Raw genomic sequence first — 57,671 nt, 5'->3', positions numbered from 1 at the left:
TCATTTGGGACGAAGCTTCACAAGGTATGAAGTTCGAGTACGGCGAAATCCCTGCTGATCTTCAAGAAACTGCTGAAGAATGGCGTACAAACATGGTTGAAGCTGCTGCTGAGGCTTCTGAAGAGTTAATGGATGAATACCTGAACAATGGCGATTTGACTAAAGAGCAAATCGTTACTGGTCTTCGTGTTCAAACATTGGCTTGTGAAATTCAACCAATGCTTTGTGGTACAGCGTTCAAAAACAAAGGTGTTCAACGTATGTTGGACGCAGTAATTGAATTCTTGCCGTCTCCTACTGAAGTTAAAGCAATCGAAGGTATCCTTGACGACAAAGCTGAAACTAAAGCGACTCGTGAAGCATCTGACGAAGCTCCGTTCTCTGCGCTTGCGTTCAAAATCATGAACGACAAATTCGTAGGTAACTTAACTTTCGTACGTGTTTATTCTGGTGTTCTTAAACAAGGTGACTCTGTTTATAACCCGGTTAAATCTAAACGTGAACGTATCGGCCGTATCGTGCAAATGCACGCGAACGATCGTCAAGACGTTGAAGAAATCCGTGCTGGTGACATCGCTGCGTGTGTAGGTCTTAAAGACGTAACTACTGGTGATACACTATGTGATGAGAAAAACATCATCACTCTAGAACGTATGGAATTCCCAGAGCCAGTAATTGCATTGGCTGTTGAACCAAAAACTAAAGCTGACCAAGAAAAAATGTCTATCGCTTTAGGTCGTTTGGCTAAGGAAGATCCATCATTCCGCGTTCGTACTGACGAAGAATCTGGTCAAACAATTATTGCTGGTATGGGGGAGCTTCACCTTGACATCATCGTTGACCGTATGAAACGTGAATTCAACGTTGAAGCGAACATTGGTAAACCAATGGTTGCTTACCGCGAAACAATCAAAAAGACTGTTGAGCAAGAAGGTAAGTTCGTACGTCAAACTGGTGGTAAAGGTAAATTCGGTCACGTATATGTACGTTTAGAACCGCTTGATCCTGAAGCTGGTAAAGAATACGAATTCGCTGAAGAAGTTGTAGGTGGTGTGGTACCTAAAGAATTCTTCGGTGCAGTTGACAAAGGTATCCAAGAACGTATGAAGAATGGTGTCCTTGCTGGTTATCCAGTAGTTGGCATCAAAGCGACATTGTTCGACGGTTCTTACCATGATGTCGACTCTGACGAATTATCGTTCAAGATGGCTGGTTCTTATGCCTTCCGTGACGGTTTCATGAAAGCAGATCCTGTTCTTCTTGAACCTATCATGAAAGTTGAAGTAGAAACTCCAGAAGACTACATGGGCGATATCATGGGTGACTTAAACCGTCGTCGTGGTATGGTTCAGGGTATGGACGATTTACCTGGTGGTACTAAAGCAATTAAAGCTGAAGTTCCACTTGCTGAGATGTTTGGTTACGCAACTCATATGCGTTCTATGTCTCAAGGTCGTGCGACTTACTCTATGGAATTTGCTAAATATGCTGAAACTCCACGTAACGTGGCTGACGGCATCATTTCTAAGTTCCAGTCTGGCGGTAAAAAAGGTGACGACGAGTAATCTTTCGATTACTATAAGCCCAAACTAATTCATAGTTAAAAACCAAGCGCTCATGCAGTGATCCTGCATGAGCAGTTCAAAAAGGAAGATCTCATGGCTAAGGCTAAGTTCGAACGTAATAAGCCACACGTTAACGTGGGCACAATCGGTCACGTTGACCATGGTAAAACAACTTTAACAGCTGCGATTGCAACTGTATGTGCTAAAAAATTCGGTGGTGAAGCGAAAGACTACGCTGCAATCGACTCTGCACCAGAAGAAAAAGCACGTGGTATTACAATTAATACTTCACACGTAGAATACGATTCTCCAACTCGTCACTACGCTCACGTAGACTGCCCGGGCCACGCCGATTATGTTAAAAACATGATTACTGGTGCTGCTCAGATGGACGGCGCGATCCTTGTATGTGCTGCGACTGACGGTCCAATGCCACAAACTCGTGAACACATCCTGCTTTCTCGTCAGGTAGGTGTACCTTACATCGTTGTATTCTTGAACAAATGCGACCTTGTAGACGACGAAGAGCTTCTTGAACTGGTTGAAATGGAAGTTCGTGAACTTCTTTCTACTTACGACTTCCCAGGTGATGACACTCCTGTAATCCGTGGTTCAGCACTTGCTGCACTTAACGGTGAAGCTGGTCAATACGGTGAAGACGCAGTTGTAGCTCTTGTTGAAGCGCTTGACTCTTACATCCCAGAACCAGAACGTGCAATCGACCAAGCATTCTTGATGCCAATCGAAGACGTATTCTCAATTTCTGGTCGTGGTACAGTTGTAACTGGCCGTGTTGAAACTGGTATCATCAAAGTTGGTGAAGAAGTTGAAATCGTGGGTATCAAAGACACAGTTAAGACTACTGTAACTGGCGTTGAAATGTTCCGTAAACTTCTTGACGAAGGCCGTGCTGGTGAGAACTGTGGTATCTTGCTTCGTGGTACTAAACGTGAAGACGTACAACGTGGTCAAGTACTTGCTAAACCAGGTTCTATCAAACCGCACACTAAATTCGATGCAGAAGTATACGTACTTTCTAAAGACGAAGGTGGTCGTCACACTCCATTCCTTAACGGTTACCGTCCACAGTTCTACTTCCGTACAACTGACGTAACTGGCGCGATTTCTTTGAAAGAAGGCGTTGAAATGGTTATGCCTGGTGACAACGTAGAAATGTCAGTAGAACTGATCCACCCAATCGCAATGGACCCAGGTCTACGTTTTGCGATCCGTGAAGGTGGTCGTACAGTTGGTGCTGGTGTAGTTGCTAAAGTAACTGCATAATCGCTGATTGTGTAAAAAAGCGTCCCTTTGGGACGCTTTTTTTATATCTGTAAATTTAAATTACTTATTTTCAAGTATATTTAAATTGTCTAACAATATATTTACAAGCTGTCCTTAAGTGATATTTCACTGACCTTATCTGCCCTTATGTGAAAAATTCAACGCAGTAATATAATTATAAGAATTTTAATAATTAGATTTCAGCTCTATATAGAACTGATGGGAGTAAGTGTATGAATGCTCAAGTGAAAATTACCAACCGTGCAGGCGCAAGTTTTCCGGTACGTCGTATGAGTTTTGATTTTTGATCAAGTGCCAGAGTACTGGATGAATGGTTCAGCAGGACTGACTCACTTTATGACTGCACTCTCTGCATTATTCCCGGCAGGCGAAAAATTCTTTATTGATTCTGTTCGCGCTGTACGTCAGCATCCAGCAATTAAAGACAATGAAGCATTGCAAAAAGAAATTTCTGCCTTTATTGGTCAGGAAGCCATGCATACCCAGGAACATGTTGGCTTTAATGCCTCAGCGCAATGCCATGGCCATGACGTTGATACGCTAGATCATTATACTGACCGAGTCATTCAAACTGCACGCAAAATCTTTGCGGCAGTCGGTAAGCCAGTTGGTATTACCCAGGAAATGGTCGACCTCACTGCGACGACTGCACTAGAACATTTTACTGCGACCATTGCATCTCAGTTACTGACCAATCAGCATATTCAGGAATTGATGAAAGATGACACCATGAAAACCATGTGGCTCTGGCATGCAATTGAAGAGAATGAACATAAGGCCGTGGCCTATGATGTATTCGAAGGTGTTTTCGGTAAAGGTTTAAAATCTTATCTACTGCGTACCACTTCACTGGTTGCAGCGATGGTCACGCTATTCTTTGTACAAAGCTACTTCGTATTGCGTTTATTGAAAGAAGACCGTCAGTTAAGCCTTCAATCTTTAAAAGAAATCTATACTTATGGTTATAGTCCATCTAAAGGAATTATTACCGGTATGGGCAAAGAAATGTTGATGTACTTTAAACCTGGTTTTCATCCAAATGATCATGACACCCATAGCTTATTGCAAAGCTGGAAACAAAAACTGGGCCTTTAATTTGAAACTAGATTAAAAGACTGAAGAGCAACCTAAGTTGCTCATTTTTTTGCTCGATTTTTTAAATAAAGTTTTTATAATGCGGAGGTTAATTCTAGATAAGATGAACGAAGATGATTCGTTTGATGCAAGCTGCGGATGTACCAGCCGTTGCCAAGATTGAAACCAAAGTACAATCCCATCCCTGGACCTTTAAACAATTTGAAGATGCTGTTACTGCCTATCAAAGCACTGTGATTGAGCAGGCAGGGCAGGTCGTAGGGTTCTGCATTTTACAGCCAGTATTGGATGAAGCCAATTTATTACTGATGGCGATTGATCCTGCGCAACAGGGTAAGGGATTGGGTTATCAGCTATTAGATGAATCCATCCAGTTGCTGAAAAATAATCCGGTACAGATCTTTCTGGAAGTACGTGAAAGCAATACTACTGCGATTAAATTGTATGAAAAAACCGGTTTTCATCAGATTGACCTGCGCAAGAACTATTATCCGAATACGAATGGCACTCGGGAACATGCCATTATTATGGTGAAGTCTTGTACTGACGATTTTGCCAGCTTGTTTAAATAATATTCCGGCTTTTATTTGACGAATAACTTACTTGATGATGGGATTATTCCATCCGCTAGGCAAAGTCGTCATCAAGGAGTTTCCCAGATGTTCAATCTCCACCGGGGTAAGGGTGCGGTTTAATCGGCGCCATTGCCCGTCGATCAATAATTCAAGTGGCAGGTATTGAGACTTGTAGTTCATTTTGGCTGAATGTGGAACCCAGTAGCCTAGATAGACAAACTGCAAACCAAGTTTTTGAGTGTGTTCAATCTGTTTCAGAATTGCAAAGGCACCAAGGGAACGGCGGTTCTCATCAGGGTCAAAGAAAGTATACACCGCTGAAACGCCATCATCGAGCAGGTCACAAGTCGATACACTGATCAGACGATCATCTTTCCATAATTCCAGAAAGAAACTATCGGTACAGCTTTGCAGTAAAAACTTTTCGAACTGGTCACGGCTAGGTGGATACATATCACCATCTGCATGGCGTTCATTAATATAACGTTCATAGAGGGCATAATGTATATCTGTGGCCTGTTCAGGATGGGTAATTTTAACCGTCAAATCCTGATTACGTTTCCAGGCTTTTTTTTGCGAGCTGTTCATCTGAAATTCATGAACAGGAATACGTGAAGATAAACATTGACGGCACAGGTGGCATTCAGGCCGATAGACAAAATCACCACTACGACGGAAGCCGGTACGAGAAAGCTCGGACAGCGTCACTACATCAATACGGTGCGCTGGATCAAGAAAAACCATGCGCGCGGACTTGTTCGGCAGATAGCTACAGTCATGCGGCGGCGTAATATAATACTGTAAATCGTTCAGCAGGGACTGTGGTTGATAAGAGTTCATAACAAGTGCCCTCTGTTATTTTCATTCACTTAATCGCGCAGACTGCGCTATTGTTTTACTTGAAAATACACCGTCTTGATACTTTTTCCAATTGATCGCAGGCTGTTTTATCACATCTTGTAACGATTTAAGATATGTAAGGCGAGAAATTGTACAGGCACCTAGACTCATCAAGTGATCATTCACCAATTGACAGTCAATCCAGGGTAGCTGATTTTCTCTGCCAATCAGCATCAGTGTATAAAAAGCCATTTTAGAAACATCGGTTTGGGTACTAAACATGGATTCACCAAAGCAGCCCTTGCCGATAGTTACCCCATAGAGTCCACCTACTACGCGATCTTCATCCCAAACCTCAATACTATAACCATAACCTGCATCAAACATGTCGCAATAACCTTGAATGATCTCTTCACTAATCCAGGTCTCATCTGCATAAGCGCGAGGCAATGAGCAGGAACGGATCACTCTTTCAAAAGCATGATTCACCGTAATTTTATAATCCTGCTTTTTCATGCTTCGAAGTAGCGATTTGCTTGGATGATAATCCTCTGGCCGGATAATGCAGCGTGGTTCCGGACTCCACCAACAGATCGGATCACCTTCAGAAAACCAGGGAAACAGACCATGGGTATAGGCCTCATACAAAGTAGAAGGGGAGAGGTCTGCACCGATACAAATCAGGCCTTCGCCTTCAAGATCCGCTTCTTCAGGATTGGGGAAAATGTACTGTGAAGGAGGAAGAAGATGCATGCAGAACCCTGATCTTGTAATAGACTGTTTTTATCATACATAAAAAAACCGCCCATGATGGACGGTCTTTTTATTTTCGCTGCTTAGTCTAATTTGCCCATGGCATCAAGATATTTTTCTGCATCCAGTGCCGCCATACAGCCTGAACCTGCAGAAGTAATCGCCTGACGATAGATACTGTCTGCAATATCGCCTGCAGCAAATACACCCGGGATAGAGGTTTGAGTGGCATTCCCTGCGGTACCGCTTTGCACCTGAATATAGCCATCACGCAGTTCTAGCTGGCCTTCGAACATGGTGCTATTAGGTTTATGACCAATAGCAACAAATAGACCCGAAACTTCAACATCCTGAGTTGAATCATCTTGAGTAGATTTTAAACGCACCGCAGTGACGCCAGTGGTATCACCCAACACTTCTTCTACCTGATGATTCCAGATAATACTGATTTTGCCTTCTTTTTCTTTTTCAAAAAGATGGTCTTGCAGGATTTTTTCAGAACGTAGCGTGTCACGACGATGGACCAGAGTCACATGAGAAGCGATGTTAGAGAGATATAACGCTTCTTCAACAGCGGTATTACCACCGCCTACAACCATCACTTTTTGTTCTTTATAGAAGAAACCGTCACAGGTTGCACACGCGCTCACGCCTTGACCCATAAATGCAGCTTCTGATTCCAGACCCAGGTATTGCGCAGTTGCGCCAGTACAAATGATCAGGGCATCACAAGTAAACTCTTCCATATCGCCTTTGAGGACGAATGGACGAACATTAAGATCAACTTCATTGATATGATCATAGACAATTTCAGTACCAAAACGTTCTGCATGAGCCTGCATACGTTCCATTAAAGCTGGACCAGTCAGACCTTCAGGATCGCCAGGCCAATTATCTACTTCAGTCGTTGTGGTTAATTGACCGCCCAGTTGCAGACCTGCAATCAGAGTCGGTTTTAAGTTTGCACGCGCTGCATAGACTGCTGCGCTATAGCCAGCAGGGCCAGAACCTAAAATAATCAGTCGTGAGTGACGTGCGCTCATTCGCTGTATCCTTTTTTATTTAGAAATTTATTGAATTATACGTGAAACTGTATAACAGTGGTGTGAGATTAAAGTCGATATTATTGATCATCGAAATCGATTTAGGCTATATAGAAGAAGTACACAATAATGCATCTTTTTTGATGCAACAGGTGCATAATATGCATTTTATTGCGACGCTTTTTTTGAAGCATACCAGCAAAAGAATATTCATGAAGAATTGGTTACAGGACAGTATATGACAGCGGTGTCGAGTGCCTATGCACAGCGCTTAGTAATGACATTATTTTTAGTCTCATTTGGGATTTATCTGTTTCTTGCAACAGTGACCTATACACCATTTGATCCGGGGTGGATGCATATCTCTAGTGATACGCAGACAGTTTCAAATGCGAGTGGGGTTGCGGGGGCCTGGATTTCAGACCTGTTATTTGGCTTTCTCGGCTGGGCAAGCCTGCTGATCCCTGTGTATCTGTTTATGGAAGCAATCCAGGTCTGGTGGCCGCGCAGCTTCCTGAACCGTCCATTCCGTTATGCTGCCCAATTCTTCCTGTTATTGACCACATCAGCATTGCTGTTTCTATTCTGGCAAGTTCCAGCTGATACGCTGGACAATTCTTCAGGCGGCATTATTGGCTATGAGCTGGGCCAAAGTCTTGAACAATTATTAACTGTCTATGGCGCAGCTTTTTTCTTGCTTGTGCTTTGGGTGGTTCTATTTACCTTGGCATTTGGTGTGAAATGGAACAAGACCTGGAGCAGTCTCAAGGCAACGCCTGCTTATCTGCAAGACCTGTTCTACCGTAATGTGCCAGAAGGTATGTCGGATTTTGACCGTACTGCACCTGTTATTAAAAAAGAAGCAGTAAAAACAGCTGCCAAAAAAGTGACAGTACCAGTCACTGCCGCACCTGAACATAATCTGGTAGAAGTCGATCCTGTAGTTCGCGATCATGTCGCTGAGCGCCTGTTTGAGGATTTTGCAGATAAAGAATCGCACCAGCCTCACCACTATGAAGAAGATATCTCTGAACCTGTACAGGCATCAGTTACAGAACCTGTACAGGCAGCACCGCGAATAGCAGAGCCGGATCGTGTGGTGGCAACAGGAGAGGTGTGGCGTGCGTTACATTCCAATGAAGACCAGCGTCACAAGCAGGATATCGATGCTTTACTTAAAGCTGCAGAAGAAGAGCAGGCCGAATTTTCTCCTGACGCATTTGCAGCTACACCAACAAATCACAGTGCTCATGAAGTAACATCATCCGCTACAGCTAAGAATAATCTGGACTGGGATGATGATGAAATTTTTGATGAGTTATTGGCAGCAGTTCCGCAAGGTAAAACCGCAACGGATGTGCATAGCCCGTTCAATTCAGCAGCAGCTGAAAAATCCCTCAGAATTGTAGAAGATGCTGGAACGGTCAGTTCCACTGCTGCTCCGCTCATGGCTGCACATGCGGTTAAAAATACCAGCCTGGAAGCGGACTTTGATGATCTGGATGACTTGCTGGTTGAAGCTGATGAGCCAAAACCCGCACCTGTACGTGCATCAAGCTATGCCCAGTCTTCTGCTTTTGTTCAGGCACCGATTCAGCGTGTAGAGACAACAGCTCAAACCGCAGCGACTAATGCAGCAGTTCGGGAAGCATTGTCCAAAGAAGAATTTATTGAAGCTTGGCATGAAACTGCCGGTAAGCCTCAGGAGGAAGACGAGTTTGACTTCGATGCGCCACTGACGGATGCCGCTGGTCGTCCAATGTCACGTGCTATGCAGGTCGCTGAGCGCCGTAAAGACCTGTCACCATTGCCGGGTCTGGAATTGCTGGATAAAGTTGATCCGAACAAAAAAGTGAATTTCACTGAAGAGCAATTATCCCGTTTATCAGAACTTCTGGAAATCAAACTTCAGGAATTTAACGTTAAAGCCAAAGTAGTCGAAGCTCAACCAGGTCCAGTCGTGACACGTTTTGAACTGGATCTTGCACCTGGTGTGAAAGCTTCCAAAGTCACTAATATTTCACGTGACTTGGCCCGTTCGATGTCAATGGCTTCAGTACGTGTAGTCGAAGTTATTCCAGGTAAGCCTTATATCGGTATTGAAGTTCCGAACAGCAGCCGTGAAATGGTGCGTTTGATTGAACTGGTACAGATTCCAAAATTCAATGATCCCGATGGCATTTTGTCGATGGCCATGGGTAAGGATATTTCAGGTAATCCGGTAATTACTGAACTGGGTAAAGCACCGCATATGCTGGTAGCAGGGACTACAGGTTCTGGTAAATCGGTGGCGGTTAACTCGATGATTCTATCGATGCTATTAAAATACACACCTGATCAGTTACGCTTAATTCTGATCGATCCAAAACAGCTTGAATTGGCCAACTATAACGATATTCCACATCTGTTAACGCCAGTCGTGACTGATATGAAAGATGCGGTCAGTGCCTTGAACTGGTGTGTGAATGAAATGGAACGCCGTTATAAGCTGATGTCCTTCCTGAAAATTCGTAAGCTCAGTGATTATAACCGTAAGGTGGAAGAGGCGCTTGCCAATGGTGAAGAGCTATTTGATCCAACCTGGAAAGCCAGTGAGTCTGTGGCAGGGGAGCGTGCGCCACGTCTGACACCACTACCTTCAATTGTGATCGTAGCGGACGAGTTCGCAGATATGATCATGCAGGTCGGTAAGAAAGCTGAAGAAATGATTACCCGTCTGGCACAGAAATCCCGTGCTGCTGGTATTCACCTGTTACTGGCCACTCAGCGTCCATCGGTAGATGTCATCACCGGTCTGATTAAGGCGAATATTCCAACACGTGTCGCACTTCGTGTGAACTCGAAAATTGACTCACGTACCATTCTCGATGCAGGTGGTGCAGAAGACCTGCTAGGTCATGGTGATATGCTGTTCCTCGGCCCGGGTAAAATTGAGCCTGAGCGCGTACACGGTGCCTTTATTGCCGATGATGAGGTGAACCGAATCTGTGATGCATGGCGTGAACGTGGTGCACCAAACTATGTGGATGAGATCCTGACTCCATTCGATGAAGAACCGTCTAGTCGCGGCTTTGAAGATGGTGGAGATGGCGGATCAGATCGAGATGCGCTGTATGACCAGTGTGTGGCTTTTGTTTTGGAAACCCGCAAAGCATCAACTTCATCTTTGCAGCGTAAGTTCAGTCTAGGTTATAACCGTGCTGCACGGATCATTGACCAGATGGAAGAAAATGGCATTGTCAGCTCAATGGGTGCCAATGGTAAGCGTGAGATTCTGGTTTAAATCCAGAATCTCGAGTGATAAAAAAAGCCTGCTTAAAGCAGGCTTTTTTATACATTTCAATTTATGCAAATTTTTCTAATACTGCCAGGAACTCGGCACTTTGACGTGGATAAGTGGCAATCACGTCATGAATGCGCTGTCCTTCTGGATTGGTGGCGTTAAGATCGCGACCGTCTGCGACAAATTTGGTTAACAGGCGCTCATAGTCAAAAGGACGCATATGCTTGAATGCATGATAAAGCACATGAAAATCTGCATTGACGCCTGCAGGAGGAAGCTGATTCAGGTAGGCATATACACGCTCATCTGACCATTCTTCGTTAAAGGTCGCTGGTTGAGATAATGCCATCGCAATCTCCTTGATGTAATTCTTCGGCATGAAAAAAGGCAAAATATGAGTTCGCAAGAGGCAAAGTCTTATCATGCACTTTGTCCATTCGAAGTATCACTTCACGTTTTGAGACTAGATAAAATAATAATTACTATCAAATCTACGCGAAGCCAAGCTTCTTGTCTTGCGCCTCAACAAAGCAACGCTTTGTTGAGGCTCATATTTTGCCTTGAATCAATTTACTTGACTAATCAAAATTCAGATTATCGCTCTTCAGGTAAATTGATATTCATTTCAAGCATTTCAATATTTGCTTCAGAACGTACCTGCATCTGAATGTGCTGTTCATCAACTCCGCGGACGTAGCGATTGACCACTTGCATGATTTCTGTCTTCATCTGGTCAATTTTATCCTGACTCAAACGGCGCCCCAAACCCTGTTCAGAAGCAACAATGACTTTCAAACGGTCTTTTGCGGTTTGTGCGCTTGATGGTTTATCCTCGCTACTAAAAAGTTTACTCCAGAATCCAGCCATGTTTACGCTCCAAATAATCGTGCTAACCAGCCCTTAGGTTTTACCTCAATATGACGGTAAGGACGCTCTTCACCAAGGAAACGTGCCACCAGGTCATCATAAGCCTGACCCGCTGAAGCCTCAGTGAAAAGAATCACTGGCTTACCTTCGTTTGATGCTTGTAAAACGCTTGGACACTCAGGAATAACACCTAGGGTCGGTACACGTAAAATATCCTTAGAAATATCGTCAATCGTCAGCATTTCCTGTTTATCGGCACGTTCCGGATTGAAACGGGTAATACACAGATGCTTACGGATGCGACCTTCGTTTTGTTCTACTTTTTTTGTTTTGCTATCGAGCATACCAATGATACGGTCAGAGTCACGGACTGAAGAAATTTCAGGGTTGGTCACAATGATCGCTTCATCCGCATGGTACATGGCCAGAATGGCACCACGCTCGATACCGGCAGGTGAATCACAAATAATATAGTCAAATTCCTGCGAAAGCTCATCCATTACACGTGCTACACCCTCATCGGTTAAGGCATCTTTATCACGTGTTTGGGAAGCAGGTAAAATATATAAATTCTCAATATCTTTATCGCGAATCAGTGCTTGTTGTAATCGTGCTTCGTTATTTAAAACATTCACAAAATCATAAACTACACGGCGTTCACAGCCCATAATCAAATCAAGGTTACGTAAACCTACATCAAAATCAATAACAACAGTTTTGTGACCACGTAGGGCTAAACCTGTTGCAAAAGATGCACTTGTTGTAGTTTTACCTACACCACCTTTGCCTGATGTTACGACAACAATTTTCGCCACCGAATCCACTCCTGTTATGGTTCAAATCCCCTGTTTAAAATGGGGTTTTTGGTGTTTATTTATACATTAAAATTGTAGAGCTTCAAATACAAGCTCATGTTGATCATTCAAGTAAATATGCACTGATTTTTTGACCACATGCGGAGGAATGTCATCCGCTACGCAATAGGTGCCTGCGATCGAAACCAGTTCTGCTTCGAGGCTATGACAGAAAATACGTGCCGCCGTATTGCCACCGACACCTGCAATGACACGACCACGCACGCTGCCATAGACATGGATATTGCCTGAAGCAATCACTTCTGACCCACTGTTGATACCGGCATTGATAATAATGTCGCCATTATACTGCACGATACATTGGCCAGTACGCAGAATTTCATCATGATATGAAGTGATATGCGCAACGATCGGGGCAGCAGGCGCTTGATCATCATTCACCGCTGTAGGTTCTGGTTTAACTTCCACGACCTGTTCTTTGGTGGCTTTAATTTCCTCTAACTGGCGATCAGGTGGCAGTACCGGGAACTGAATGGCGCGCGCCTGATCTCCAAGTAAGCCTTCAGTAACAGCCATAGGCTGTACATCCAGACTGATTAACAGTTGAATCAGCGCAATGAGTTCCTGTTCAACTGAACTTTCAATCACCGCCAATGTGCCTGGCGGAAATGCTGCTTGTAATTTTGGACTAAGTTGCTGGCGGATTGCATCATGATCATTGGTATCTAGGCTAATGCGTATCGCATTGACCATTCTGCCTTTTATCCGTATGTCAGCCATAATTCTTCCTTAAATACTTCTGACGTGCTGGTTTTGTGTCGAAGCAATGTTGTAAATAGTGCAAATCCTAGAACAAATTTCGTTAATTCTCTAGCGATCCAAGTTATTTTTTTATACGAATAGAATCGGCTTATCTTAGCCGATTCCACAAATAAAAACTCATCTATCTATTGAGCCCTGATTTTGCTCATGTTCTTCTAAAATCTGTTGCCACTGTTTGACTTTCACCTGTTTTCGGATTGCTTCAAGTGTTTCAAAAACAGCCGATTCGACCAATTTATCAATATGTGGATTATGTTCAATCTGAATCTGGCTAATCTTATCTGAAATCATGGCAAAAGTCGGGTTTTCTTGTGATCCGCTATGTGTAAAAGGATCGATCAAGCCTTGGGTGATATTTTCTCCCAAACGTTGACCAATACTCTGGATCTGCCGCTCCAGCCGCCCACCCACAATGGGAATCAGACGTAGAAGCTGGGTGAGTTCAGGTGTATCTTCAATGGCCTGATTGACGACTTGCCCGACATTTTTTGAAATCATGAAGCGCTGTGCCTGTAATTCCTTGCCCAAAGATTCTTGCAAGATATCTGCCAAAGCAACAGCCAGTAATTTACGGTGATGTTCCACCAAATCTTCAATTAATTGTTTATGTGATGTGCTGGTGCTGAGTTCACGCTTAATGCCATCCAGTACCGTCAATACTACACGGCTCGAAAGTTCTTCCATCAGCAGGTTATAGTAGAAATTGCCCCGTCTGTACCAGCTTGCCGGTATGACTTTGTATCCATGGCTATGCAGGTTGTAGCCAATCGCGACTGCACGTAATAAACGCAGAAAACGTAGCTGTGGGATGATCGATAAAATTTCATACCAATGCACAAAGGGGAAGAACCACCAGCGGGCATGGTGACGCATAACAATGGCAATGAACCAGCGAACGATGAGTTCAATAATTAGAAAGGTTGTAAACCATCCCTCGGTAATCATTACCCAGGGACGTAATTCACTCTTATAAAACTGTAAGACATCAGGCAGACGAATAAAGTCAAACAACCAGTGCCCAAAATCGCTCATCAGAATGGCATTGGCACAGAGACAGAACAAATTGATGATGATGACAACCATCATGAAAATGTCGTAAATCAGTGCAATTTTCCAGCCCCAGGTACCTTTGCGAATAAACTTAAATGAGCTGGACACGAGGTTCGGGTTGTCGTTCTTCATAGTCTCTCTGGCAAATGTCAGGCAGAAGCGGAAATCAGATTCTGCTGCATTTGCCCAATTAATTGGTCTTTTTCAGTCCAGATCTGGTCTACCCATTGCTGGAAACGTGCACGGTAATCTGCATCATCTTCATAATTGCCACCGAGTACCCAGTCTGGAATGTCAATTTTTCTTAAGTTCACGGCAATACGCGGGACTTCGCCTAACCAGAATTCCCCATAACCTGGCACACCGTCAGGATAAACAATAGTCATATCCACCAGTGCATCAATTTTGTCTCCCAGAATATTCAGTGCCAGCGCAAGACCCCCCGCCTTAGGCTTCAACAAATGCTTATAAGGCGATTTTTGCTGTTCATGCTTTTCCGGGGTAAAGCGCGTGCCTTCCAGATAATTCAGCAAGGTAAATGGCTGGCTAAGCAGTTGTTCACATGCCTTGCGTGCTTCTTCCATATCCCGGTATTTCAGGGCAGGTTTTTTGGCAATCTGTTCCTTGCTATGCCGTTTCATCATCGGGAAGCCCAGAATTTTAAAGGCTTGACCTACAAATGGAATAAAAATTAGTTCCCATTTTGTAAAGAAGCGGGTGAGAGGCATACGTGTTAAACCGAAATACTGGTTTACCGTGGTATCCACCCAGCTCTGATGATTACAGGTCATTAAATAACGCCCCTGCATGTTCAGATCCAGAGATTCATCAATGCTGATTTGCCATTTGGTATTTTTCAGGACATTGTCAATTAGCCAGTTATTTACGCTTAACCAGCTATTGGTAATCTTGATATTGGTTTCATCAATCTTAGAAGATTTCTTAAAAAGTTTGGTCAGCCCCAAAGCCAGTACAGGTGGCCCATGAAAAAAAGTACTGCCAGTCATGACGGATGTCACCGTGAGGCCACGGGTAAGTTTTTTTAAAGTCGTTTGTTGCTTGCTTTTAGATGACATATAAAAACAGTCTCAGAGAATAATCGTCTAAATTTCATCACATTTTGAACAATATAGAGGTAGTTGAGCGAATAGAAAAGTCTGATCGTTAAACTATGAAGAAACTATGAAGAAACTATGATGAAATTCAGGAAATTGGTTACACATAAACATTACAAAATATTACTAAAAGATTTATTATTAACAAAAATTCAATGGTTATCCCATTATTTTTAAATCATTATCTGACCTAAGATATAAATTACACTACAAAGGAGGCATGCAATGCGTGCACTATTAATTTCAGCAGCTGTAGCAGGGGCAGTAGCACTTACAGGTTGTCAAACTACTGGCAATAACCTGGGTGGTGTTGAGTACGACAAAACAGCTTTGGGTACAGTAATTGGTGCTGCTGCAGGTTATGGTATTTCTAAAAGTAATGCCAATACTAGCCGTCAAAACAACCGTGCAGCTGCAATTGGTGCAATTGTAGGTGGTGGTGCTGGTGTTTATCTTGACAATAAAGAGAAAAAATTACGTCAGGCAACTGCCGGTACAGGTGTAGACGTTAACCGTAATCCAGATGGTTCAATCAACTTGGTAATGCCTGGCGCAATTACATTTGACACTAACAAGTCAAATATCAAGCCAAACTTCTATGCAACATTGAACAAAGTTGCTCAAGTTCTGACTGAAGATAGCCAAAGCGGTATTTTGGTAACTGGTTATACAGACAGCACTGGTAATGACTCAATCAACATTCCATTGTCTCAAGCACGTGCACAATCTGTTGCAAACTACCTTGCTGGTCAAGGCGTAGCACGTACTCGTATTAATGCACAAGGTCTTGGTTCAGCGAACCCGATCGCAGACAACTCAACTGCGGCTGGTAAAGAACAAAACCGTCGTGTTGAAATTGCAGTATATGCCGTTCAGTAATCACTGATTTTGCAGAAAAACCACCTTCGGGTGGTTTTTTTATGTCTGAAAGATGACGCAGGAAAATGAATTTTCAATTAGGCATCTGGGCATGAGATGACTATAATCGGAGCCGAATCTAGAAGAGGAAGCCATATGTCACTCGCCAGTCAGTTAAATGACAAGCAACTTGAAGCCATGAAATATACTCAAGGACCCTTGTTAGTACTTGCCGGAGCGGGTTCAGGCAAGACCTCGGTAATTACAAGAAAAATCGCGTACTTGGTCAAGCATTGTGGTATTCCGGCCCACCGGATCACGGCAATGACCTTTACCAACAAGGCGGCACGTGAAATGAAAGAGCGTGTCACCAAATTGCTGACCCGAGAAGAAGCCAAGGGCCTTTCAGTCTCGACCTTCCATACTTTTGGTCTGAACCTATTACGTTTAGAGCTGAAACACACACCGCTAAAAAATAATTTCTCGATTCTGGATGCCGATGACTGTAAGCGAATTCTGATGGATCTGATGCATCGCGATAACTTATCTGGTGCTGAAAGCAAAGAACTGATTGCCAAAGCGATGAAGATGATTTCCGACTGGAAAAACGATCTGATTCCGCCAGAACAGGCTCACACGACTTGTGAAACTCCAGAAGATATTCAGTTTGCGCATTTATACCAGCTCTATGAGCGAAATCTGCGTGCCTATAACGCCGTCGATTTTGATGACCTGATTGTGATGCCAACGCGTCTGCTACAGGAAAATGCTGAAGTCCGGGATAAATGGCAGAACCGTGTACGTTATTTGCTGGTTGACGAATATCAGGATACCAATACGGCACAGTATATTCTGGTAAAATTATTGGTCGGGGTCATGGGCCAGTTCACCGCGGTAGGCGATGATGATCAGTCGATTTATGCCTGGCGTGGTGCCAAGCCAGAAAATATGGCGCTGTTACAACAGGATTTCCCGAATCTGAAAGTGATCAAGCTGGAACAGAACTATCGTTCTACCAGTCGTATTCTGAAAGCTGCCAATACCGTGATTGGCAACAACCCGCATATCTTTGATAAAAAGCTTTGGTCAGATAAAGGTCACGGTGAAGTGATTCGGGTCATCACTTGTCGTAATGATGACGATGAAGCAGAACGCGTAGTCAAAGACCTGATCACGCATAAGCTGATGAATGGTAAAAATTGGAAAGATTACGCGATTCTGTATCGTGGTAATTTCCAGGCACGTATTCTGGAAACCCAGCTGCGCCAGATGCAGATTCCTTACAAGCTTTCTGGTGGTCAGTCCTTCTTTGCGCGTGCAGAGATCAAGGACATCATGAGTTACTTGCGCTTGATCATTAACCCAGAAGATGACAGCGCTTTCCTGCGAATTATTAACACGCCGAAACGTGCCATTGGCCCGGTAACGCTGGAAAAACTCGGTCTGTTTGCCCAGGAAAATAATCTGTCTCTACTGTCAGCAGCAGGCGATCAACGTCTAACCATGGTCATTCCAAAGAAAGCAACGACACAACTGGCAGAATTTTCAGATTTTATTAATAACTTTACCCGTAACTTGCTGGAAGATGATGAGCCGGTACCGATCATCCGTCAGATGATGGTGGAAGCAGGCTATATCGACTATATCAAGGAATCCGCAGCGACGCCAGCACAGGAAAAAACCAAACTCGATAATATTGAAGTGCTGTATAGCAGTATTCAGAGTCTGATCAATCGTGCAGAAGATGTCGATGAAAAGAATATCGAAAGTGTCATCCGTAAGATGGTGCTCCTCGATATGCTGGAACAGCAGCAGGAAGAAGAAGATACCGATAAGGTCAACCTTCTGACCTTACATGCATCTAAAGGACTGGAATTCCCGTATGTCTATCTGATCGGCCTGGAAGAAGAAATTCTGCCGCATAAAAACTCGATTGCTGCGGAAACAGTCGAAGAAGAACGGCGTTTAATGTACGTGGGGATTACCCGTGCGCGTCAGGGCTTGACTATTACCTTGGCTGAGCAACGTAAGGCGGGTGGGCAGATGAAACAGATGACCCCAAGCCGCTTCCTGGATGAGCTTCCAGAAGATGAGCTGGAATGGTTGGGCCGTAAGAAAAAACTGGCTGGTAATATTGATCCAAAACAGCAGGCTCAGCATTATCTGGATAATTTACGTGCCTTGATTAAACGCTAAAAGTAACAGAACACTACGATTTTGATTCTTTAAATTTTTTGATATTAAACAACAGGAATAAATACATGAAAGTTCAGGTGAAAGTCCTTGATTCACGTCTGGGTCAGGAATGGCCATTGCCGACTTATGCAACGACTGGCTCAGCAGGACTCGATCTTCGTGCATGTGTCAACGAAACGACTGTAATTGAACCAGGTCAAACAGTTTTAGTAAAAACTGGTTTGGCAATTTATATTGAAGATCCAGCATTTGCTGGCTTGATCTTGCCACGTTCTGGTTTAGGCCATAAACATGGAATCGTTTTAGGTAACCTGGTTGGCTTGATCGATTCGGATTACCAAGGCGAGCTGATGGTCTCTGTATGGAACCGTAGTGAAACTGCATTTAGCCTGGAACCTGGTGAGCGTTTAGCCCAATATGTATTAGTACCTGTGGTACAGGCCGAATTTGATCTGGTGAATGAATTTGAAGCAACCGAGCGTGGCGCAGGTGGTTTCGGTCATACTGGTAAAAACTAAAATTAAAAGATGACTTAACTTGGATGTTCTGGGTTAAGTCATCTTTTTTTAGAGTTTTAATCATAAAAATAATAAAAAAATGACAGAGCTATTTAATAAACTTTATTCTTGAATTTTATTCTAATGAAAAATATTTAAATAAATTTTTAGTATCATTTGAATAGAAAAATAAAATCATTCAGAATTTAAGAAAATAGATGATAAATAATAGACCTCTTGCGAAAGTAAAAACTGCCTCAATATAGATTTCATGAAATATCAGAAATTAAATCGTTTTTCAGATTCTGAATTCCAGCGCTTGGTTGGTGTACCTCGAGCAGTTTTTAGTGAAATGGTCGAAGTTTTAAAAGAAGCAGAATCACTTAAAAAGAAATTAGGGCGTCCTCATACTTTAGCTATAGAGGATCAATTATTGGTGGTGTTTCAAAAAGTATGCTGAAACAAAGCAGGTTGAATTTTGATAAAATAGAGAAATGCGAATAACTCTAGAAATCAAATGTCCAACCTGCCTCAGTGACAGTATAAAGAAAAATGGCATCAAAGTAGATGGGAAACAAAACTATCAGTGCAAAGACTGTAAACGTCAGTTTATTGGTGACCATGCTCTGAGCTATCTAGGATGTAATTCAGGCATTACTCGAAAAATATTACAGTTGATGGTCAGAGGTAGTGGTATACGAGATATCGCTGAAGTTGAGCGAATCAGTATCGGTAAAGTTTTACGTACTTTAACCGAATCGACCTACCAAATTCAGCCTAAACAAAGTCATTATGAGTCTCTTGAAGTTGATGAGTTTTGGACTTTCGTGGGAAATAAAAATAATAAACAATGGCTTATTTACGCCTACCATCGAGAAACAGGTGAGATTGTTGCTTATGTTTGGGGTAAAAGAGACTTAGCTACAGTTCAACGATTGAAGACAAAGCTTAAACAATTAGGTATTCACTACACCCGAATTGCAAGTGATCATTGGGACAGTTTCATCACTGCTTTTAAAAACTGCAAGCAAAGTATTGGTAAATTTTTTACTGTAGGTATTGAAGGTAATAATTGCAAAATAAGGCATCGAATTAGGCGCGGTTTTAGAAGGAGTTGTAATTTTTCAAAAAAGATTGAAAACCATTTTAAAGCTTTCGACTTAACCTTTTTTTACATCAATAATGGCTTCATTTAATGTCAGCATACTTTTTGAAACACCACCCAATTATTATTAACACTCAATTACTTACGGAGCTACAACACCCAATTGGAATTGGCGGCAAATTACCATATCGCTGAAAGTAATGTGAATCGAACTATTAAAAAGGTTGAAGATGCATTAATGAAATCAAGACGTTTTACCCTGCCAAAACGAAGCATTACCACAGCAGACGAACAATTTAACTGGGTAATTATTGATGCGACAGAATGTTTAATAGAACGCCCGAAAAAAAAATCAGAGTAAGTTCTACAGTGGTAAAAAGAAGAAACATACGTTAAAAGCCCAAGTGATCTATCATCCGAAGAGCAAACAAATCATAGGAGTAGATATATCGTCTGGCAGTCAGCATGATATTAAATTGGCAAGAAAAACAGTTAAGAAATTCAAACATTGTGACTATGTTATGACCGATTTAGGGTACTATGGGTTAGAGCAAGATGGCTTTAAATTATTGATGCCAATAAAGAAAAAGAAGAATTTACCCTTATTTGATGCTGAGAAAAATTACAATAAAATGATTGGAAAAATACGAGTTGTAATCGAACATATTAACAGTCAATTGAAAAGATTTAGAATACTAAGTGAACGCTATCGAAATAGACGGAAAAGATTCGGTTTACGCATTAACTTAATCGCTGCACTGGTAAACCGGATGAACTTGCAATAACGACTTTCGCAAGAGATCTAATGCAAGAAGTCATTTTTAGTCAGGTTTATTTATTTTACTAGTTATACAAATTAAATACATAAAAGATTAATAATTATACTTTTATAATTGATTGTCACATTCAATTCATATAAAAATACAGAGTCTTAAAACAAAAAAAATGTTTAAAGTCATGATGATTGCTTAATCATTATTTTATCTCCTTATATTCAATAGTGAAAAGAACAGTTTATGGGATCTATGAATCAACCCTTTCCGGCTCACATTTTTCGTGCCTACGATATCCGGGGTAAAGTCAGTTTACTCAGTACAGGTGTGATTGATGCTATTGCGCATGGTCTGGCTCAGCAATATCAAGCTGCGGGGCAGACTCGGGTTGCGATTGGCTATGATGCCCGCATCAGCAGCCCGGCTTTTGCTGAAACCATTCGCCGTATTTTTCAGGACTATGCTATTGAAGCCGCTATTATCGGCTGTTGTTCCAGTCCGATGCTGTACTACATAGCGCGTCAGTTTAATGGCAATGGTGTGATGGTAACGGCCAGCCATAATCCTAAAGAAGATAATGGAATTAAATGGATTATTGCAGGGGAGCCGCCTTGTCCCGAGATGATTCAGCAGGTCGCACAAAAAGCAAAACTTCATGTAAATAGTTCTTTATCGTGTTTGAATGATTTGCCTCACCAAATTATTCCCGAATTTTGTCTGCAATATCAGCAGGAAATGCTTGAAGATATTCAGCTGAAGCACCCATTTAAAGTGGTGTTGGATGGCCTGAACGGTTCAGCAGGACGCTGTGCCAATTTGGTACTCCAAAAACTAGGTTGTGAAGTTACCGCCTTACGTTGTGAAGCCAATGGGCATTTTCCTGATCATGCGCCTGATCCCTCTCAGGAAGCACATTTGCAAACCTTACGTCAGGTCGTCCTGCAACAGCAGGCTGATTTGGGTATTGCCCTAGATGGTGATGGGGACCGGTTGGTACTGGTGGATGAGCAGGGTGTCATTATTAGTGCTGATCAGCTTCTCTGTTTATTCGCAGAAATTTGTATGACTGGCACAGAAGCATGTCAGTTTGTTTATGACGTTAAATGTTCAACCCTGATTCGCGATACAGTTCAACGCCTGGGCGGAAAACCGGTGATGATTCGTACTGGCAGCTCATTCCTGCGTAAATATCTGGCGCAGTCCCAGCATCAGGCTATTTTTGGTGGTGAATATGCGGGGCATTATGTTTTTAATGACGGACGTGGCTGGGGCTATGATGATGGCCTCTATGCGGCGCTTCGGGTCATGGAATATCTGGATCAGAAAGGTATGACCTTAAGTGAAGCCTTACGTGCTTATCCAAAACGTCAAGGAACTGAAGACTTATATATTTCTACTCATCAGGTGCAGCCTGTTGAGCTTTTAAACTTTGTTGAGCAGCAATCTACGCAATTAAATGCACGAATCAGTAAAATTGACGGGATACGTCTTGATTTTGATGATGGTTTTGGCATCATTCGAGCATCCAATACGGGTGAATATTTCACGGTGCGCTTTGATGCCAATGATGCACAAGGCCTGAATGAAATTCGACATCTGTTTGTATCCATATTGCGTGACCGTTATCCACAGATCGCTCAAGACATTTTAGATGCTCAATAAGGAGAGGCGAATGCCAAATCAGCATACAGGCATCGACAAAGCACAAATTTTGACTGAAGCTTTGCCGTATATCCAACGCTTTGCGGGTAAAACCCTAGTGGTAAAATACGGTGGCAACGCGATGACGGATCCTGAGCTGGAAAGCTCTTTTGCACGTGATATCGTTTTATTAAAAACAGTGGGTTTAAACCCGATTGTGGTACACGGCGGTGGCCCACAAGTAGATTCTATGCTGAAACAGCTAGGCCGTGAATCTGACCGCATTGACGGTATGCGTGTGACAGATCCGGCAACCATGGAAGTGGTTGAGATGGTTCTAGGCGGCAGCGTAAACAAATCAATCGTGAACCTAATCAACAAACATGGTGGTCGTGCAATTGGTCTAACCGGTAAAGATGGCAACTTGCTGCGTGCCAAAAAGCTATTAATGGAAAAGACGGCTGAAGACGGTTCAATCCAGAAAGTAGACCTGGGTATGGTCGGTGAAGTGATGGGTGTAAAAACTGACGTACTGGAAATGTTTACCAACAGTGATTTCATTCCAGTGATTGCGCCACTCGGTGTCGATGAAGAAGGCAATACTTATAACATCAATGCCGATCTGGTCGCGGGTAAAGTGGCAGAAGCATTAGGGGCAGAAAAACTGATTCTTCTGACGAATATTACCGGTGTGCTGGACGAAAATAAAAATCTGTTGACCGGTTTAACGACCCAAGAAGTTGATCGTCTGATCGAAACAGGTGTGATCTATGGTGGTATGATTCCTAAAGTCGGCTGTGCGCTTGATGCAGTAAAAGGCGGCGTGATCAGTGCGCATATCGTGGATGGTCGCGTACCACATGCCAGCCTGTTAGAAATCTTTACTGATCATGGTGTGGGAACTTTAATTACCAATCGTTCCAATCCACATCGTCCATAAAGATAAATTGAATATCAAAGAGTCTCACTTGAGGCTCTTTTTTATTTCTTTTATTTTAAGATTTTGATCACTAGAAATATTAAAGTTAAATTTAAGGTATTCATTTTTAAGCTGAGCTTTGAAGCTTAAACTCCTTTTGCTAAATTAAATATAAAAAAATAGTTTATTAGCATTTTTAGCGCATAGCATTGCAATGATCGAGATTTGAAAAGGTTCAGCCTGTGATGCACAATAACCTTAAGAATACTCTGTGACCTGAATGAAGATTATGTGCCAGCTACTGGGAATGAATTGTGCGACACCAACAGATATTACCTTTTCATTTCGAGGTTTTTCTCAGCGGGCGGGGATTACCTCAGATCATTCTGATGGTTTTGGAATTGCTTTCTTTGAAGATAAGGCTTGCCGATTATTTGTTGATAATCAGTCAGCTGTTGAATCACCGATTGCAGAACTGGTGCGCAATTATCCGATCAAATCCCGTAATGTGATTGCGCATATCCGTAAGGCGACACAGGGCAAAATTAATCTGGAAAATTCGCATCCGTTTAGCCGTGAATTATGGGGACGACAATGGATCTTTGCCCATAATGGTGATTTAAAAGATTTTTTGCCTGAGCTTTCGGGCCGTTTTACGCCAGTTGGGAATACTGACAGTGAGCGCGCTTTCTGTTATTTGCTGGATCAACTGGTGAAACGGTTTGGTTATGATGAACCGAAGCTGGATCAGGTCTTTGATTTGCTGGCTGATATTTCTCCGTCCATTGCAGAGCATGGCACTTTTAATTTCTGTCTGTCCAATGGTCAGGCATTATTTACCTATGCAACGACTAAACTGCATTGGCTGGTGCGTGAATATCCATTTAAGCCCGCCCAACTCATTGATATCGAAGTTGAAGTGGATTTTAGTCAGGTCACCACGCCTGAAGATCGGGTCGCTGTGATTACTACGGAACCGCTAACGCAGAATGAAGAATGGACAGCATTTCAAGAAGGTGAAATGATTTTGTTCAGAGATGGAGCCAAATATCGTTCTCAATTGACACATGTCGCCCGTCTGGAAAGAGAGCGTCTGGATCCTTCGCTAAAACGGGTGACTAAAGCAGATTTATATTAAGTCTGGTTAAAATCCGATATTAAAAAACAGGACATCGCTCCTGTTTTTTTTGAATTTGATATTTATTTTATAGTGAAATCATTAAAATAAATAAACCATGAAATATAAAATCGATCAAAAAATACTTTATTCTTGTGGTCGGGTTTAAAATATAATTGATTGGATAAACAAGGATTTACATTAATTAAATAGAAAATAAGCTGAAAACCAACCGATTTACTTCATTTTTATTTAAATTAATTAGATATATGATCTTTTTCAAGCGATAAATCATTAATATCAATAGGTGGTCGTAATGAAAATGAAATGGGTTCCAGATTATAATACTGGCATCGATGTGATTGACGATCAGCACAAACGAATTCTCGATTATATCAATGAGATTGATGGAATTGATGCCAATACCGATCGTGCTCGTATTAAACAGATTCTAGAAAATATTATTGATTATACCCAGTCACATTTTACCTTTGAAGAATCACTTCAGGAAGAAGCGGGTTATAAATATCGTGTGCCACATAAACGTGTGCATGACCTATTTATTAAAAAGATTGAATCTTATCGTGACCGTTTTGAATTAGGCCAATCTATTGAAGCGGAATTACATGAAGTATTATCTAAATGGCTGATCAATCATATTCAGCACGATGATGCGGATTATGTCGGTGCAGTAAAAGAAAATATGATGGGAATTATTAAAGATAAGGAAAAGAAAAAGGGTAAAAACTGGTTTGCCCGTTTCTTCTCATAACTCGATTCTTCTTAAAATAAAGACAAATCGGGGAAATAAAAAATAAAGCTTAATAACAAAAATAAAGCTTAATAATAAATTTGCGCAGCAAATCACGGGCATGGTGATTTGCTTTTTTGTTTTTGATTTTCATCGCCTCACAAGGCAAAATAGCGCTAGATTTTTATAGGAATACATCATGCAGGACAATGCTATGTCAAAATGGTTATCGCCTCTGATGGCTTTCTGTTTATCCTTCCTTATCATTGCGACACTCGCACCGATAACAGGTATTCAGATTGACCGTCAGCTTGATTTCTGGATGTTGTGGTTAGCGACCATGCTAATACTGGCTCTTCCAGTCTGTTATCTGGAAATTGCTCTGGCGAAACGCTCAAAAACCACTGCACTACAGGCATTGTCGAGCCTTACTCGTGAAGCTGATAGTTCTCAGCTCTGGCGGATCGTCGGCTGGCTGGCAGTTGTATTTATTCCATTCCTTGCGGGTGCAATGCTCAATTATGCTTCTAATGTGATTGCAGTTGCCAATCTCGATGTTCAGCAGCCAGTGATTTTTGCGGTGCTGGCAATTGCTGCATTTGTATTGTCGCTGATACCACGTTTAATTCTGGTTGGGATCACTGCGATCGGCGTACTTGCATCTTTGATTATGGCGAATGTAGTGGGAACTGAATTACCGGCTTGGCAGGTAACACCCATCCAATTTGTAGAGTGGGGCAATGCCACTGTATTGGCTTTGGTAGCAAGTGGTCTGGGTATGGGGCTGTATTGGCAATCAAGCTTGGCTGTCGTAAAACAGCAGGATGTTGCTACTAAAACAGCCGTACCGATTTGGGTGGCGCAGCTATTAGCGATCATCGCCTTTGGTTTCTTTGCAGTGAAAGCTGAAATCCCTGCATTTGCTTTAATCGTAGCCATTGTCGCGGCCGCTGCTTTGCTTACGCAAATGGCACGTGAGCAGTTACAGCAACGTCAAATGAATATCATCATTCAGTGGGCGATTGTGATCGCTGCTACCTTGGTCTGGTTAATTCCAAATGTTGCTCCAATTTTCAATAATCTGCTGATTCTTTGGGGACTGGTGATCTGTCTGATTTATGCCTTGTTTGCTGGCTGGATCATGAAGATTAGTCATTTGCGTAAATCGATGAACTTCAGCTCAGAAGCGGTGTATAACATCTGGCGTATCGCAGTACGTATCGTCTTGCCAGTTTCAATTATTCTGGCCATTGTTGCTGTACTAGGACAATTTTTTTGATGACTGAGGCAATGATCTGGGTGGCCTATGCTACCCCGGAACAACAGTTTCATATTGCCGTACCTTTCCAGCCCGGCATGACCGCATTGGATGCAATTGAGCAAAGCGGAATCCGTGCACAGGTGGAATTGCCTGAACCTCTGAGTCTGGGTATTTTTGGCGTTAAGCTACAGGATCACACCCAGCCATTGGCAGTAGGGGATCGGGTAGAGATTTATCGTGCTTTAACCATTAATCCCAAGGATATTCGCCGTAAACGCGCTGAAAAGAATCCGGTGGGCCGTTATGCCAAAGGTAACCGTTTCAAGCAAAATAAACGTTCCGATTAGTGGAATGTGGCTTTATTGAACAGATGGTCTGATTATTTGATAAATCAATCTATTTAATTAAAAAAACCCCTGATCATACAGGGGGTTTTTTATGCAAAACCGATTATAGTGGTGGGGCATTTAAGATCGCTTCTTTGGAACCTGGTAGACCTGGCTGAGATTCTGGAATGGTTTCCAGACCTTCAATACGTTCTACGATACCAGACTGATTAAAGTAAATTTTTAGATGCTGGCCTTGGGCTGCTGGGATCTTGGCTTTTTTAGCATAGGTTCCTGGGGTATAGTTGTAGATGTAGTCCCAGCGTAGCGGATTGAGCGGATCAGATACTGTTGGACTACCGAGCAGGAAACGCACCTGTTGGTGGCTCATTCCTACCTGAATTTTAGAGGCTTGTGCTTGAGTTAAAGGTGTTCCTTGAGGAATATCAACTTTGTACACACCTAATGTCGAACAGCCGACAAGCAATGAAGTGACGAATAACGTCAGCATGATTTTTTGCATTTTGCTACACTATCCCAAATTAATTATGATGCATTTGATCCAAGGATAGATCATACTGCATCTAAACTTTGTTGCCTATTCCAACTTTGATTTTGTTGAGAGACCTTTTTACATGCCTATTTCAAACCAAGATTTACGAAAAGCTGGACTGAAAGTTACCCTTCCACGAATTAAAATATTAGAACTATTAGAAAACTCTAGACAGCATCACCTTAGCGCTGAAGACATTTATAAGACTTTACTCGAACAAGGGGAAGATGTGGGTCTTGCAACTGTGTATCGTGTGTTAACACAATTTGAGGCAGCAGGGATTATCGAGCGTCATAATTTTGAAAATAATCACTCAGTTTTTGAAATTATGCAAGAAGATCATCACGATCACTTGGTTTGTCAAAATTGCAACAAAGTCGTTGAATTTACAAATGATGTTATTGAACATGAACAGCACGAAGTTGCGAAGAAATTTGGTTTTGCATTGACTGGTCATTCACTTAATCTTTACGGTTATTGTGACGCGCCTGAATGTCAGGAAGCTTACCGTAAGAAATAATTCAGTTTTTGGCTGAAATAAAAACAGGCTTTATTAAAAGCCTGTTTTTTTTATGCTTGGAAAATGATCAGGTTTGACCATCAAAAGTAATATTGGAATGCGCACGTAATAAATGCTCTCCACCTTCTTCTGACAGTTTGATTTGCAGACGCAGGTCGTTTGGTGAGTCAGCATGTTTTAGTGCATCTTTATAGCTAATCTGCTTGGCCTTATACAGGTCATATAATGCCTGGTCGAAGGTTTGCATGCCCAGTTCACGTGAACGTTTCATCAGATCCTTGATCTCATGCACATCACCTTTACGGATCAGATCCGCAATCAATGGCGAATTGATCAGGATTTCAATCGCTGCACGGCGGCCATTACCATCAATGGTAGGAATCAATTGCTGTGCCACAATGGCTTTCATGTTGAGGGACAGATCCATAAACAGCTGGCTGTGACGGTCGACTTCGAAGAAGTGAATGATACGGTCGATGGCCTGGTTAGCGTTGTTGGCGTGCAGGGTCGCAAAAACCAGGTGACCGGTTTCCGCAAAGGCAATCGCATAGTCCATGGTTTCGCGAGAACGAATCTCACCAATCAGAATCACATCTGGTGCCTGACGTAAGGTATTTTTCAATGCCACTTCAAAGGAGTCAGTATCAATGCCGACTTCGCGCTGGGTGATGATACAGCCCTTATGCTGGTGCACAAATTCGATCGGGTCTTCAATGGTAATGATATGACCTTTGGAATTTTCATTACGGTAGCCAATCAAAGAGGCGAGGGAAGTAGATTTACCCGTACCGGTTGCACCTACAAAAATAATGATTCCGCGTTTGGTCATCGCCAGTTCTTTTAGAATAGGCGGTAACTTCAGCTCATCCATAGTCGGAATGACGGTTTCAATACGGCGCAGCACCATGCCTGGCTGATCACGTTGCTGAAAAGCACTAACACGGAAACGTGCCGATTTGTCGGGGTTGCTGATGGCGAAGTTACACTCACGTGTGTCAGCAAATTCCTTGCGCTGCTTCTCGGTCATGATTGAGTTAAGTAGCTGCCCCACAGCCGCGCCCGGCAATTTTACCGAGCCAATCGGTACAATCTGACCGTTAATCTTGATAGAGGGTTCAACATCGGCTGTAATGAACAGATCCGAGGCCTTTTTCTCTACCATATAGTTGAGTAAGCCGTTAAAGTCCATGATAAAACCCCAAAAAATTAATTATTTTTATAAGAATGATTCAGGCTGTTTTGCTGCAGTACGGGCAACTTGCGGACTGATAATACCTTTCGATACCAGCGTTTTCAGACTTTGATCCAGCGTGGTCATGCCATAGTTAGCACCGGTTTGAATCGCAGAGTACATCTGTGCCACTTTGTTTTCACGGATCAGGTTACGGATGGCTGGAATACCGATCATGATTTCATGTGCAGCCACACGACCACCTCCATTTTTCTTCAACAGGGTTTGTGAAATAACGGCTTGCAGCGATTCAGACAACATGGCACGGACCATGTCTTTTTCTTCAGCAGGGAACACGTCAATCACACGGTCAATGGTTTTTGCCGCTGAGGTGGTATGCAGGGTACCGAAGACCAAGTGACCGGTTTCCGCAGCAGTCAATGCCAGACGGATGGTTTCAAGGTCACGCATCTCACCGACCAGAATAATATCCGGGTCTTCACGTAATGCAGAACGTAATGCTTCATTAAATCCATGCGTGTCACGATGCACTTCACGCTGGTTGATCAGACATTTTTTTGATTGGTGTACAAATTCGATTGGATCTTCGACTGTCAGGATATGGTCATAGCGATTGTCATTGATATAGTCCAGCATCGCTGCAAGCGTCGTTGATTTACCCGAACCGGTTGGTCCTGTCACCAGTACAATACCACGTGGATATTCACAGATATCTTTAAAGATCTGGCCCATACCTAGATCTTCAATGGTCAGTACTTTAGATGGAATAGTACGGAATACTGCGCCTGCACCGCGGTTCTGGTTAAATGCGTTCACACGGAAACGGGCCACGCCTGGAACTTCAAATGAGAAGTCAGTTTCCAGATTTTCTTCATAATCACGGCGTTGCTTGTCGTTCATGATGTCGTACACCAGTTTGTGTACTTCTTTATGTTCCAGTGCAGGCAGGTTGATGCGGCGTACTTCCCCGTCCACACGAATCATAGGTGGCAAGCCTGCTGATAAGTGTAAATCCGACGCACCATTTTTAGCAGAAAAGGCTAACAGTTCTGTAATATCCATAAGGTCCCCGAGTTCATTAAAATGTTATTTATTTTGCTAGAATAATAAGGCTTTCCCACAGCTTAACCAACACTTAGTTGATGAGCAAGGGAAAAAAATCCGCACGAAATGAGAACCCCATCAATGAATATGCTGCAACAGTCACGAAATCAGGTTTTAGCTCAGATCCAGTCCGCCTGCGCTCTGGCCGGGCGTGAGCCGGATTCGGTGCAACTTCTGGCCGTCTCCAAAACCCAGCCTAGTCCTGTGCTGGCAGAAATGTATCAGGCTGGTCAGCGTGCCTTTGGTGAAAACTATTTACAGGAAGCCCTAGAAAAAATCACGGCACTCAAAGACCTGGATATTGAGTGGCATTTTATCGGTCATGTGCAGCGCAACAAAACCAAACATCTGGCAGAAAATTTTGCCTGGGTGCATGGGGTAGATCGCCTGATTATTGCTGAACGTTTATCTAATCAGCGTAGTGATTCTCAAGCTGCGCTTAATATCTGCCTGCAAGTCAATATTGATGGGCAGGATACTAAGGACGGTTGTCAGCCTGAGGAAGTAGCAAAACTGGTGACACAGGTCAGTCAATTACCGAATTTGCGCTTACGTGGTTTGATGGTGATTCCTGCGCCAGATAATACCCAAGCCTTTGCGGATGCCAAAGCCTTGTTCGAAGAGGTCAAAAGCCAACATGCAAAACCTGAAGACTGGGATACTTTAAGTATGGGGATGTCTGCCGACATGACTGAGGCGATTGCAGCAGGTTCTACCATGGTACGTGTGGGAACTGCCTTGTTTGGCGCACGTCCTAAAAAAGCGGACTGATGTGTACTAACAATTGAGTTTTGGGAAAGCGTTATTGCAGAGTAGTTGATAACGCTTTTTTTCTTTGGGGTTCCAGCCATTGGGCCATAAGCCAGGCAAAGAAAATTAAGCTGCACATGCTCATAAATAAGGATAAAACGGCACCCTCAAGACCATGATCAAGCGTTGCAGGAAAGCAGCCTAGAATAAAAAGCAGTAAAGGGAAATGAGTGACATAAAGTGTATAGGAGAAATTTGCAGACTGAGGCCAAACTGGTTGATATTGGCTTTGTTGATGTTGCAGCTGCACAATCCAGCAGACAAAGGCGAGTCCCATACACAGGTTAAACGGCACAAAATAATTTACACGATATAAGTCAGCCTGTTCAATGACATGAAACTGGTAAGCATCCGCACAGGCAATCATAAACGCCAAGCCAAACAGTACTAATTTAACGAGTTGTAGTCGATTCAAAAAACGCAGCTGAATCTGCCGGAATGAACTGGCAAAGGCAACTAGCCAGAGCAGAAAATAAAACAGAAACTGAAAGTTCAGTATGGAAAGCCCTAGAAGCAAGATAAAAAAGCCAATTTTAGCAATTGCAGAATCTTTTAAAAAAGGCAGAAATCCGGCCAGCACATAAAACCAGACTTCAAAGCTTAGGCTCCAGAGCGGTGCATTGGCAGATACCGTCGGTGTAATAAAGCCATTGAGAAAGAATAAAGAACCCAGAAAATCCCGAGTATCAATGTTATAGGCAGTCCGGATCATCATGCCAAAACTGTTCTGGAACTCATGGCTATGTGAAGCAAAAAATGTAGGTGCTATTGCATATAGAATTAGACTGAAAGCGGATGCAAACAGAAAGGGCGGTAAAATGCGGCGATAACGCTGCCGTATATACTGCCGCAGATTAAAATTTTCATGTTTTTGGATGTTGTTCTGAATCGAAGTCCCGATTAAAAAGCCACTGAGCACAAAAAAGATCATCACAGCAGCCTGGCCTAATAGACGTACCCAGGAATATAGGCTCAGATCAAAAGGTGCGGTAAAAGCCTGAAAACTATGACTGAATAGCACCACAATGGCACTGATACCCCGTAAGCTCTCAAGTTGTAAGCTGAAATAGGGCGAGAGCTTGTCCGAGGTAGAGTTCATGCTTTAACCTATAATTTGAATAGTACTGGCACCGGCACCGACCGGTTTCACCTGAATCTGGACCGGAATCCGTTCATGCATCTCCTGCACATGTGAAATCAGCACTACTTTACGCCCCTGACTTTGTAAATGATCTAAAGCATTCATGACCATATGTAAGGAAGCCGGGTCTAAAGTACCAAAACCTTCATCAATAAATAGCGATTCCAGCTTCATAGAGCCGGAAGCCATATTGGCAATCGCTAAGGCCAGAGCCAGAGAGACCAGGAAAGTTTCACCGCCAGAGAGTGACAGGACAGGACGTACTTCACTGTTCATATCCAGATCGATAATCGCCAGACTTAAACTGTCTGGAATCCGGTACAGCTGATAACGCGGCGCCAGGGGCTGTAATTGCTGATTGGCATATTCGACCAGAATATCTAGATGATGTTCCTGCGCGATTTTCTGGAATTTGGTGCCTTCCTTATGGCCGATCAGGTCATAGATCCGGCCCCAACGATATTCTTCAGCTTTGACCTGTTCAATCTGATGCTGGTAGCGTTGTAAGGTCGATTGGTTATTGGTATGTATTCTTAATTTGGTAGCAACCTCATTACAGGCATTTTCCTGTTCAGCTTTTTCCTGTGCCAGACTACTTAAGCGCAGTTCAACTTCTTCAAAGCTAAGTTCAGGCTTGGACTTCAAATGATGCTGATATTGTTCTTCCAGAATGTCCCAAGCCGTTTTGGCATTTTCAACCGCCTGATATTGTGCCTGTAATTGCTGGCGAATTTGCTGATGCTGTTGCAAGTCAATATCCAAGCAATGCTGGATATGCTCGGCATCAAATTCAGGATGTGTATTTTGCCAGTCTTGAATAGATTGCTGGCATTGCCTAATCTGCTGTTCTAGTTGCTGAATCTGGGTGATGAAACTCTGTTTTTTCAGTTCAGCTTGTTGCAAATGCTGATCATGCTGCTGGGTCATCAGACTCTGTGCCCGTAGCTGTTCATCCAACGCCTGTTGTTGTTGCTCCAGATGGTCACGCCATTCATGTGCTTTAGGATAAATCTGTCCGGCATGTGTGAGGGTCAGATGGTTGAGCTGTTCACGTAGTGCTTTGCCCATATTCAGCGCCGTATTCATCTTTTGCTGTAACTGAGCATCATATTGTTGATGCAGGCTGAGCAGATCACGTGCCTTTTCAATCTGCTGATTTAAGCTTTGGATGTGAGTCTCTAGGGTTTTGAATTCCTGAGACTGTTTCTGACGTTGTTGCAGTTGTTGAGATAACTGCTGACAGCTTGATGAGGCATCAGTAATCCAGGATTTCTGCAAGGACTCAGGCAGTAGATGAAGAACTGGCTGAATCATTTGTTCTAGCTGTAAATGCTGCTGCATGCTAAAACGTAACTGATCTAACTGTTGCTGTTGCTGACGCCATTTTTTCCAGTCACTTTGCTGATTTTGCAGGGTCTGTGCTAGCTGCTGTTGCTCTTGTTGAAGTTGAAGCACATGCTGGCCAAGCTGTTGCTGCAAATGATCTGTACTCTGGCTTAAATCCAACAGCAAATCAAATTGCTGAAGATCCTGATTCAACTGAACCTTCTGCTGTTGTAGTGTCGTACTAAGCTGACTGCTGCGTTGCTGATGTTGCTCAATTAAGGTTTGCAGTTGAGATTGCTGGATTTGTGCTTGCTGCCATGTCTGAGTCAGTTGCTGTAGTTTTTTCTGAGCTTCCTGAAGCTGCTGATCATGTAGTTGTTGCAAAGCATTTTCTAGCAGTTTCTGATGCTGTACAAAAGGATGCTCATGACTGCCACAGACCATACAAGGCTCATTTGGTTTCAGCTGTGCACGTAATTCCTGCACACTTTGTGCCTGTAATAAACGTTGCTGAGCCAGTACTTGTTGCAATTGTTCGAAGGCCTGTTCTGCTTCCTGACGTTGTTGCTGCAATTGAACCCACTCGGTTTCTAGTTGTTTTAAACGATCATGATAGCTTTCTAACTCGCGATTCAATTGCAGGCTTTCAGTTTCTAAGAGAGCCATTTGCTGTACGGTTCGCATCAAAGCTTCAAGCTTCGAATGCTGGGTACTGAGTTGCTGTTGTTGGGTCTGGAACTGTTGGATTTGCTGTTCAAGCTGATCCAGATGAGTATAGCGCTGAGTGAATTCCTGCAAGCTGGCAGATAAAGCCTGTTGCTGCTGTTCCAGTTCAGTGCGGCTGGATTGGAAAAGTGCTGAGTGCTGCCGCATGAATTTCTGATGCAGTTCCTGATAATCCTGCAAGCGTTGTAAGGTTGCTTGTGGCTCGTCATCAAAAACCGCTAAGAAGCTCTGTTGTTCCAGTTGCTTTTGAATCTGATGGTACTGAGTCTGAACCTGTTGTGAACGTTGCTCAGTCTGCACCAGCTGATTCTGAACAGGCTGAATCTGCTGGGTTCTATAGGTCTGCTGTTCGGCTAAAAGCTGCTTATACTGCTCGCCAATCGATAGCATTTCATGATCCAGTTTGAGTCCCTGATCCAGATAAGGTTTGATCTTCTGAAACTCTTGTTGCTGCTGTTGTTGCTGTTGCTGAATATGCTGCAATTTGCGCTGCTCACTATCACGCTGCTGCTGAACGGACGTGAATTCGGCAACAAAGTTTTGCTGCTCAGTCAGTAAATGGCTACGCTGTTTCTGAAACTGCTGTTGCTGGACAAACTGTTCCCGGATCTGCTGAAACTGATCCAGTTGATCTAATAACTGTTTTTGCGGTGTCATTTTCTGTTCAGCATCCAGCTGAACCGTATAGATTTCTTTTTTGGCCTGAATTTCAGTATAGAGATAATGCTGCTGGCGATGCCATTTCAGGTCATTTTCCAGTACTTTTTCGCTCTGGTTTAGATGCTCAACCACCTGTTTTAAAGTCGTGTGTTGCTGCTGTAGGGCAGCAATATCTTCTTCAGATAATAGTTCCAGATGACCGATTAATTTTTCCAGATCAGCGCGTTTTTGCTTCACCTCACTGTGTTTTTCAAAGGCCTTCTGGCTGACCAGACTGAAAATCTGAGAATTGGTCAGATACTCCAACAGATCGGCACGTTCATTATCTTTGGCTTTCAGAAAAGCGCCAACTTCGGACTGCGCCAATAAAACTGCACGAGTAAATTGCTCAAAACTCAAGCCAACCAGTTTTTCAATCAGCGGCGTGCATTCAGAAATCTTCTGGTTTAGAACCCGTTGATCATCCAGACAGGTAATAGCACGATCGACCTTTAAATTACCATCCACTTTCTGCCGGGCACGACGAATTTCCCAGCGTGCCGTATAGCGTTTCTGGTCTAGGGCAATAAATTCAAGCTCGGCAAAACCCTGTACGCAGCCACGGCGCAGAATATTTTTGGAGTCCTTGATCGAGACATCCTGGCCACCTGCATCTTTCAGGCTACCTGTGGCGCCTTTTAAACGTGGAATTTCGTTATACAAGGCCAGGCACATGGCATCAAGCAGGGTGGATTTACCAGCACCGGTTTTTCCGGTAATTGCAATCAGGCCAGCATGTGCCAGTGGATTCGATTCAAAATCAATATGATGCGTACCAGCGAGAGAAGCGAGGTTATTTAGGCTCAGACGGATAATTTTCATGGCTGATCCTAAGCTTGTTGTTTTTGTGCAAGTTCATGTTGGGCTTCGACCAGTAACTGCTGAAAATCTTGCTGCACTGAATGATCCTGGCTATAGCCCATTTTTTCCCAGATATTGAAAAACAGTGATTCAGGCGTTGGAGGTACCAAGTCAATTTTAGAGCTATCAGCCTGATCTTCTGCCTGACGTTGATAAATCCGGCTGATGCGTAACAGACGATAACGATTTGGCGGCAGTGCCTGTTCAATCTGCTGACGTAAATCTACTGATGGCGGTGCATCAGTAGTGTATTCAATTTCCAGAAAATGTCGTGCTGCCAGATGCTCAATTTCCCCAGTCGGCAGTGCTTTTACTTTGCTGAGCAGATTTTCCAGATTTTCCCGAATTCTAAATAGCTCGACATTACGAGGAACTTTTAGTGCTTCAAACTGAAAACGCTGTTCAGCATTTTGTTCAGGATCGATTCTGACTTCAACAACCTGATGCGAATAGTTGATCTCACTAAAGGATAGGGGAATCGGGGAGCCACTATAGCGAATATGCGGCTGACCGACTTTCTGCGGTTTATGCAGATGTCCCAGAGCGACATAGTCAATGACTTCATCAAATAGCGCCGTTGAGAGAGCCTCTTCATTGCCGACGATAATTGGACGTTCGGAATCGGAAGTTTCACCGCCTTGCATATGTGCATGTGACATAAGAATCAGTGCCTGATGTGGCTGCTTACGTGCTTTGGCTTCGGCAATCAACTGTTGGTGCAGATAGCTGATGGCATTCTGGCTATTATGGGTATGTTCATTAATACCGGTAATTTCGGCGCTACGTAAATAAGGCAGGGTTAGGCACCAGGCAATAATCTCTTGCTGCTGGTCATAAATTGGAACCAGCAAACGATCCAGATCAAGAGCATTGTCCGCAGTCCGGCCGACAATACCCACCGCTTTGGCATTGAATTTGGTCAATAAAGGCTGAACCTGCTCAATCCGGTAACCTGAATCATGGTTGCCGGCAATCATCAGGGTTTGCATATGCGGTGCCAGTTCATGGGCATCGGCAAGGAATTGATAAAGCTGTCTTTGGGCACTGGAAGCGGGATTGATGACATCAAAAATATCACCGGCAATCAGTAGAGCATGTGGCTGTTTTTCCTTGATTTGTTCAAGGAGCCAATTCAGGAATTGCGCATGTTCAAATTCACGGTCATGGTTATGGAAAAACTGTCCCAAATGCCAATCAGAAGTATGTAGAAAATGAACTGCCATGTATACCCACCTTTATTTTTGCCTTCCTACTATAGAAAAAAGCCCAGCTAAAAATCTACTTGAAAAAAATATTTTGATCTATTTCATTGCTGCCCGTCATTAAAACTATTTTCAGCGTAGTTTTGAATATAAGAATAATACTTGTGAAATCAATAAAATATGATGTTTATATATAAAGTGTTGAATACAGCGTTTTTATTTTAAATCTTACTTCAGGCAATTTCATAACATCTGAATAGCAGAACCAATATTTTTATAAAAATTGCTAAAAACAGATTTGAAAAACTACAGGCAATCATTATTTTATGCTGCATAAGAAGCTAATAAAGATTGGCAGGCGAATTGTTAAAAACAGTTCGTCCAAAAAATAAAAACCGACGATTCGAGTGATGATGAAATCGTCGGTCAAAGATTTGTGTATAGTGAAAATTTTGGCTGCTATTCAAAATTTTCTAAAACACTGGACTTATTGCTTTAGCAAAGAGAACGAAAATTTGTGGATGCCAGTCCAAATTTCCGAACCTTGTACCCTATATAACGTCAGCATCTCGCTTTAGGTTGACAATAAAATGAAAAAAAAATTAATTTTTTTTATACTAGTTGATTAATTGTCCTTGAGTCCTGCTAATGGTGCCTCTAACTCGCTATTTTCTCTGGTTTTTCTTCCTATGTTTTATTTTTACCTGCATTTGCGGGGTTGTGGCGGCGTTAATGCCGACTGGCATGGGTGCAGTATTAACCATTGTGCCTTATCTGGTGGCGATGATCTGGGTACTGTTTAATTTTTTAAAAAAGGAACAACGGGCGCCAACCCAAGCAGAACGTAAAAAATTCACCTTAGGATTCAGTCTGATTTACTGGGGCTATAATCTGGTATTTTTAATTCTAGGGATTGCTATTGCGACGCGTTCCAATCCGAATGCCTGGCAGGACTTTTTACTATATCTGCAACAGCCCCAATTTATGAGTATTGTCGTGATCATGTTCCTGCTCATCGCGATTCCGCTTTATCTGCTGACCTACTGGTTTTATGGCAAACAGGCACAGCGTATGGCAGCAAAAATGTTTGGCTAGGATTTCCTGCTCTTTATATCAAAATTGTTGAGATTAAATTCAAAATGCTAAATCAGGCTGATAGAAAATTAGAAGTGACGTATAATTTGAGCAATACAATAATAATGGCTCAGAATAACCATGTATAAACCTGTAGTCCTCATGACAGGCGCCAGCGGTTTTATTGGCAGCCATCTGGTGAAATTTTTACTGGCTCGTGATTATGCGGTAATCGGCCTGACCCGGCAGAAAAAATTGCGAGAAGAGCATCCTGATTTTCACTGGATTAATGATCTGGAAGAATTGAAAAATCATCAGATTGACTATGTGATTAATCTGGCTGGTGAAAGTATCGGGCAGGGTCGCTGGACAGCCGCACGCAAAAAGAAATTGCTGGACAGTCGGTTAAATACCACCAAGCAGTTATATGACTATCTAGAAAAAAATCAGATCAAACCCAAACGTATTATTTCGACTTCAGCGATCGGCTACTACGGAATCGATCCGCAAGAACGCTGGGATACGGTGTGTACTGAACAAAGTCCGCCACAATCCATTTTTATGTCAGAACTGTGTGAGAAATGGGAAAAACTGGCCTTGTCTTATACAGGGCAGGACACCAAAATTGTTCGCTTTGCTGTAGTGTTTGGCCAAGGTGGCGGGATTCTTCCGCAGATGTTATTGCCAATTAAGCTGAATATGTTTGGCCGAATTGGCCACGGGCGTCAGCCGGTGACCTGGGTACATTTACAGGATGTCATGCGGGCGATCGAATTCCTGATGCAGCAGTCGACCCAGCAACAGGTATTTAATGTGGTGGCACCTGAAAAAGTCAGTCAGGCGCAGTTTGCCCGGATCGCAGCACAGGTGCTGAAACGAAAACCTTTATTACCGTTACCAGCATGTAGTATGAAAATGATGCTGGGAGAACAATCACAACTGATTCTGAATGGTCAATATGTTCAGCCCAAAGCTTTGCAGGAAGCTGGATTTGAATTTAGCTATCCGACACTGAAAGAAGCCTTGATTGAAATTTTAAACCGTTAAAGAGTGCGGCCGTAAGCGCTGTACTGGACTATAAGGCTGTGGATCTACGATGGTCGGTTGCTCCAGGATTAACTGAGACAGCAGTTTTCCAGAAGCAGCGCCCATACATAAACCATTACGGAACTGGCCAAAATTGGTCCAGAGATTGTCTAGGTGCGGAATCTTGCCAATATAGGGAATGCCATCTGGTGAGCTTGGGCGCAGACCAGCCCACTGTTTCACAATCGGAAAAGCTGCCAGTTCCGGCACCATTTCCAAGCAAGCAGCTAAAATATCCTGACGAATTTCAGCAGAAGACGAGGTATCAAAACCGACCTGACGCATGCTGGAACCACACAGCACATGCCCATCACGACGTGGAATCAGGTACATGACCTTGTTCATGCACATGGTTGGCAGCCAGTTTTCTGGCGTTTTAAAGAGCAACATCTGGCCTTGAACCGGATGAACTGGAATGTCCAGACCGAGCTGTTCAGACCAGCGTGCAGACCATGCACCGGTGGCAATGACGAACTGATCTGCTTTAAAGCTCAGGCCATTTTTAGTGGAAACACTGTGTACATGATCTTGCTGGATATTTAGCTGAGTAATATTGCAATGCTCTTGCCAAGTGACACGCGGATGCTGTTTAAGGTAAGCAATAATGGACTGTAACAGTCGCGGATTGCGGATATTGGAAAGTTCTGGAAAATAGATCGCCTGTTTAAATTTCGAATCTACTTTGGAATTGATTTGCTGGATTTGAGGCTGATTCAGATATTCGGCATGTTGCTGTGGATCCTGATATTGCTCGGCATAGCGCAGTCCGATTTCAAAATCCGTTTCATCAAAAATCAGCATACCGGTTTCATGGATCTGGAAATCAATCCTGGTAATCGGTTGCAGTTTCTGGTTCCAGGCTTGATACAAGGGTTTGGCATGGCGGGCGAGGGCATTAACGGCATCGGGATAACGCCAGGGATACATTGGGGAGAGGATACCGCCTCCGGCCCAAGAGGCTGCCTGTCCAGCCGCTTGCTGATCAAAAATCGTAATAGAACATCCCTGTTCAAGCAATTCCAGAGCTGACATCAAGCCGGTGATGCCTGCTCCGATAATGGCGATATGCATTGCGCCAAGGTCCTTCTATTTTATTTCATGTCTTTCAGTTTGAGTGCCGCTTCTTCCGCGAAGTAAGTCCAGATACCATCTGCGCCGGCACGACGGCAGCACATCAGGGACTCTAGAATTACACTATCAGATAACCAGCCATTCTGAATTGCAGCAGCCAGCATGGCATATTCACCACTAACCTGATAAATAAAGGTGGGTATACCGAAGGTATCTTTGACTTCACGAACCACATCCAGATACGGCATTCCCGGTTTAACAATCACCATATCTGCACCTTCTTGGATATCCAGTGCAATTTCATGCAATGCTTCGGCACGGTTACCGAAATCCATTTGGTAATTGTATTTATTGCCGCCTTTTAGGTTGCTAGCCGAACCGACAGCATCACGGAATGGACCGTAGAAGCTAGACGCATATTTGGCTGAATAAGCCATAATAGAGGTATAGATATGGCCATTCTGTTCAAAGGCCTGACGAATTGCACCGATGCGGCCATCCATCATGTCACTTGGCGCTACAATATCAGCACCGGCTTCGGCATGACTTAAAGTTTGCTTGATGAGTGCTTCAACCGTTTCATCATTCAGGACATAGCCGGTTTCATCAATGATGCCGTCCTGGCCATGCGTGGTATAAGGGTCTAGCGCGCCGTCGGTAATCAGTACCATTTCCGGTAATTCTTTTTTCAGCAGACGAACAGTCTTCTGTACCAGACCATCTTCATGCCAAGCGGCTTCTGCAGTCAGGCTTTTATCTTCTTGGGGTGTAACCGGGAACAGCGCCAGCTTATTGACACCTAGTTCGAGCAAACGTTCTGATTTTTTTAACAACAAGTCAGCAGACAGGCGCTGCACATTTGGCATACTTGGAATGTCTTGGGTCTGGTTTTGTCCCGGAAGCACAAATACTGGATAAATCAAGTGATCAGCACTGAGATGGGTTTCACGTACCATAGAACGTAAATGCTCATTTTTACGAATACGACGCATGCGAGTTGCAGGAAACGCGGGACGATTGAACGTATAGGTCATAAAAATCTCAGTAATCAGTATTAAACTAGGCCCCTATTGTAACCCTATCTGAATTTTTTGGGCATAAATTAGCGGTTTTTTATTGTTGTAGCTTCGGGCAGACTTATGACTAAGACAGAAAGAAATTGGACAGGTAATATACATTTAGGTGCAAAAGTGGATATTGAAGTGGTCTTAAACCAGTTGGTACACGCTTTTAATACCTCTCCTTTTTTTAAGCATAATGGCATGACCATGCGGGTGGTCGATGGTCAGATCGAAGCATATGTTGAAATGCAGGATTTCATGATTGGAAATGTGGCATTTCAGATTCTGCATGGTGGTCTTGCAGCGACCATACTCGACAGTATTGGCGGAATTGTGGCGATGGGTGAGCTGTACAAGAAAGCTGAACCGGAAACTATTGCCGATACGATTAAAAAGGTATCACGTCTGGCGACGGTAGACATGCGCGTGGATTATCTGGCACCCGGTCGTGGTAAATATTTTATTGCCCGTGCAGAAACCTTACGTTTGGGGCGTAAGAGCTGCACCATGCGCATGACCATGGTCAACGATGATGACAAGCCGATTGCCACAGCGATTGCTTCATATGCCTATTAATTAAGTTTATCTCCTCGATCCTGGCTCATTCTGGGCCCGAACTAAGCTCTTATTCCTGGAATAGGGGCTTAGTTTTTTAAACTTCCGAGTAATATTTTTTTGCATATTTTCTAATTTTTATTATTAGAATGCATGAAAATTAAATTAATACGGCTTTCTCATTTTACCCATTGATCAATAAACGGGATATGAATCTATTATACATTCATGTCAGTGCTGGTCAGTGTGGCTGCGTGACCAAGTCTGTTGGATTTAGGAAAAAATCAATGACAGATGTACAAGACACCCTGCCAGAAAACGCATCTGATGCAACTTCGAATCAAGCTTTAAAAAATAAACGTAAAAAGGCCCTGAGTATCGTTGCTATCTTTATAGTGATTGCACTGGTGCTGTTTCTGATTTGGAAATTCTTTCTGAACAATTCAGTCAGTACTGAAAATGCCTATGTGGGTGCTGAAACGGCTTCTATTACGTCTATGGTGAGTGGTCAGGTCGCTGAAGTATTGGTTCATGATACCCAAGCGGTCAAACAGGGCGATATCCTTGCCAGAATTGATGACCGTGATGCCAAAATTGCAGTGGCTCAGGCACGTGCAGAACTGACCAAAGCCAAACGCCAGTACAAACAGACTGCGGCCAATAGCGGGGCTTTAAGCTCACAGATTGGGGTCAGTGATGATGCAATTCGCAGTGCTGAAGCTCAGCTGGCTCAGGCTCAGGCAGCCTTACATAAAGCACAAGATGAATATACGCGTCGTGAAAAACTCAGTGCGAGCGGTGCAGTGTCTAAAGAAGAACTCAGTACCGCACAATCTGCATTGGATACTGCCAAAGCAGGCGTAGCTTCTGCTGAAGCGGGTCTGGCACAAGCAAGATCCAGTCAGAAAGCCGCACAAAGCAATTTAGCGGCGAATGAAGCCTTGATTCAAGGTGCGAATGAAAACTCAACGCCTGATGTACTCGTGGCTGAAGCCAAACTGAAACAGGCCGAGCTAGACTTAGAACGTACTGTAATTAAAGCACCTTTTGATGGAGTAGTTTCACGCCGTTCCATTCAGGTGGGTCAACGTGTTGCGCCTGGTACAATGCTAATGATGGTCGTACCAGTAGATCAGCTCTATGTTGATGCCAATTTCAAAGAAAGCCAACTAGAAAACGTCCGCGTGGGGCAGAAAGCCGAACTGACGTCTGATCTGTATGGTAAATCGGTGAAGTATCACGGCACTGTGGTGGGTTTCTCTGGCGGTACAGGTTCAGCCTTTGCTCTGATTCCGGCTCAGAACGCGACGGGTAACTGGATCAAAGTGGTACAGCGTTTGCCAGTCCGTATTCAGCTGGATCCGAAAGAACTGGCCGAGCATCCACTACGTGTGGGTCTGTCGATGGAAGTTGAAATCCATTTTAAGAAGTAATTCCCGATGAATAAATATGTTCCATATGGGAATCTGACCGGCGGCAAGCTGATGCTGGCGGCCTTTGTGCTGGCATTGGCCAATTTCATGGTCGTGCTGGACATGACCATTGCCAATGTCTCGGTGCCGCATATTACCGGTAGTCTGGCAGTGTCCAGCTCGCAAGGCACCTGGGTCATTACGTCTTATGCAGTTGCAGAAGCGATCTGTGTACCTTTGACGGGATGGCTGGCGGGCCGCTTTGGTAGTGTTCGACTCTTTGGTGTCTGCTTGCTCGGCTTTACCATTTTTTCAATTCTGTGCGGGATTTCAACCAGTCTGGAAATGCTGGTATTTTGCCGGATCGGGCAGGGGCTGTTTGGCGGCCCGATTATGCCGCTCAGCCAGACTTTATTGCTACGCATCTTCCCACCTGAAAAACAATCCCAAGCGATGGGTATGTGGGCGATGACGACCGTTGTTGGACCAATTCTAGGCCCAATTCTTGGCGGTACGATTAGTGATAACTTGTCCTGGCACTGGATTTTCTTTATCAATATTCCAGTGGGTCTATTCTGTGGTCTGGCTGCATTGAAGCTATTAAAGCCAGCGGAAACTGAAACCAATGCTTTGAAGATTGATAAAGGTGGTTTGTTCTTATTGATACTTTGGATTGGTGCGCTGCAATTAATGTTAGATCTCGGTCATGAACATGACTGGTTTAGCAGCTCCTTTATCGGCACATTGGCAGTGATTGCTGTGGTCGGTTTAATCATCTTTACCATTTGGGAGCTGACCGAACGGCATCCGATTGTAGATATCCGGATCTTCCGATATCGCGGATTTACCTTTGCTGTGCTGTCATTAGCCTTTGCCTTCGGTGCCTTCTTTTCCAGTATTGTACTGATTCCACAGTGGGTGCAAATTAATCTCGGTTATACGGCCACTTGGGCAGGTTATTTAACCGCGACCATGGGTTTTGGTAGCCTATTGATGTCACCGATTGTGGCGAAGATGGCGACCAAATATGATCAACGTATTCTGGCCAGTTTTGGTTTGACCTTGCTTGCCGTGGTCACCTTAATGCGAGCTTTCTGGACTACGGATGCGGATTTTATGGCATTGGCCTGGCCACAGATTCTGCAAGGTTTTGCGGTGCCATTCTTCTTCATTCCACTCTCCAATATGGCATTGGCCTCAGTCCAGCCTCAGGAAATGGCATCAGCAGCAGGTTTGATGAACTTCCTGCGGACTATGGCTGGAGCGATCGGAGCTTCAATTGCAGTCACGATCTGGGATGATCATAGTAAAGTGGCACGCAGTGAGCTGGTCGGTAAACTGAATGTCGAGGAAACCCAGAATACCTTGATGGCTCAGGGCATGAGTTCGGATAGTGCCTTGGGTTATATTTCAAGTCTGGTGGATAAAGAAGCATTAACCCTGTCAGCTAATCACCTGTTTTTAATACTGGCGATGGTCTTTGTTTTTGCTGCCTTAATCATCTGGTTGGCACCACGACCAAAAGCGGGCGTGGGTGGAATGCCATCACATTAATATTTTCCAAAATAAAAAACCGCTAACTATTTAGCGGTTTTTTTCGATCTTATAAATCTGATTTGGCCCGTTTTAAGGCATTTTGCCATTTGGCCAAATGGGCTTCACGTTCATCGGACTGCATTTTCGGTTCAAAGGCGCGATCTAGCTGCCAGGATTGAGAAATTTCATTTAAATTAGAAAATACCCCTGACTTTAAACCTGCCATCGCTGCTGCACCCCAAGCGGTGGATTCCAGCATTTTCGGACGCAAGACAGGCACATTCAGCAGGTCAGCCTGGAACTGCATCAGCATATCATTACAACTGGCACCGCCATCGACACGTAGTTCTTTTAACGGATGGGCAATATCCGATTGCATGGCTGTCAATACATCAGAGACCTGAAAGGCAATCGATTCCAGTGTAGCTCGGGCAATATGAGCTTTATTGGTTCCACGCGACATGCCACACAGCAGGGCACGCGCTTCACTATCCCAATGCGGTGCACCCAGTCCGGTAAAAGCAGGAACTAAGACCACGCCGTCGGTATCTTTAACTTTACAGGCTAACTTCTCTATATCACTGCTCTTTTGAATGATGCCAAGCCCATCACGTAGCCATTGCACCACAGCACCGGCCATAAAAACGCTACCTTCCAGGGCATAACTGGTCTGTTCCTGTGCCTGCCAGGCGAGGGTAGAAAGTAATTTGTTCTGGCTGAGCTGAATATCATGACCGGTATTGAACAGCATAAAACAGCCGGTGCCATAGGTATTTTTTGCCATACCGGGTTCGAAGCAAGACTGGCCAAATAAGGCAGATTGCTGATCACCCAGAATACCGGTAATGGGAATCGTAGCCCCTAATAAACCCGGTGCCGTATCTGCAATATGACAATCAGAACTGATGATTCGTGGCAGAACTGAAGCGGGGATATTAAACAGGTCGAGTAGTTCGTCATCCCAGCGTTGAGTTTGCAGATTCATCAACATGGTGCGGGAAGCATTACTCGCTTCAATAATATGCTCAGCACCTTGAGTCAGGTTCCAGATCAGCCAGCTATCAATGGTGCCAAAAGCCACATGACCTTGCTCTGCGAGTGTACGTAAGCCATCAATATTTTCTAATAACCAGACCAGTTTCCCTGCACTAAAATAGGGATCAATCCGTAATCCGGTTTTTCGTTGTACCTGATCCATCTGGCCTTGCTGAATGAGCAAATTACACCAGTCTGTTGCACGACGATCCTGCCAGATAATCGCTGGCGCAAGAGGTTTGCCATTACGACGATCCCATACCACAGTCGTTTCACGCTGGTTGGTCAGGCCAATCGCTTTAATGTCTTTCGCCAGAATCCGGGCAGTAGCTAATGCCTGTTGAACTACTGCAATCTGCGAGCTCCAGATTTCCTGTGCATCCTGTTCGACCCAACCGGAGTGTGGGGTCTGGATATGGGTTTCGCGTTGAGCTGTTGCCTGAATCTGTCCGTGTTCATTAAAGATGATTGCACGGCTAGACGTCGTTCCCTGATCGAGTGCCAATAAATAGCTCATAATTTTTTTAAATGTTGACTTGAATTATGAAATATTAGCGTAATTATGTAATCAGGCGCATTCAAAAGTGTATTTGTGTAGAAAATGCATCATATTTTTTGCCAGTTATGCTATGATGAGCTTGTACTTTGGGGATGTTCTTGGCTTCGACGCCGATGATGAAACTCATAGATGCATGCCGAGAGCGCATTTTCTCTCGTAAATAAAATTTGCATTTAAATAGTCGCAAACGACGAAACTTACGCTCTAGCAGCCTAAGGGCTGCTTGTCCGCATCTCTGAATACTTGTGGTTAGAGATCCCGACTGAAGCGAACGCACACAAGTCCGTATAGAGTCAAGCCTCGGGGCTTTATACCAAATTTAGAGGATCGCACCTTGAACCCTGTTCGTCGGGTCTCTTGGTGTTAAAACAATAGACGATATCTAAGCATGTAGTATTCTCGAGCGTAGTGTTGGCGGACGCGGGTTCAACTCCCGCCATCTCCACCAAAATTCTTGTTATAAATTAGCCACTTATATTAAGTGGCTTTTTTATTGCCACATATTTGCCACATTTTTCATTCCAAGAGCTTTTGATTTCAAAGTTTTTAGGCTGTACGTGCTACGCTAAGTTTCGCAATTTCTTGCTTATTCTTATCCCCATGTAACCATTTAGTATATCGCTTGATGAGCATTTGTAGGCTATGTCCAAGCTGATCAGCGACAAACATTGGATTTACCCCATCCATGAGTAGCATTGTTGCATACGTGTGCCGTGCATTGTAAGCAGGGCGGTGACGTATAGAACACGCTTTCATTGCTTCTACAAGACGCTCCCTAGGTGGTTTTTCATTAAAGAACGGTTCTTTAGTCTTGGGGCATAGCATTACATAATCTGTTTTGTAGCCTTGATCCTTTTTAAATTGTAGCAAAGCCTTCAAAGCCAGAGTTGATCGTTCATTCAGATATACTTCTCGAGATGTATGTGTTTTTGTCACCTTTTTTTCTAAACCACGTACACGGCTTTTGCTGACCTTGAATGTACCGTTGAACCAGTCAATATCACTTTCTCTAAGAGCAATCATTTCGGAAGGTCTACAGCCTGTCCAGAAGGCAAACTCAAAATACCACCGATAAAATTTGTCCTCATCATGTAAGCTTTTGTCGAGCCAAGCTAGTAAGGCTTCCATCTCCTTACGTGTGAAGGGGTCAGGTGTTTCCACCTGAACCTTACGATTCTTAATTTTATTCATAGGGTTTACAGAAATCTGATTATGCTTAACAGCCAACTCGAAAACTCCACGTAAAGGCGTGGCGCAATTATTAAATGTTTTCGCTGTTTGAAAATCACGATCGATAATGACTTCCTCAATATCTTCAGTCGTGATATTGGCTATTGGTGTTAATGCAAAATAAGGCATCCAATGACATTCTAAAATTTTGCGATAGCCATTTTTTGAATCTTTATTGGCAATCGAAAACTTTAAAAATTTTTGTGCAACATCTTGAAATAAGACTTGCTGACCATCCATTGATTCAGTTTCTGTAACATCAAGGCCTTTTGCTTGTGCTATATCATTCTCAGTTAAAATCCCCCATTTGGCTTTATTTATGAGGTCACTTCTAATTTTAGCGGCTGTACGGATACCTTCCGCAGTCGGCGGGTGTGGGAGTGTAATGTAGTAGCGCTGCTTTTTAGAGGTGAAGTTGATTTCGAGTGCATTCTCCCTAATTCTAACGCCGGTTGGTAACGTTTTTGAGTTTGTTCTGTCAACCATTGGTTATAACCTCTAAGTGAGTAGTAAATATTTCCATCTTGTTTTGTCCAAACTAGATCTTGTGGCCAATTTTTTCGCCGATGTGTCAGTTTTTGTTCTTCAATGCCTGTAAGCTTTGAGAACACTGAAGCATCTACCCAATCGATAGCTGTAAGCCCTAGTTCTAAAAGAACATCTAAAATTTCGTTTTGCATAAAATTACTTAGCCAATAGAGCTGATCTAAAAATTATTCACGGCTAGGCATAAATTTCCCTAGTCATAAATCGTCATGTGGAAAACTTAGCACATGACATTTTTTAAAAACTCGTTTCGTTTAAAACTTCAAAAAAATGGTTATTCAAAAAAATTATGAAATAAAAAAATCATATTTATGCTTACTGAATTAATGATTTAATCCCATTTGTTAGGTACAAAATTTGGTACTTAAATCCTCAATATCATGAGTTAAGTACCAGATTTGGTATCTTAAAAATCAGCTCGAAAAATGATTTATAATTTATTTTTTTAACAAGGGGTGGAGCACATCTAAAAGACTCTCACCATTTTTACGATCAATTATTTTTGCAGACATGCCTAATTTTTTCGGCCCATCTACATCAGCAATTTGAGTATCACCAATGAAAAAAACTTCATTTGGTTGACAGTTCATTTGAGTTAAAAAGTGTTGGTAGATTAAAGGATTTGGCTTATTTGCACTGACCAGAAAGCTCCATGCATAAGCATCTAAAGGTGGAAGTAGGTGCTGTGCTCGTTCACCATAAGGCGTTGCTGCATTGGAGCAGACTGCCAATTTGTATCCTAGATTTTTAAGTTCAATGAGCGTTGGAATTGAATCTTCAAAAGCATGCATATGCTTTAAATCATTTTGAAGATCGTTGTTCATTTCAGCTAACAAGGGAGCGGGTAGTTGATAACCGAAATAAGAAGCGATTGTCTCAAAATTGCCATCTAGCGACATGATTATCGCAGCATCATTTGGTTGTGGTTTTCGCCCTTGTTGTTTAAGCCATTTCATCATTTTTTTATAAGGTGATTGACTATTTTTAATTTCAATTAGCGTTCCAAAAACATCAAAGGCTACTGCTTTATAAGGTCGTTTACTCACTATTCTTATCTCATTAAAAGTTTAAGCATATGGTCTAGCGTTTTATATCAACTCTTTTATTCATCAAAATTTAAGTCAGAATCATTTAAAGAGGAGGGCGAACTGAACTTTCCTGCTTTATTTGATTAACTTAAATTCAAACCTATCTGTTCAGGTGAATGCCAAAGCATTTTTAAGTGTCCTAGTTGGTCTCTGAGATGAGCGGCTTTACGGATGATATATTTTTTTTGTTTCAGCCATTCATCCAGGCGCGCATCGTCATAATGGATGTCTATCTTCAGTTGTAAAAGCTGGTTATATAAGCCACGCTTTTCAGATGACATGGCTTCTAGAATAGATGGTGGAGCCATGGGCTCTAATGGATGTAGCAACCCACCTTCAGCCTGACAAGACTTGGTCTTTGCTTGTTGAGAAGAAGCAGACACTCCGCTAACGGTTAGCCCTTTTTTCATTAACTTTGATAATGGCAGAGTTGGAGATTCAGCCTGATTGTGATCTTCAGTTTCAGCATTTGCAGGTTCAGTAGATTTTTTCAATAGCTCGCTGATTTTTCGGTAATTAATGCTATAAAAGTTGGTTTGAATCCATTTATTTTGAGATAGCTTTTTGACAACCAAAATGCCCACTTTCTTTAGCTTGGAAACTATACGTTTGATCGTGGAGGGACTGTATGTACCTAAGGTCTTAGCCCATTGCTCATAGCTGTGATAAAAGTACTTCTGTTGCTGAATTACTTGAGCTTCACCACTTTGCAGGCAGTAATGAAGCTTTTGAAGGAAGATCGCTGATGGCACCCCATACGCTTGGGCAAGCGTAGGAGATGCAATAAGAGGGTAGTCGCCTTGGACTAGTAGTTTTGTTTTTTTAGTCATGAGAATACTCACTTAAGGCTTAGTAAGTGGTATTAGACGATTTGGGGTGCGGACGTTGCTGAGTTCGGCGTAGCCAATCTTCAGGATACTCCTGACTATAAGAATCGCAATGCTGACCAGACCAATACTCCTGATTGTACTCATCTTGGAATTCATAGCTGTGAGTAGCAGTCTGAAACCGTTGTTCAGTTTCAACATGGAGTGGAATGTCTTTAGGAGAGTTTATTTCTACTTGGTCTAAAGTTTGGACAATATCCAGTAACGCTTGACGTTGTTTGTGAGACAGATGCTTTGCACTTTCAATAAGAAGTTGCTTAGCAAGTTTTTTGGGTGTGCAAAGGCTTGCACCAATGAATTTATTATTCATAGCAGGTTCCTAGATAAATATTGTAATTATCTCCATCACTTCTCACGGTAATGGAGGCAACTTAACAGGGGTGAGAATACTGAATCTAGGATCAGCCAGCACGAAGCTGCCCTGCTAAGCTACCATAGGACTGCTTAACAGTAGGCAAAAAAATAGCCGCAAGTGCGACATTTAAATGCACCTAGATTTTAACAGGTTCTCACGCCTGAACACAGATTTTGCTGTGTTGAAATAAGATTATCCCGCTATGTTAACTAGGTCAAGGCCTTGAAATGAATTATTTTTTAAAAGATGAAAAATGTAGTGAGCTCTGACATGCGCTAAATATATTAAATTATTTTATTTCTTATTTTATTTATAAAGAAGAACAGATCAATTTGACCTAATGGAGTAGTTCAGATTGATCTTATGATTTAGCTCAATTTAAACCACAGTGAGATCAGCTTAACTGAGGACAGTGGAGTGAGACCAGTCATGTTACTGTCATGAGTTTTGAATTAGTCCATCATTTAGTACCGCACTTAATTTTCAGAATAAATAAAAATCAGCTAAAAAACTCAAAATCACCACCAAAACCGATTCGCATTTTTGTTCTTTGCTAATGTCATAAAACTCTGTGATGGCTGTAAGCAAGCCTACCTGTATATACAAAATTCTTCGAATTTTGACATACAGGGCTTGTTAGGAGGGAAACCCTCCTAAGACCTCCCAGCCCATCACAGATAGGCAAGTCAACTTCGTTGACTTAAAAGCAAAAACCAAAGAACGGTTAGCGTGATCGTATATGAGAAGTAAAACCAAAAATTTTAGACTTACTCCATTGCAGCTAGAGCAGTTGGAGCTACACATTGAAAAAGAGCGTACTAACTTTACTGACTTTATTCATTCCTTAATTCAGCGTGAAGTGATGCATGGTGCTGTTACGGTTCGAAGGATGATTGAAGAGGATACGGAGCCGAGGCTCAAAATTAAAACTGAAGTTGAAATCATTAAACTTTATCAAATCACTGATCCTGATTTGTTATTGGCCTTATCTAGAATTGGGAATAATCTCAACCAGATAGCCCGTGCTTTAAATATCATCAAAAATGCGGATCCAAGAGATCAGCGTAAGCTTGATATTTTTCATGTGTTATTGGTCTTAAAAGGCATTCAAAATGAGTTAGAACAAATATTTCCCACCTTGCCAAAAATCAGTAGGCACAATCCAAATAGGCTTCGCAAGCAACTCGAAAATTTAAACGTTGATCAGTCACAACCTTCTATCGTGTTAGCGGAGAAGGATGAAAGTGCATATTAAATTTTTAGAGCACGGCAAAGGGTCAGCTGCACATGCTTCTGCATATCTTTTAGATCGACTTGATCATCGTGGAAGTGTTCGTGCAGGTGTTCAGGTTTTATGTGGTGATGCCACCACATTCAATGCTATTTGTCATGCGAGTCCACACCTATGGAAATATACGAGTGGAGTCATCGCTTGGTCACAAGATGATGATCCAACTGATGTTCAGATTATGGAAGTTCTAAAAGAATTTGAGGAGCATGCATTTGCAGGCTTGGAACAATCACAGTATCACCTATTTGCTGTATTACACACAGATGATGATGGCTCAAAGCACATTCATGTTTTAGCACCACGGCTCGACATTCAAAGTGGGAAATCACTCAATATTGCTCCCCCTGGGCATGAAAAACACTTCGATGCATTAAGAGATTACTTCAATACAAAATATCAGTGGTCACGGCCAGATGATTTGCTTTCGATGCAGACCACACAGGAGCCAAATCATGTGGCCAAAATCAATGCACAAGCTGAAAAATTCTACGCAAGAGAAGACTTTATTGCACTTACAAAAAAACAGTTTTGCAAGACGATTGATAATCACGTCAAAACGCTGTTAAAGACACAAACAATTCAAAACAGAGCGGATATTGTCAAATGTATATCGCAACTCAAAGCTGTTAAGTCTGTTGACCAAAGCAAAGAGTATTTAGCAGTTGAACTTATCAACGGAAAAACACACAGACTCAGAGGTGATTTTTATCATGAACAATTCGAAATTGGACTTTATTCAGAGCGTCTCCGAGCAGCAGCAGAAAGCCGAAAAGCTCCAAATGAGCTTGCAGCAGCTCTCTCAGGCGCTGATCAATTTCGAGAAACTTATAAAGCAAAGCGAGCAGCCTATAATCGAAAGCACTACGCTTTTGCACAGCGTACAGGGGACGACAATAGCATTGGAAATGCATCTCAACTCATTTTTGAAAGAGATAGAGAATCTATCACCCCAAGCCATACAAACACTGACAGAGGACTACACAGCACAAATCAATCAACTCCAGTCTCAACTTGCCAATATAGATATTGCGGAAGTTTCAAAAGTGAAATCGAGCATAGATTCATTTTCAATATCAATTCAAGAATTACAGACCAAAATAAACACCCAATTGCAGAAGATCTCAATAGACCAACCCAGCTTACAAAAGAGTATTCAAGTCCAGATACAGCAAGCGATCGCCAACCAAAGCAAGCCGATAGAGAGCAGTATAGCAATGTTGATTACGGAAAAACTGGATACGCAAAAAGCGACATACATGTTGGGTGGGGGGATCTTGATTGGACTGCTGAGTCTTTTAATCGCTTTATTTACGGCTTATCAAACAGGTACAAACGTCAATACCATCAAAGCACAACAACAGGTGATTCAACAGAATTCAGAATCAATCACCGCCCAAATCGAGTATTTGAAGAGATTACAAAGGTAAGTCATGCAGACCGAAATAGACCAATATCTGATAGAACAAATCAACTTATTGCAACAACAAAACAGCTTGTTAGCAGAACAAAACGAAGCCTTGAGCAAACAGGTCAGTTCATTAAAAAGCATTTTGATCAGCTACAACGAAGTAGAGCAGCGTTTAGTGAAGAAAATCGAGACATTGAATATAGAGAAAGAAGCTCAAACCGCTTTGATTTCAGCAATGAAAGCAGAACTTTCAAATTTAGAACAGGGCGAATTTTCGGAGCAATTACAGCGAGAATTTCAAGAAAACTTGAATATCCAATTGCACAGGCAATTAACGATAGTATTAAGTCAGCTGAATTTGAAAGACACTGTCAGAAACTTAGTGCAGAGCGAATTGAGCCCTTTTCAACAGGTAATCAGCAAACAACAGATAGATTTGGAGAAAGCACTCTCGAAAATCTTGCAACTTCAGCCACCAAACGACTTTTACGAAGATTTGGAGATGCAAAGCAAGCAGATCAATATGCTTGGGGAAACTGTAGAACGCTTGATGACCTTAATCAAAAACTTGAGCAATTAGAACCTATCGTTGCTGAAATTCGATGCAAGCCAAAGCCAGCAATTGCTTGGCAGTTACGATTTGATGGATTTTATCCTGGTTATGTTCGAGCTTACCAAGAATTATCAGCACAACAACAACAGGCTTATCAGACTAATAAAGCGTTGTGGCTGATTGAGATCACGGAGCAAAAAACTGAAAAACTTCTAGCCTACATGACTGAAGCCAGAAGAAATATTGATAGTAGTGACTATGCAAGGATTGGAGAAATTATCAAGAATGATGAAAGGATGCTGAGCTATTTAAAATGTGATTCAATCCTGTCCCATAAAAATGATCATCTTGAAGCTCACAGAGCTTCATATCTCTCGTGCCGCAAAAACTTTGATGAAATCAAGGAGCGAATCAAAGCAGTTACATCTTCAACGTATCAAAGTTCTGATGGTGTTCAATCTAGAGTTGCGCATCACAGCTATAAGCCTGAACTTAAGCCTACACAGGAAAATAATTTGAATGCCGATTTTGATTTTTAGAAAAGCGAAACAGGGTAAAGATACTAGTTTAAGTACATACAATTGATGTAAGTCAAATTAAAAGTACTTACGCAGTCTACCTGATTCCTTGGTCGATGTATCCATCGGACACAGGGCATAACTTTGTATTGGCAGATTCGAGCTGTAATTCTAAGAAAAGTAACTTACTCGCATCTGATGAGTTTTTGTATAAATGGCAGGAGCGGAATGAAGAACAGGATTTTATCGATCGTGGATCGAATTTCCATTCTTGGCTTTTTAATGGATGAAGAGAGTTCGCATAAGGTGGCTGGGTGGGCATACAGGCAAGGAAAAGAGAATAATTATTCGATCTGGAGTGGTTGAAAAGATTAGTTGGACAAAACAATCTGACTTCGATTAATCACTTTCAAATTACTATTAGCAAAGTTATTTCGCTATAATGTTCAAACAATTAAATACAATGCATTATTTAATGGATATTGTATTTTAAGGTTTTGATTTTTAAAGGAAGTATTAATGACTAGTACCCAACAACGAGCAGCACTTCATCGCCAAATTTGGCAAATTGCCAACGAAGTTCGTGGGGCGGTTGATGGTTGGGACTTTAAGCAATATGTTTTAGGTGCGTTATTCTATCGTTTTATTTCTGAAAACTTTGCTCATTATATTTCTGGTGGTGATAAAGAGATCAAATATAATGAAATGCCTGATAGTGTCATTACCCCTGAGATTAAAGATGACGCGATAAAAACCAAAGGTTATTTTATTTTACCGAGTCAACTCTTTTGCAATGTGGTAAAGAGCGCCAATCATAATGAAAGCTTGAATACAGACTTAGCCAAAATTTTTTCAGCAATTGAAAGTTCAGCGAATGGTTATCCATCTGAGAAAGATATTAAGGGTTTATTTGCTGATTTCGATACCACTAGTAACCGTTTGGGTAATTCTGTTCCTGAAAAAAATAAACGATTAGCCGCTGTCCTGAAAGGTGTATCAGAGTTAGATTTTGGGGAAGATTTCCAAAATAGCCAAATTGATTTGTTTGGTGATGCCTATGAGTTTTTGATCTCTAACTATGCTGCAAATGCAGGTAAATCAGGTGGTGAGTTCTTTACTCCTCAACATGTATCAAAACTCATTGCACAATTGGCAATGCACAATCAAACGCATGTAAATAAAATTTACGACCCTGCATGTGGTTCGGGTTCTTTGCTTCTTCAAGCTAAGAAGCATTTTGATGCACACATTATTGAAGATGGTTTTTTTGGTCAAGAGATCAATCATACGACATATAACTTAGCGCGTATGAATATGTTCTTGCACAATATTAATTACGATAAATTTAATATTCAACTCGGTGATACGCTACATCATCCACATTTTATTGATGATAAGCCATTTGATGCGATTGTATCGAATCCTCCATATTCAGTGAAATGGATTGGTTCAGATGATCCAACACTCATTAATGATGATCGTTTTGCACCAGCTGGTGTGCTTGCGCCAAAGTCTAAAGCTGACTTTGCATTCGTATTGCACGCTTTAAGTTATCTATCAGCCAAAGGACGTGCAGCAATTGTTTGTTTCCCTGGTATTTTCTATCGTGGTGGTGCTGAGCAGAAAATTCGTCAATATTTGGTCGATAATAACTATGTTGAAACAGTAATTTCACTTGCATCCAACCTGTTCTATGGTACGACCATTGCTGTAAACATTTTGGTGTTGTCTAAGCATAAAACTGATATGTCTACTCAGTTTATAGATGCGAGTGGGTTATTTAAAAAAGAAACCAATAATAACCTATTGACCGAACAACATATTGAACAAATCATGCAGGTGTTTGATCGTAAAAATAATGTCGATCATTTCGCTGTGTCTGTTCCTTTTGAGAAGATTAAAGCTAATGACTACAACTTGTCTGTAAGTAGCTATGTTGAAGCCAAAGATGATCGTGAAGTTATTAATATCTCACAATTAAATGCAGAGCTGAAAGCTACTGTAGCTAAAATTGATCAGCTTCGGAAAGATATAGATGCAATTGTGGCAGAGATCGAGGGTGAGGCATGAGTTTTTTAGTAAATTTGCATGAATTAAAGATCGAGTGGAAAGCATTAGGTGATATTGGTAGCTTTACCAGGGGAAAAAGATTTGTAAAAACAGATATGACTTCAGAGGGGGTGCCTTGTATTCATTATGGTGAAATGTACACTCATTATGGGGTTTGGGCAGAAGATTCAAAATCATTCCTTGATGAAGCATTAGCAAAAAAATTGCGCTTTGCAAATTGTGGAGACGTGATTATTGTTGCAGCTGGAGAAACTATAGAAGATATTGGAAATGGAACTGCTTGGTTAGGTAAAAACGATGTTGTGATTCATGATGCCTGTTTTTCTTACAAAAGTGATTTAAACCCTAAATATGTATCCTATTTTTTGAGAACTAAAATTTTTAAAGACCAAATAAAAAAGAGCATCTCTTCAGGGAAAATATCTGCAATTAATGCGAATGGGTTAAGTAAAGTTTTAATACCTATTCCATGCCCAGAAAATCCTGAAAAATCTCTAAAAATTCAATCAGAAATTGTTCATATTTTAGATAAATTTAGCGCTGTGACCGCCGAGCTGACCGCCGAGCTGACCGCCGAGCTTAGCATGAGAAAAAAACATTTCAATTACTATCGTGATCAATTATTTAATTTTGAAGAGAGTGAGGTTGAATGGCGAAAGTTGGGTGAAGTAGTGAGTATAAAGCATGGTAAAGATTGGAAATCACTAGGGGCTGGAGATATTCCAGTGTATGGCTCTGGTGGTGTCATGCAGTATGTAGATACTTTTGCATATGATAAACCGACTGTATTGATTCCAAGGAAAGGGTCAATTACCAATATTTTTTATGTTGAATCACCATTTTGGAATGTTGATACAATCTATTATACAGAAATTGATACTAAGCAAATTATTCCTAAATTTTTTTATTACTTTATGAAAACAATTGACTTGATGCAACTAGATACTGGTTCGGGAAGACCAAGCCTCACACAAGCAATTCTTAATGAAATTAAAGTACCAATCCCACACTTAGGGAAACAAGCCCACATTGTTAAAGTTCTTGATAAATTTGATGTATTAACAAGTTCTATTGCTGATGGCTTACCACGCGAAATTGAATTACGCCAACAGCAGTATGAATACTATCGTGATTTGTTATTTAGTTTTTCAAAGTCTGAAACGGTAGCGGAGTAGTATGAGTAAAACTTTAGCGGAAGTTGCTCAGCAATTAAGAGATGCTCGAAAGAAAGTACAATTAATCTATGCTTTTAATGGGACTGGAAAAACACGTTTATCAAATGAGTTTAAGAAACTAATTGTGGACATTGAGGGGGATGGTACATCTCCTACACGAGAAAAAATTCTATATTACAACGCATTTACCGAAGATTTGTTTTATTGGGATAATGATTTGGATGGAGATTTAGAGCGTAAATTAAAAATTCAAAAAAACTCCTTTACAGATTGGATTCTGATTGAACAGGGACAAGATCGAAATATCGTAACCAATTTTCAGCGTTATGCGAATAATAAGCTCACGCCTAGATTCAATGAGGAGTACAAAGTTAGAGATAAAGATAATAAAGAAATTATTAGATCTCTTGCGAAAGTCGTTATTGCAAGTTCATCCGGTTTACCAGTGCAGCGAT

49 protein-coding genes, 1 other RNA gene and 4 pseudogenes (3 of these 54 running past the window's edge) are annotated in these 57,671 nt (G+C 42.3%); 31 read left to right on the top strand and 23 right to left on the bottom strand.

Annotated features, from left to right (window positions below; genetic code table 11):
* From fusA to rimI, 4 genes and pseudogenes are all read left to right on the top strand, one after another.
* Positions 1-1,565 carry the 3' portion of an elongation factor G gene (gene fusA, locus C3F22_RS10985; protein ID WP_005234297.1) on the top strand. The gene continues 571 nt to the left of window position 1, outside the view, so the window shows 1,565 of its 2,136 coding nt (coding positions 572-2,136); the start codon falls outside the window, past its left edge; the stop codon is at positions 1,563-1,565.
* A 93-nt stretch (positions 1,566-1,658) separates the two neighbouring features.
* The gene (gene tuf / locus C3F22_RS10980; RefSeq protein ID WP_004781663.1) at positions 1,659-2,849 is read left to right on the top strand and encodes an elongation factor Tu; all 1,191 of its coding nucleotides are present in this window, start codon (positions 1,659-1,661) and stop codon (positions 2,847-2,849) included.
* Positions 2,850-3,082: 233 nt separating this feature from the next.
* Positions 3,083-3,965, top strand: a pseudogene (locus C3F22_RS10975) (metal-dependent hydrolase).
* Between the two features lie 113 nt (positions 3,966-4,078).
* A complete protein-coding gene (gene rimI / locus C3F22_RS10970; protein ID WP_104426557.1) occupies positions 4,079-4,537 on the top strand; it encodes a ribosomal protein S18-alanine N-acetyltransferase in 459 nt (152 codons plus the stop codon).
* 27 nt (positions 4,538-4,564) lie between these two features.
* Here the strand turns inward: rimI and C3F22_RS10965 are convergent, their stop codons facing one another.
* The 3 genes from C3F22_RS10965 to trxB form a co-directional block, all read right to left on the bottom strand.
* Positions 4,565-5,380, bottom strand: a complete 816-nt coding sequence (locus C3F22_RS10965; RefSeq protein WP_005234302.1) for an arginyltransferase — start codon at positions 5,378-5,380, stop codon at positions 4,565-4,567.
* A gap of 21 nt (positions 5,381-5,401) precedes the next feature.
* Positions 5,402-6,133, bottom strand: a complete 732-nt coding sequence (aat, locus tag C3F22_RS10960; RefSeq protein WP_004783274.1) for a leucyl/phenylalanyl-tRNA--protein transferase — start codon at positions 6,131-6,133, stop codon at positions 5,402-5,404.
* Positions 6,134-6,216: 83 nt separating this feature from the next.
* A complete protein-coding gene (gene trxB / locus C3F22_RS10955; RefSeq protein ID WP_004783272.1) occupies positions 6,217-7,176 on the bottom strand; it encodes a thioredoxin-disulfide reductase in 960 nt (319 codons plus the stop codon).
* 238 nt (positions 7,177-7,414) lie between these two features.
* Here trxB and C3F22_RS10945 point away from each other — a divergent pair, with 238 nt between their 5' ends.
* Entirely contained in the window at positions 7,415-10,459 is a 3,045-nt protein-coding gene (locus C3F22_RS10945) for a DNA translocase FtsK (protein WP_005234305.1), read from the top strand.
* 61 nt (positions 10,460-10,520) lie between these two features.
* On the opposite strand, the gene C3F22_RS10940 is transcribed toward C3F22_RS10945, so the two are convergent.
* From C3F22_RS10940 to C3F22_RS10915, 6 genes are all read right to left on the bottom strand, one after another.
* Positions 10,521-10,808, bottom strand: a complete 288-nt coding sequence (locus C3F22_RS10940) for a PA4642 family protein (protein ID WP_004783267.1) — start codon at positions 10,806-10,808, stop codon at positions 10,521-10,523.
* A gap of 245 nt (positions 10,809-11,053) precedes the next feature.
* Positions 11,054-11,326, bottom strand: a complete 273-nt coding sequence (minE, locus tag C3F22_RS10935; RefSeq protein WP_004783265.1) for a cell division topological specificity factor MinE — start codon at positions 11,324-11,326, stop codon at positions 11,054-11,056.
* A 2-nt stretch (positions 11,327-11,328) separates the two neighbouring features.
* Complete coding sequence (gene minD / locus C3F22_RS10930; RefSeq protein WP_004646120.1) at positions 11,329-12,141, bottom strand: septum site-determining protein MinD; 813 nt, start codon at positions 12,139-12,141, stop codon at positions 11,329-11,331.
* Positions 12,142-12,207: 66 nt separating this feature from the next.
* The gene (gene minC / locus C3F22_RS10925; protein WP_104426556.1) at positions 12,208-12,921 is read right to left on the bottom strand and encodes a septum site-determining protein MinC; all 714 of its coding nucleotides are present in this window, start codon (positions 12,919-12,921) and stop codon (positions 12,208-12,210) included.
* A 159-nt stretch (positions 12,922-13,080) separates the two neighbouring features.
* Positions 13,081-14,145, bottom strand: coding sequence for a hypothetical protein (locus C3F22_RS10920; RefSeq protein WP_104426555.1), 1,065 nt, complete (start codon positions 14,143-14,145; stop codon positions 13,081-13,083).
* Between the two features lie 17 nt (positions 14,146-14,162).
* Positions 14,163-15,089, bottom strand: a complete 927-nt coding sequence (locus tag C3F22_RS10915; RefSeq protein ID WP_104426554.1) for an acyltransferase — start codon at positions 15,087-15,089, stop codon at positions 14,163-14,165.
* 264 nt (positions 15,090-15,353) lie between these two features.
* On the opposite strand from C3F22_RS10915, the gene C3F22_RS10910 reads away from it, so the two are divergent.
* The 12 genes and pseudogenes from C3F22_RS10910 (at position 15,354) to C3F22_RS10850 (ending at position 26,593) form a co-directional block, all read left to right on the top strand.
* Positions 15,354-16,007 carry an OmpA family protein gene (locus tag C3F22_RS10910; protein WP_104426553.1) on the top strand — a complete coding sequence of 218 codons (654 nt, stop codon included), beginning with the start codon at positions 15,354-15,356 and terminating at the stop codon, positions 16,005-16,007.
* 135 nt (positions 16,008-16,142) lie between these two features.
* Positions 16,143-18,182 carry a DNA helicase Rep gene (gene rep, locus C3F22_RS10905; protein ID WP_004783256.1) on the top strand — a complete coding sequence of 680 codons (2,040 nt, stop codon included), beginning with the start codon at positions 16,143-16,145 and terminating at the stop codon, positions 18,180-18,182.
* Positions 18,183-18,247: 65 nt separating this feature from the next.
* Entirely contained in the window at positions 18,248-18,700 is a 453-nt protein-coding gene (gene dut / locus C3F22_RS10900) for a dUTP diphosphatase (protein ID WP_104426552.1), read from the top strand.
* A 250-nt stretch (positions 18,701-18,950) separates the two neighbouring features.
* Positions 18,951-19,118: pseudogene (locus tag C3F22_RS10895) on the top strand (IS5/IS1182 family transposase); the annotation flags it as partial.
* A 55-nt stretch (positions 19,119-19,173) separates the two neighbouring features.
* Positions 19,174-19,875: an IS1-like element ISPa14 family transposase gene (locus tag C3F22_RS10885; protein WP_001223318.1), complete on the top strand. Its 702-nt coding sequence runs from the start codon at positions 19,174-19,176 to the stop codon at positions 19,873-19,875.
* Positions 19,876-19,902: 27 nt separating this feature from the next.
* Positions 19,903-20,569, top strand: a pseudogene (locus C3F22_RS10880) (IS5 family transposase); the annotation flags it as partial.
* Between the two features lie 231 nt (positions 20,570-20,800).
* Positions 20,801-22,219, top strand: a complete 1,419-nt coding sequence (locus C3F22_RS10875; RefSeq protein ID WP_104426551.1) for a phosphomannomutase/phosphoglucomutase — start codon at positions 20,801-20,803, stop codon at positions 22,217-22,219.
* A 10-nt stretch (positions 22,220-22,229) separates the two neighbouring features.
* Positions 22,230-23,138, top strand: a complete 909-nt coding sequence (gene argB, locus C3F22_RS10870) for an acetylglutamate kinase (protein WP_004783250.1) — start codon at positions 22,230-22,232, stop codon at positions 23,136-23,138.
* A gap of 268 nt (positions 23,139-23,406) precedes the next feature.
* Positions 23,407-24,255 (top strand): class II glutamine amidotransferase, encoded by an 849-nt coding sequence (locus C3F22_RS10865; protein WP_104426550.1) that lies wholly within the window; start codon positions 23,407-23,409, stop codon positions 24,253-24,255.
* 295 nt (positions 24,256-24,550) lie between these two features.
* On the top strand, positions 24,551-25,006 hold the full coding sequence (locus C3F22_RS10860; protein WP_004783243.1) for a bacteriohemerythrin: 456 nt from the start codon (positions 24,551-24,553) through the stop codon (positions 25,004-25,006).
* A gap of 178 nt (positions 25,007-25,184) precedes the next feature.
* Complete coding sequence (locus C3F22_RS10855; RefSeq protein WP_104426549.1) at positions 25,185-26,264, top strand: hypothetical protein; 1,080 nt, start codon at positions 25,185-25,187, stop codon at positions 26,262-26,264.
* Positions 26,264-26,593 carry an RnfH family protein gene (locus C3F22_RS10850; RefSeq protein ID WP_104426548.1) on the top strand — a complete coding sequence of 110 codons (330 nt, stop codon included), beginning with the start codon at positions 26,264-26,266 and terminating at the stop codon, positions 26,591-26,593. Before C3F22_RS10855 ends, C3F22_RS10850 begins: the two co-directional genes overlap by 1 nt.
* Positions 26,594-26,696: 103 nt before the next feature.
* Here C3F22_RS10850 and C3F22_RS10845 read toward each other — a convergent pair whose 3' ends face one another.
* On the bottom strand, positions 26,697-27,095 hold the full coding sequence (locus tag C3F22_RS10845) for an outer membrane protein assembly factor BamE (RefSeq protein WP_004783238.1): 399 nt from the start codon (positions 27,093-27,095) through the stop codon (positions 26,697-26,699).
* A gap of 112 nt (positions 27,096-27,207) precedes the next feature.
* Here C3F22_RS10845 and fur point away from each other — a divergent pair, with 112 nt between their 5' ends.
* Positions 27,208-27,645 (top strand): ferric iron uptake transcriptional regulator, encoded by a 438-nt coding sequence (gene fur, locus C3F22_RS10840; protein WP_005234317.1) that lies wholly within the window; start codon positions 27,208-27,210, stop codon positions 27,643-27,645.
* Between the two features lie 67 nt (positions 27,646-27,712).
* On the opposite strand, the gene C3F22_RS10835 is transcribed toward fur, so the two are convergent.
* The gene (locus tag C3F22_RS10835; RefSeq protein ID WP_005234318.1) at positions 27,713-28,834 is read right to left on the bottom strand and encodes a PilT/PilU family type 4a pilus ATPase; all 1,122 of its coding nucleotides are present in this window, start codon (positions 28,832-28,834) and stop codon (positions 27,713-27,715) included.
* 27 nt (positions 28,835-28,861) lie between these two features.
* Complete coding sequence (locus C3F22_RS10830) at positions 28,862-29,899, bottom strand: type IV pilus twitching motility protein PilT (protein ID WP_004783232.1); 1,038 nt, start codon at positions 29,897-29,899, stop codon at positions 28,862-28,864.
* 123 nt (positions 29,900-30,022) lie between these two features.
* Between C3F22_RS10830 and C3F22_RS10825 the strand changes: the two genes are divergently transcribed.
* Positions 30,023-30,712 carry a YggS family pyridoxal phosphate-dependent enzyme gene (locus C3F22_RS10825; RefSeq protein ID WP_005234319.1) on the top strand — a complete coding sequence of 230 codons (690 nt, stop codon included), beginning with the start codon at positions 30,023-30,025 and terminating at the stop codon, positions 30,710-30,712.
* Between the two features lie 31 nt (positions 30,713-30,743).
* On the opposite strand, the gene C3F22_RS10820 is transcribed toward C3F22_RS10825, so the two are convergent.
* Genes C3F22_RS10820 through C3F22_RS10810 form a run of 3 tightly spaced genes read right to left on the bottom strand, consistent with a single transcriptional unit; the run spans position 30,744 to position 36,727 of the window.
* Positions 30,744-31,850, bottom strand: a complete 1,107-nt coding sequence (locus C3F22_RS10820) for an acyltransferase family protein (RefSeq protein ID WP_005234320.1) — start codon at positions 31,848-31,850, stop codon at positions 30,744-30,746.
* A gap of 3 nt (positions 31,851-31,853) precedes the next feature.
* On the bottom strand, positions 31,854-35,465 hold the full coding sequence (locus tag C3F22_RS10815) for an AAA family ATPase (protein WP_104426547.1): 3,612 nt from the start codon (positions 35,463-35,465) through the stop codon (positions 31,854-31,856).
* Between the two features lie 8 nt (positions 35,466-35,473).
* Complete coding sequence (locus tag C3F22_RS10810) at positions 35,474-36,727, bottom strand: exonuclease SbcCD subunit D (protein WP_005234322.1); 1,254 nt, start codon at positions 36,725-36,727, stop codon at positions 35,474-35,476.
* Positions 36,728-37,354: 627 nt separating this feature from the next.
* On the opposite strand from C3F22_RS10810, the gene C3F22_RS10805 reads away from it, so the two are divergent.
* Both C3F22_RS10805 and C3F22_RS10800 read left to right on the top strand, forming a co-directional pair.
* Complete coding sequence (locus tag C3F22_RS10805; RefSeq protein ID WP_005234325.1) at positions 37,355-37,801, top strand: ABZJ_00895 family protein; 447 nt, start codon at positions 37,355-37,357, stop codon at positions 37,799-37,801.
* A 120-nt stretch (positions 37,802-37,921) separates the two neighbouring features.
* The gene (locus C3F22_RS10800; protein WP_005234327.1) at positions 37,922-38,827 is read left to right on the top strand and encodes a TIGR01777 family oxidoreductase; all 906 of its coding nucleotides are present in this window, start codon (positions 37,922-37,924) and stop codon (positions 38,825-38,827) included.
* On the opposite strand, the gene thiO is transcribed toward C3F22_RS10800, so the two are convergent.
* A complete protein-coding gene (thiO, locus tag C3F22_RS10795) occupies positions 38,816-39,937 on the bottom strand; it encodes a glycine oxidase ThiO (RefSeq protein WP_104426546.1) in 1,122 nt (373 codons plus the stop codon). The two genes, C3F22_RS10800 and thiO, sit on opposite strands and share 12 nt — an antisense overlap.
* Positions 39,938-39,957: 20 nt before the next feature.
* Positions 39,958-40,971: a porphobilinogen synthase gene (gene hemB / locus C3F22_RS10790; RefSeq protein WP_034171477.1), complete on the bottom strand. Its 1,014-nt coding sequence runs from the start codon at positions 40,969-40,971 to the stop codon at positions 39,958-39,960.
* A gap of 105 nt (positions 40,972-41,076) precedes the next feature.
* On the opposite strand from hemB, the gene C3F22_RS10785 reads away from it, so the two are divergent.
* The 3 genes from C3F22_RS10785 to C3F22_RS10775 all read left to right on the top strand — a co-directional run bounded on the left by C3F22_RS10785 (position 41,077) and on the right by C3F22_RS10775 (position 44,519).
* A complete protein-coding gene (locus C3F22_RS10785; protein WP_004783220.1) occupies positions 41,077-41,574 on the top strand; it encodes a thioesterase family protein in 498 nt (165 codons plus the stop codon).
* A 266-nt stretch (positions 41,575-41,840) separates the two neighbouring features.
* Positions 41,841-42,986 carry an HlyD family efflux transporter periplasmic adaptor subunit gene (locus tag C3F22_RS10780; protein ID WP_004783219.1) on the top strand — a complete coding sequence of 382 codons (1,146 nt, stop codon included), beginning with the start codon at positions 41,841-41,843 and terminating at the stop codon, positions 42,984-42,986.
* Positions 42,987-42,992: 6 nt separating this feature from the next.
* Positions 42,993-44,519 (top strand): DHA2 family efflux MFS transporter permease subunit, encoded by a 1,527-nt coding sequence (locus C3F22_RS10775; protein WP_004783218.1) that lies wholly within the window; start codon positions 42,993-42,995, stop codon positions 44,517-44,519.
* 49 nt (positions 44,520-44,568) lie between these two features.
* On the opposite strand, the gene glpK is transcribed toward C3F22_RS10775, so the two are convergent.
* Positions 44,569-46,053 carry a glycerol kinase GlpK gene (gene glpK / locus C3F22_RS10770; protein ID WP_004783217.1) on the bottom strand — a complete coding sequence of 495 codons (1,485 nt, stop codon included), beginning with the start codon at positions 46,051-46,053 and terminating at the stop codon, positions 44,569-44,571.
* A gap of 130 nt (positions 46,054-46,183) precedes the next feature.
* Between glpK and ssrA the strand changes: the two genes are divergently transcribed.
* Positions 46,184-46,543: a transfer-messenger RNA gene (gene ssrA / locus C3F22_RS10765) on the top strand.
* Positions 46,544-46,641: 98 nt separating this feature from the next.
* Here the strand turns inward: ssrA and C3F22_RS10760 are convergent.
* The 4 genes from C3F22_RS10760 to C3F22_RS10745 form a co-directional block, all read right to left on the bottom strand.
* Complete coding sequence (locus C3F22_RS10760) at positions 46,642-47,811, bottom strand: site-specific integrase (RefSeq protein WP_104426545.1); 1,170 nt, start codon at positions 47,809-47,811, stop codon at positions 46,642-46,644.
* A 497-nt stretch (positions 47,812-48,308) separates the two neighbouring features.
* Complete coding sequence (locus tag C3F22_RS10755; RefSeq protein ID WP_104426544.1) at positions 48,309-48,917, bottom strand: HAD family hydrolase; 609 nt, start codon at positions 48,915-48,917, stop codon at positions 48,309-48,311.
* Between the two features lie 125 nt (positions 48,918-49,042).
* A complete protein-coding gene (locus tag C3F22_RS10750; RefSeq protein ID WP_104426543.1) occupies positions 49,043-49,789 on the bottom strand; it encodes a hypothetical protein in 747 nt (248 codons plus the stop codon).
* 19 nt (positions 49,790-49,808) lie between these two features.
* On the bottom strand, positions 49,809-50,156 hold the full coding sequence (locus C3F22_RS10745) for a hypothetical protein (protein WP_034703136.1): 348 nt from the start codon (positions 50,154-50,156) through the stop codon (positions 49,809-49,811).
* 784 nt (positions 50,157-50,940) lie between these two features.
* Here C3F22_RS10745 and mobC point away from each other — a divergent pair.
* The 6 genes and pseudogenes from mobC to C3F22_RS10715 form a co-directional block, all read left to right on the top strand.
* Positions 50,941-51,456, top strand: coding sequence for a plasmid mobilization relaxosome protein MobC (mobC, locus tag C3F22_RS10740; RefSeq protein WP_034703139.1), 516 nt, complete (start codon positions 50,941-50,943; stop codon positions 51,454-51,456).
* Positions 51,440-53,992 carry a relaxase/mobilization nuclease domain-containing protein gene (locus tag C3F22_RS10735; protein ID WP_104426542.1) on the top strand — a complete coding sequence of 851 codons (2,553 nt, stop codon included), beginning with the start codon at positions 51,440-51,442 and terminating at the stop codon, positions 53,990-53,992. The genes mobC and C3F22_RS10735 overlap by 17 nt, the downstream gene beginning before the upstream one ends.
* Before the next feature lie 68 nt (positions 53,993-54,060).
* A pseudogene (locus C3F22_RS18590) lies at positions 54,061-54,337 on the top strand (HNH endonuclease); the annotation flags it as partial.
* Positions 54,338-54,490: 153 nt separating this feature from the next.
* Positions 54,491-56,041: a type I restriction-modification system subunit M gene (locus C3F22_RS10725; protein WP_104426541.1), complete on the top strand. Its 1,551-nt coding sequence runs from the start codon at positions 54,491-54,493 to the stop codon at positions 56,039-56,041.
* Positions 56,038-57,216, top strand: coding sequence for a restriction endonuclease subunit S (locus tag C3F22_RS10720; protein ID WP_104426540.1), 1,179 nt, complete (start codon positions 56,038-56,040; stop codon positions 57,214-57,216). Before C3F22_RS10725 ends, C3F22_RS10720 begins: the two co-directional genes overlap by 4 nt.
* Before the next feature lies 1 nt (position 57,217).
* Positions 57,218-57,671, top strand: the 5' portion of a protein-coding gene (locus tag C3F22_RS10715) for a hypothetical protein (protein WP_213064456.1). The gene runs 8 nt beyond the window's last position; only the first 454 of its 462 coding nucleotides appear in the window; it begins with the start codon at positions 57,218-57,220; the stop codon falls past the right edge of the window.
* Positions 57,636-57,671 (bottom strand): IS5 family transposase gene (locus C3F22_RS10710; protein WP_085064288.1) (it continues 787 nt past the right edge of the window). Within the gene, positions 57,636-57,671 belong to an annotated coding region that runs on past the window's edge; the region does not span the whole gene. The genes C3F22_RS10715 and C3F22_RS10710 overlap by 44 nt on opposite strands.

The sequence above is a fragment of the Acinetobacter sp. ACNIH1 genome, from assembly GCF_002934695.1.
In the GTDB taxonomy this organism is placed as follows: Bacteria; Pseudomonadota; Gammaproteobacteria; order Pseudomonadales; family Moraxellaceae; genus Acinetobacter; species Acinetobacter variabilis.
Note: the sequence above shows the minus strand (reverse complement) of the source record. Positions and strands in the feature narration are given on the sequence as shown.

What these genes read in the sequence shown, in the direction of transcription:
- C3F22_RS10800 (WP_005234327.1), top strand. Translation starts at nt 37,922, where the DNA reads ATGTATAAACCTGTAGTCCTCATGACAGGCGCCAGCGGTTTTATTGGC.
- C3F22_RS10835 (WP_005234318.1), bottom strand. Translation starts at nt 28,834, where the DNA reads ATGGACTTTAACGGCTTACTCAACTATATGGTAGAGAAAAAGGCCTCG.
- C3F22_RS10750 (WP_104426543.1), bottom strand. Translation starts at nt 49,789, where the DNA reads ATGACTAAAAAAACAAAACTACTAGTCCAAGGCGACTACCCTCTTATT.
- C3F22_RS10785 (WP_004783220.1), top strand. Translation starts at nt 41,077, where the DNA reads ATGACTAAGACAGAAAGAAATTGGACAGGTAATATACATTTAGGTGCA.
- rep (WP_004783256.1), top strand. Translation starts at nt 16,143, where the DNA reads ATGTCACTCGCCAGTCAGTTAAATGACAAGCAACTTGAAGCCATGAAA.
- minC (WP_104426556.1), bottom strand. Translation starts at nt 12,921, where the DNA reads ATGGCTGACATACGGATAAAAGGCAGAATGGTCAATGCGATACGCATT.
- C3F22_RS10830 (WP_004783232.1), bottom strand. Translation starts at nt 29,899, where the DNA reads ATGGATATTACAGAACTGTTAGCCTTTTCTGCTAAAAATGGTGCGTCG.
- dut (WP_104426552.1), top strand. Translation starts at nt 18,248, where the DNA reads ATGAAAGTTCAGGTGAAAGTCCTTGATTCACGTCTGGGTCAGGAATGG.
- C3F22_RS10855 (WP_104426549.1), top strand. Translation starts at nt 25,185, where the DNA reads ATGCAGGACAATGCTATGTCAAAATGGTTATCGCCTCTGATGGCTTTC.
- C3F22_RS10735 (WP_104426542.1), top strand. Translation starts at nt 51,440, where the DNA reads ATGAAAGTGCATATTAAATTTTTAGAGCACGGCAAAGGGTCAGCTGCA.
- C3F22_RS10940 (WP_004783267.1), bottom strand. Translation starts at nt 10,808, where the DNA reads ATGGCATTATCTCAACCAGCGACCTTTAACGAAGAATGGTCAGATGAG.
- C3F22_RS10775 (WP_004783218.1), top strand. Translation starts at nt 42,993, where the DNA reads ATGAATAAATATGTTCCATATGGGAATCTGACCGGCGGCAAGCTGATG.
- C3F22_RS10865 (WP_104426550.1), top strand. Translation starts at nt 23,407, where the DNA reads ATGTGCCAGCTACTGGGAATGAATTGTGCGACACCAACAGATATTACC.
- C3F22_RS10945 (WP_005234305.1), top strand. Translation starts at nt 7,415, where the DNA reads ATGACAGCGGTGTCGAGTGCCTATGCACAGCGCTTAGTAATGACATTA.
- C3F22_RS10885 (WP_001223318.1), top strand. Translation starts at nt 19,174, where the DNA reads ATGCGAATAACTCTAGAAATCAAATGTCCAACCTGCCTCAGTGACAGT.
- C3F22_RS10845 (WP_004783238.1), bottom strand. Translation starts at nt 27,095, where the DNA reads ATGCAAAAAATCATGCTGACGTTATTCGTCACTTCATTGCTTGTCGGC.
- C3F22_RS10825 (WP_005234319.1), top strand. Translation starts at nt 30,023, where the DNA reads ATGAATATGCTGCAACAGTCACGAAATCAGGTTTTAGCTCAGATCCAG.
- thiO (WP_104426546.1), bottom strand. Translation starts at nt 39,937, where the DNA reads ATGCATATCGCCATTATCGGAGCAGGCATCACCGGCTTGATGTCAGCT.
- C3F22_RS10810 (WP_005234322.1), bottom strand. Translation starts at nt 36,727, where the DNA reads ATGGCAGTTCATTTTCTACATACTTCTGATTGGCATTTGGGACAGTTT.
- C3F22_RS10780 (WP_004783219.1), top strand. Translation starts at nt 41,841, where the DNA reads ATGACAGATGTACAAGACACCCTGCCAGAAAACGCATCTGATGCAACT.
- C3F22_RS10725 (WP_104426541.1), top strand. Translation starts at nt 54,491, where the DNA reads ATGACTAGTACCCAACAACGAGCAGCACTTCATCGCCAAATTTGGCAA.
- glpK (WP_004783217.1), bottom strand. Translation starts at nt 46,053, where the DNA reads ATGAGCTATTTATTGGCACTCGATCAGGGAACGACGTCTAGCCGTGCA.
- fur (WP_005234317.1), top strand. Translation starts at nt 27,208, where the DNA reads ATGCCTATTTCAAACCAAGATTTACGAAAAGCTGGACTGAAAGTTACC.
- C3F22_RS10860 (WP_004783243.1), top strand. Translation starts at nt 24,551, where the DNA reads ATGAAAATGAAATGGGTTCCAGATTATAATACTGGCATCGATGTGATT.
- mobC (WP_034703139.1), top strand. Translation starts at nt 50,941, where the DNA reads ATGAGAAGTAAAACCAAAAATTTTAGACTTACTCCATTGCAGCTAGAG.
- trxB (WP_004783272.1), bottom strand. Translation starts at nt 7,176, where the DNA reads ATGAGCGCACGTCACTCACGACTGATTATTTTAGGTTCTGGCCCTGCT.
- C3F22_RS10910 (WP_104426553.1), top strand. Translation starts at nt 15,354, where the DNA reads ATGCGTGCACTATTAATTTCAGCAGCTGTAGCAGGGGCAGTAGCACTT.
- aat (WP_004783274.1), bottom strand. Translation starts at nt 6,133, where the DNA reads ATGCATCTTCTTCCTCCTTCACAGTACATTTTCCCCAATCCTGAAGAA.
- C3F22_RS10805 (WP_005234325.1), top strand. Translation starts at nt 37,355, where the DNA reads ATGGTGCCTCTAACTCGCTATTTTCTCTGGTTTTTCTTCCTATGTTTT.
- C3F22_RS10920 (WP_104426555.1), bottom strand. Translation starts at nt 14,145, where the DNA reads ATGAAGAACGACAACCCGAACCTCGTGTCCAGCTCATTTAAGTTTATT.
- C3F22_RS10720 (WP_104426540.1), top strand. Translation starts at nt 56,038, where the DNA reads ATGAGTTTTTTAGTAAATTTGCATGAATTAAAGATCGAGTGGAAAGCA.
- C3F22_RS10875 (WP_104426551.1), top strand. Translation starts at nt 20,801, where the DNA reads ATGGGATCTATGAATCAACCCTTTCCGGCTCACATTTTTCGTGCCTAC.
- rimI (WP_104426557.1), top strand. Translation starts at nt 4,079, where the DNA reads ATGATTCGTTTGATGCAAGCTGCGGATGTACCAGCCGTTGCCAAGATT.
- argB (WP_004783250.1), top strand. Translation starts at nt 22,230, where the DNA reads ATGCCAAATCAGCATACAGGCATCGACAAAGCACAAATTTTGACTGAA.
- C3F22_RS10915 (WP_104426554.1), bottom strand. Translation starts at nt 15,089, where the DNA reads ATGTCATCTAAAAGCAAGCAACAAACGACTTTAAAAAAACTTACCCGT.
- minE (WP_004783265.1), bottom strand. Translation starts at nt 11,326, where the DNA reads ATGGCTGGATTCTGGAGTAAACTTTTTAGTAGCGAGGATAAACCATCA.
- C3F22_RS10965 (WP_005234302.1), bottom strand. Translation starts at nt 5,380, where the DNA reads ATGAACTCTTATCAACCACAGTCCCTGCTGAACGATTTACAGTATTAT.
- C3F22_RS10745 (WP_034703136.1), bottom strand. Translation starts at nt 50,156, where the DNA reads ATGAATAATAAATTCATTGGTGCAAGCCTTTGCACACCCAAAAAACTT.
- tuf (WP_004781663.1), top strand. Translation starts at nt 1,659, where the DNA reads ATGGCTAAGGCTAAGTTCGAACGTAATAAGCCACACGTTAACGTGGGC.
- C3F22_RS10760 (WP_104426545.1), bottom strand. Translation starts at nt 47,811, where the DNA reads ATGGTTGACAGAACAAACTCAAAAACGTTACCAACCGGCGTTAGAATT.
- C3F22_RS10820 (WP_005234320.1), bottom strand. Translation starts at nt 31,850, where the DNA reads ATGAACTCTACCTCGGACAAGCTCTCGCCCTATTTCAGCTTACAACTT.
- C3F22_RS10815 (WP_104426547.1), bottom strand. Translation starts at nt 35,465, where the DNA reads ATGAAAATTATCCGTCTGAGCCTAAATAACCTCGCTTCTCTCGCTGGT.
- hemB (WP_034171477.1), bottom strand. Translation starts at nt 40,971, where the DNA reads ATGACCTATACGTTCAATCGTCCCGCGTTTCCTGCAACTCGCATGCGT.
- C3F22_RS10850 (WP_104426548.1), top strand. Translation starts at nt 26,264, where the DNA reads ATGACTGAGGCAATGATCTGGGTGGCCTATGCTACCCCGGAACAACAG.